This is a genomic window from Sphingomonas sp. GW821-FHT04B01 (genome assembly GCF_059420425.1).
In genome coordinates, this window is record NZ_JBWKTR010000004.1 from 277462 (window position 1) to 330994 (window position 53533).

Below are 53533 nucleotides of genomic sequence, written 5' to 3' on the forward strand. Positions count from 1 at the left end.
CTGCCTTTGGTGTCGCTCGGCCGGCTGCTCGGCATCGGCGACGGCGGCGAGACGACGCTGGCGATCGTCTCCACCCGCGACGGCGATTACGCGCTGGCGATCGATCACGTCATCGATACCGAGGAACTGGTGGTGAAGCCCGCCGCGCCGGCGGTGATGGCGACCGGCGTCTATGCCGGCCATACGTTGCCCGATTCGGGCCTGCCGATGCTGCTGCTCGACGCATCCGGTATCGCCGCGGTCGCCGGCCTGCGCTTCCTGCACGGCCTCGCCGCCGAGCAGGACGCTGCGGTCGCCGCGGCGGCGCCCGGCGTGCTCGCGCTGATGTTCGAGGATCTCGACGGCCAGCGCCGCGTGCTGCCGCTCGCCGCGATCGACCGCGTCGAGCCGGTTTCGACCGAGACGATCCGTCGTACCGGCGGCCAGTTGCGGCTGGCGATCGGCGGCAGTCTGGTACCGCTTTATTCCGTCGCGCCGATCGGCGATCGCCGCGACGTGCCGGTGCTGCGCCTCACCGATGGCGTCACCGAGATCGCCTATGCGATCCACGAACCGGTCGAGATCGTCCAGCTACCGACCGAGGTTGCGCCCGCCCGCGGTGTCGGGCCGGTCGCCGGGGTGGTGATGATCGACGGCGAGCAGGTCGAATTGCTCGACGCGCATGCGCTGTTCGCCGGCGCGCTGCAACCGCTCGCCGGTGATCGTCTGTGCTGGCTGCAACCCGATGCCGGCGGCTGGATGGAGACGTTCCTGCGGCCGATGCTGGAGGCGCTCGGCTATCGCTGCGTGATGCAGCCGCCGCCGGACGGGCCGGCCGATGTCGCACTCGTCATGGACGACGTCGCGATCGCCCCTGCCGCCGCGCGCAACGTCGTGCGGCTGCGTCAGGAGCGTCACGATGCCGGCGATCCCGCGAGCATCTATCGTTACGACCGGCCGGCGCTGCTCGACGCGCTGGCCCATGCCGTGGGAGGCCGCTGATGGGCTTGTTCCTGATCGCGCAGATCGCCGGCCGCGGCGTCGCCATCGAGACCAGCCAAGTCGATTCGGTGGTCGACATCGCCGAGATCGTCGCGGTGCCCCGTGCGGAGGCCGCGGTGCGCGGGCTGGTCGCGCTGCGCAGCCGGGTGGTCACCGTCATCGACACCGGCACCGCGCTCGGCCTCGATCCGACCCCCGATTCGGCGCGGCGCGCGGTGATCACGCGGATCGACGGCCATCATTATGCGGTTCTGGTCGACGAGCTGGAGGACGTGTCCGTCTTCGATCGCCAGCCGCTGTCGCCCGGCCTCGCGCTCGATCGCGGCTGGGCGCAGGTCGGCGTCGGGCTGGTAGAGCGGGACGGCGAACCGTTGCTGATCGTCGATCTCGCCGCTCTCGTCCCGCAACAGGTGCTGGCCGCTTAACGCGACGCTTACGCTTCGCTGCCATCATGCCAAGCAGCGGTCATCGCTGGTAAAAAGGCTTATCCATGAAGACGTGCCTCGTAGTCGACGATTCGAAGGTGATCCGGAAGGTCGCGCGCCACATTTTGGAGACGCTCGATTTCACCGTGGCGGAGGCGTGCGACGGCCGTGAGGCGCTGGACGCCTGCCTCGCCTCGCCGCCGGACGTAATCCTGCTCGACTGGAACATGCCGGTGATGAGCGGCATGGATTTCCTGCGCGCGCTCCGCGAGGCACCGATCGCCTCGCGCCCCAAGGTGGTGTTCTGCACCACCGAGAACGGCATGGCCTATATCCGCGCCGCGATCGAGGCGGGGGCGGACGAATATGTGATGAAGCCGTTCGACCGCGACACGCTCGAATCGAAGCTCCAGATCGTCGGCATGGCCTGACGGGCGGGAGCCCTGCCATGGCCACCGCCGCCCATCCCCTCCACCAGCCGGACGCCGCAACGGGCCGCCGCTCGCCCGCGCGCGTGCTCATCGTCGACGATTCGGCGGTGGCGCGTGCGGTGATGGAGCGGATCATCGCCGCGACCGACCGCTATGTCGTGGTCGCCAGCGTCAGCACCGCCTCCGCGGCGCTGGCGGTGCTCGCCCGCGAGCGCGTCCAGTTCGTGCTGCTCGACGTGCAGATGCCCGGCGTCGACGGCCTCACCGCCTTGCCCGGCCTGATCGCGGCGGGGCAGGGGGCGAACGTCCTCGTCGTCTCCGGCCAGGCCGCCGAGGGCGCCGCGACCACCGTTCAGGCGCTGGCGCTCGGCGCGACCGACACCGTCTTCAAGCCGGCGAGCGGCGAGCGGCTGGGCCAGTTCGGTGAGATCCTGATCGACAAGCTCGACCGGCTTGCCAGCGTCGCCTGCGCCGGCCGGACGGCGCCTGCCGTGGTGCCGCTGCGCACCGCCGCCACGCCGGTCCCACGCGCCGCGCCGGCGGCCGACGAATATGACGTGATGGCGATCGGCGCGTCGACCGGCGGCATCCATGCGCTCAGCGCGCTGCTCGCGCAGATCCCGGCGACCTTTCGCCTGCCGATCCTTATCACGCAGCATCTGCCGGCCTCGTTCATGCCCTATTTCGCAGCGCAGCTCGCGGTGATCGGTAACCGCCCGTGCGAGGTCGCGATTGACCGGTTGCGGCTGCGGCCCGGCCGGATCATCGTCGCGCCCGGCGACGCGCATATGCGCTGCGTGGCGCTCGGCGACGGATCGGCGGCGATCCGCCTGACCCACGATGCCGCCGCGAGCGGCTGCACGCCCTCGGTCGATCCGATGTTCGCCTCGCTGGCCGAGGTCTTCGGCGCGCGCATGCTGGCGGTGGTGTTGAGCGGCATGGGCCGCGACGGCGCCGAGGGCGCACGGCTGGTCCGTCAGGCCGGCGGATGCGTGCTGGTGCAGGACCAGGCGAGTTCGGTGATCTGGGGCATGCCGGGCGCGGTCGCCGACGGCGGCAGCGCCGATGCGGTGCTGCCCCCCGACGCGATCGGCCGCCTCGCCGCGGCGCGGCGGCGGCCATGACCGCCGCGCCGCGCCCCGCCGCTCCGCCCGCAATCTCCCAGGTCGCCCTCAACGTCTTCAGCGCCTTGCTCGAGGCCCGCACCGGCCAGCAGATCGCCAGCTATCGCTCGTGGCGGATCGATACCGCGCTCAAGCCCTTGCTGCGCGACCGCCGGCTCGACACGCTCGACCAGCTCGTCACCTTGCTGCTCGACGGCCAGGATGCGCGGGTCGGCGACCAGATCGTCAATGCGCTGGTCAATCAGGAGACCTCCTTCTTCCGCGACGCGCCGATCTTCGATCTGGTGCTGGAGGCGGTCGCCGCTGCCGAGGCGGCGGGGCGCCGGCCGCGTATCTGGTGTGCCGGCTGTTCGACCGGGCAGGAGCCCTTGTCGCTGGCGATGCTGTTCGCCGAACGGGCGGAAGGCGGCGCCGCGGTGCCCGAGATCGTCGCGACCGACGTGTCGGAGGCGGCGGTCACCCGCGCCCGCGCCGGCCGCTACACGCAATTCGAGATCCAGCGCGGCCTGCCGATCCGGCGGATGGTCCGCTGGTTCTATGCCGATGGCGGCGACTGGGTCGCCAAGCCCGAACTGACCCGGCTGGTGACGGTGCGCCGCCACAATCTCGTCGCCGAACCGCCGCCGCCCGGCGCGTTCGACGTGATCCTGTGCCGCAACGTGCTGCTCTACCTCTCCGTGGCCGCCAAGAGCGAGGTGTTCGCGCGCTTCGCGGCGGCGATCCGGCCGGGCGGCACGCTGGCGCTCGGCGCGGGCGAGACGGTGATCGGCCAGACGAGCGCGTTCGAGCCGAGCCGGGCCCTGCGCGGGCTGTACCAACGCACCGCCGCCCGCGCCGCCGCCTGATCCCCCTTACGCGTCCGTTCGGCCTTCGCTAGGCTGCGCGGATGACAATCCTCGAGACGCCCTCGCCGAACTTCGACGAGCGGTCGCTGCCGATCACCATGATCGTGCTGCATTATACCGGCATGCAGGACGGGCCGTCGGCGCTGGCACGGTTGCGCGATCCCGAGGCGAAGGTGTCCGCGCATTATCTGGTCGAGGAAGACGGCACCGTCTGCCGGCTGGTCGACGAGGCGATGCGCGCCTGGCATGCCGGTCGCTCGCATTGGCGCGGCATCACCGACATCAATTCGGCGAGCGTCGGGATCGAGATCGTCAATCCCGGCCACGAATGGGGTTATCGTCCCTTCACCGAGGAGCAGATCGACGCGCTGATCCCGCTGGTCGCGGCGATCAAGGCTCGCCACAGCATCACCCGCGGCAATATCGTCGGCCATTCGGACATCGCACCCGCGCGCAAGCGCGATCCCGGCGAGCTGTTCCCCTGGTATCGCCTCGCCAAGCTGCGCCTCGCGCTGCCGCGGCCGACGCGCAACCTGATGGATCCGATGTGGCCGCAGGGCGGCTTCCTGCTCGCGCTCGAACGCTTCGGCTATGACGTCAGCGATCCGATGGCGGCGATCATGGCGTTCCAGCGCCGCTACCGCCCCGAACTGGTCGATGGCGAGATCGACGCCGAATGCCGCATGATCCTGCTCGCGCTATTGCTTCCCAAACCGCAGGGGGATGACTGATTTTGCTGAACGCTGCGGTAAAGCAGCGTTCAGGGCGGTGCCGGCCCGCACCCTTTCCCGGCCACCCACACGGTATCTTGATGGGTGGCCGGGAGGGGGCGCGGGCCGGCACCGCTTCCCTAGCGCGTATTCACGCGCTAGGGCGACCAGCGTCAGAGGGTCGGGCGGCCGCGGGTATCTCTTGAGATACGCGAGGAAAGTCCGGGCTCCGCGGAACGACGGTGCCGGGTAACGCCCGGCGGGGGCGACCCCAGGGAAAGTGCCACAGAGAGCAGACGGCGCCGGCTTCGGCCACGCCACGGTGAAAGGGTGCGGTAAGAGCGCACCGCGCGCCTGGTAACAGGGGCGGCAAGGCAAACCCCACCGGGAGCAAGACCGAATAGGGGCGGCACATGGGCTTCGTTTCAGCTCGTCGCCCGGGTTGGTTGCTTGAGGCGGCGCGCGAGCGTCGTCCTAGAGGAATGGTCGCCTATCCTCCGCAAGGGGGTGGACAGAACCCGGCTTACAGACCCTCTGACATCATGCCCCCGTTGCGCCGCGCCGTCCAAGGCTTATGTGGTCCCGATGGCGCGCAGCACATCTCGTTCGAACGATTGGGGGTTTCCGCGCTGGCGCGGCTATGGCTCGGGCCGCGAGACGACGACGGTGCGGATCTGCGACCGCCACGGCTGCGACGAGCCGGGCAACTGCCCCGCGCCGAAGTCGCCCAACAGCCCGGATCGCTGGTATTTCTGCGCGACGCACGCGGCCGAATACAATCGCGGCTGGAATTATTTCGAGGGGCTTTCGGCGGAAGAGGCGGCGCGCCGCGAGGCGTCGGAAACCAGCGCCGCATCGGGCTATGCCAATGCCAGCCATTACGCCTGGGGCGGCTCGGGCGACGGCAGCCGCTCGCGCGACGAGATGCATGCGCTCGAAGCGCTGGGCCTCGACACCGACGCGGACTTCGATGCGGTGAAGACGGCGTGGCGCAAGCTCGCCAAGGAGAATCATCCGGACATCCGTCCCGGCGACAGCAACGCCGCGGTCCGCTTCCAGGCGGTGCAGGCGGCCTATGAGGTGCTGCGGTCGGCGGAGGAGCGGCGCGAGTGGCGCCCCCGCTGAAACAGGTTCCCAGCGCCTGGCAGGGCGCGATCCTCGTCTGCGGCAAATGTTCGAAGAAGCTCGACGGCGGTTTCGGCAAGGAGCGGCGCACGCCGCTCGCCAAGGTGCTGCGCAAGATCCTCGGCGTCGGCAAGGGGCGCAAGGCGACGCTCGGCGTGGTCGAGACGCGCTGCCTCGGCCTGTGCCCGCGCGACGCCGTCGCGATGATCGACGGCCGCGCTCCGGGCACGTGGCTGGTGGTGCCGAAGGACGCCGATGTCGCGGAACTGGCGGCGCGGCTGGCGGCAGGGCCGGCCCCCGCCGCCCGCAATCAGACGTAGCGCGCCGCGGTCTCCCGGATCAGCGCGATCATGTTGGGAATGCCCTGCGTGCGGTTCGAGCTGAGCTGGTTCTTCAGATCGAACGGCGCGAGCTCGCCCTCGATATCCGCGCCGGCGATCGCCGCCGGCGTGCCATCCTGCACGGTGAGCAGCACCAGCGCGATGATGCCCTTGGTGATCGCGGCGTTGCTGTCGGCGAGGAAGTGGAGCGTGCCGTCGTCGCGCCGCGTCGGATAGACCCAGACCGACGCCGAACAGCCGCGTACCAGCGTCGCCTCGGTCTTCAACGCCTCGGGCATCGGCTCCAGCGAGCGGCCGAGATCGATCAGCAGGCGATAGCGATCGTCGGGATCGAGGAAGTCGTATTCGTCGCGGATGTCGGCGATGCTGGTCATGCCGTGCGCGGTACAGGCGGGGACGGGGAGGGGCAACCGTTGGGCCGTAAGTCCCGCCTATTCCCTCTTCGTCATCCCCGCGAAGGCGGGGATTCATAAACGCTGAGGGGCATGAGACCCACCAGCGTCAGCGTATATCGATCCCCGCCTTCGCGGGGATGACGACGGTGGGTGGGGGGAGGACTTCCCGTTACAGATCCACCCCCGCCGCGATCGCCTCCAGCTTGCGGATACGCTCCTTCAGATCGGCGATCTCGATCCGCGAGCCAGCGGAGGGGCCGGCCGCGATCGGCGCCTGTGCGTCGAGCTGCTGGTGCTTGAGCGCCAGCCAGCCGCGCCAGCCCGAGAGGCAAGCGGTGACGAGCATCGCCAGCCCGGCCAGCGCCACCAGCGAAAGGGTGAGATAGACGTTGGGATCGGTCATGATCGGCCTCCGTTAGCGGTCGCGCAGCCTTCGATCGCATGAGTCGGGATCGGCGGTGCTGCGGATGTGGATGATGACGCGCGCCAATATGGACGCGTCGGTCGGTCGGTGCCCCGCGGGCGAGGCGGTTAATATCGTGGTTGCGGGTAGCGTCGGTCAGTTGATCGGCAGGCGCGTGACGTGCGGATCGCGCAGCCCCTCGATCTCCTGCGCCAGATCGACGCCGCGATCGGTGACGATGCGTTCGAGCACGCGGACGCGCTCCTCCAGCCGCTCGGTCTGCGCGGCATATTGCGCTGCCTTTTCGGCGACCTTGTCCGCCTCGATCTCCATCCGGCGGTGCTGGAGCGCGAACCACGGCTTGACGAAGACGCCGCCGAAGATCGCGAGCAGGCCGCAGCAGATGCCGAGGATCGGGATCATCATGGGGTTCATCGGTCAGTCCTTTCAGCCGGCGCGCAATTGTTCGATTTCGTGGCCGAGCCGATGCGCCCGGTCGGTAACGATGCTCTCGACCGTCGCCAGCCGTTCCTGCAGCCGGTCGATCTGGCCGATGCGGCGGGCGTTCTCGGCGTCGAGCAGGTCGATGTTTTGGCGCGCCTCCAGATCGGGGGCGACGGTCGCCTGCCGCACCTTGCGGCGGCCGTACCACTGGATGGCGAGCGTGATCGCCGCGCCGAGGACCATGCAGAAGACGTGATCGGGACCCATGATGCCGGTTCCTTCTATTTGTCGCGGAGCGCTTCGATCTCGCGGGCGGTACGCTCGGCGGGATCGGTGGCGATGCGTTCGAGGACGGCGATCCGTTCCTCCAGCCGGCTGACCTGCCCGGTCAGCTTGTCGTTCTCGTTGCTGAGCAGCATGATCTTGCGCTCCGCCTCGATATCCTCGGCCCCGGTGGCGCCGCGCCAGCGACGGCGGCTGCGCCGGTTGTCGTCTTCGATCGGGTAGCCATGCTTGGCCTTGACCCAGGTGGTGAAGGCGTGGCGCGCACTGATCGCACAGACGACGCCGACCGGCACCATCCAACCCATGTCCATCGTGATTCTCCCTGAACCTGCCGCGTCGAGTCGTTGCTCAGCGCAGGCTGTCGATTTCCTCGGCCAGCCGGCTGTTGCGGCTGGTGTAATGCAACTCGATGTCGGCGAGCCGGCGATCGATGTCGCGGAACTTGCTGCGCACTTCCGCGGTGGAGCGCTTGGGATTGGTTCGGACGCCCTGCCAGAATTTGGCGTCTTCCTGTGTCTCGTAGAGGCCGAGCGGCTTCTTCGGCGCCAGCCAGCCCGCCGCGACATAAGCGACGAACACCCAGCCCGAGGTCGCCAGCGTCAGCACGATCATCGCGACCCGGACGAGCGTGATGTCGAAGCCGGTGTAGTCCGCGATCCCGGCACAGACGCCGAGCCACTTGCCTTCTTGCTTGTCGACGTAGAATTTGGTGCGGGCGGACATCTCAGTTCCTCCGGTCGATCTGGTAAGGGGTGGACTGGTGCGGGGCATTGAGGCCCGGCTTGAAGTCCGGATTGTCGGCGGCGACGATCCGCTCGACGGTGTTGAGGCGGTCTTCGAGGCGGCGGGCGAGATTGAACATCTCGTCGAGCAGCTTCTCGTCCTCGTCGGTGATCTTCGGCGCCTGCTTCCACTTGGTGATGTAGTGGAAGATCAGCCACGGCAGGCCGATCAGCGCTAGGAAGATCGCCAGAACTCCTTCGAAGTCCATCTCAATCCTCCTTCTTCATACGCGCCTTGAGCGCGGCGAGCTCGGCGTCGACCTTGTCGCTGGCGCGCAGCTCGGCGATCTCATCCTCGAGGCTCTTCGGCGCGCCCAGGCCCAGCGCTTCTGCACGGCCCTCCGCGTCGTCGACGCGGCGTTCGAGGATGTCGAAGCGGCTGAACGCCTCGTGCGTCTTCGGCCCCGAATACATTTCGCGCAGGCGGTAGCGGTTGTTGGCGCTCTCCAGCCGGGTCTGGACGTTCGACTGCTTGGTGCGCGCCTCGGTCAGCTTCTTCTGCAGCTTGGCGATATCCTCTTCCGACGCGCGCAGTGCATCGTCGAGCACCTTGACCTCGATCTTGAGCTGCTCGGCCATGTCGGCGGCCTTCTGCTTCTCGACCAGCGCCGCCTTGGCGAGGTCCTCGCGGTCCTTGCTCAGCGCCAGTTCGGCCTTTTCGGTCCAGCTGTCCTGCAGCTGTTCCAGCTTGCTGATATGGCGCCGCATCTCCTTCTGGTCGGCGATCGTGCGCGCCGCGGAGGCGCGAACCTCGACCAGGGTTTCCTCCATTTCGAGGATGATCATCCGGATCATCTTCGCCGGATCTTCGGCCTTTTCGAGCAGGTCGGCGAAGTTTGCGGCGACGATGTCACGGGTGCGGGAGAAAATGCCCATCGGTATCGGTGCTCCTGAAAACGGGCCGGAGCGATGCCGCTCCGGTTTGCGACCACCTTACGCCGTCAGGCGGGCGGTCGTCACGGCCTGGCCGCCGCCGGTCGCCGGGCCGACCGCTCCGGCGACGCAGGTCGCGCTGAACAGGACGGTGCAGACGATGGCGGCGAGCTTGCGGCTGATCTCGGAATTGAACATGGAAACCTCCTGAATTCTGAACCTTGTCACCACCGTGTGGCGGTATGCCAGCAGCGTTGCAGGGAGCGTGCCAGTTGCGGAAACGGCAGAAATGCGTGGGTTTCCGGTGTCATATAAACGCAAGACACATATGAACGCTTGCGTAACGTTGGCAATTCCCGCCAGATGTTGGCGATGGAACGAACGTCGCAAGTCATCGGCCAGTCGGGCGCCTTTCTCGATGCGCTGGAACGGGCCAGCCGCGCGGCCGCGCTCGACCGGCCGGTACTGGTGATCGGCGAGCGCGGCACCGGCAAGGAGCTGGTCGCCGAGCGTCTCCACCGCCTGTCGCCGCGCTGGGACCAGCCGCTCGTCGTGATGAACTGCGCGGCGCTTCCCGAGTCGCTGATCGAGGCGGAATTGTTCGGCCATGAGGCGGGCGCCTTCACCGGCGCGACCAAGGCGCGCACCGGTCGCTTCGAGGAGGCGCATCGCGGCACCTTGTTCCTCGACGAACTGGGGACGCTGTCGATGGCGGCGCAGGACCGGCTGCTGCGTGCGGTCGAATATGGCGAGGTGACGCGCATCGGGTCGTCGCGACCGCTGCGCGTCGACGTCCGCATCGTCGCCGCGACCAACGAGCATCTGCCCGACAAGGTCGATCGCCACGAGTTCCGCGCCGATCTGCTCGACCGTCTTTCGTTCGAGGTGGTGACGCTGCCGCCGCTGCGCGCGCGGTCGGGCGATATCGCGGTGCTCGCCGACCATTTTGGCCGGCGGATGGCGTCGGAGATCGGCTGGGACCGCTGGCCCGGCTTCGGCCCGCGCGCGCTCGACCAGCTCCACAATTACCGCTGGCCCGGCAACGTCCGCGAGCTGCGCAACGTCGTCGAGCGCGCGGTCTATCGCTGGGAGAGCGACGGGCCGGTCGACGGGATCGAGATCGACCCCTTCGCCTCGCCGTTCCGGCCGCAGGGCGGCCCCGGCGGCGGCCCGAGCAAGGCACCCGCCGCCGACGCACCCGCGCCCACCCGGCAGGAGCCCGAGGACAGCCCTGTCGCCGCCTGCGACGCCGGCCCGTCCGACTTCAAGTCGCGCGTCGCCAGCTTCGAGCGCGAATTGCTCGCCCGTGCGCTCGCTGAGCATCGCTTCAACCAGCGCGTCACCGCCGAGGCGCTCGGCCTCAGCTACGACCAGCTCCGCCACGCGCTGCGGCGACACGAACTTATCAACGCGACGGGTTCGTGACGCTTGCGTAACGGGGCGGGAGCGTTAGGCCGGCTTTTGCGTTAACGCGGGGACGACATCGTCCCTATCCAAGAGGAGCCTTTCCCATGGCATTCGAACTGCCGCCGCTGCCGTATGACTATGACGCGCTGGAACCGGTCATCTCCAAGGAAACGATGACCTTCCACCACGACAAGCATCACGCAGCCTATACCGCGAAGCTCAACGAGGGCGTCGCCGCCGACTCCAGCCTCGAAGGCCTGTCGATCGAGGACATCCTCGGCCGCATCTCGTCGCTGCCGCCGCTCGTCCGCAACAATGGCGGCGGCTATTGGAACCACGATTTCTTCTGGAAGATCATGGGCCCCAAGGGCTCGACGCAGCCGTCGGGCGCGCTCAAGGAGGCGATCGACGCCTATGGCGGGCTCGACAAGCTGAAGGACGACTTCAACACCAAGGGTGCGGGCCAGTTCGGTTCGGGTTGGGCCTGGGTCATCAAGGATTCGAGCGGCGCGCTCAAGGTCACCTCGACGCCCAATCAGGACAATCCGCTGATGGACGACGCCAAGGACAAGGGTACGCCCATCCTCGGCAACGACGTGTGGGAACACGCTTATTACCTCACCTACAAGAACGACCGGCCGGGCTATCTCAAGGCGTGGTGGGACGTGGTGAACTGGGATGAGGTCGGCAAGCGCTTCGACGCGGCGTAACCTTCAGCTCCTCCCCGCTTGGCGGGGAGGGGGACCAGCCGCAGGCTGGTGGAGGGGGGGTCCGCAAACGGTGTGCTGCGTGGCGATCCCCCTCCACCACCGGCTTCGCCGGCGGTCCCCCTCCCCGTGCCGGGGAGGATTTTCACTCCGGCGGGATGCCCGCCTGCGGGTCTTCCATGTTCAACCCGTGCCGCAGCAGCATCGGGATATTCGCGAAGGCGAACAGCAGGGTGAGCGGGATCGCGCCCCACAATTTAAATCCCACCCAGAAGTCCCAGTTGGTGTTCCGCCACACCGCCTCGTTGAGCGCGGCCATGGCGACGAAGAACAGCGCCCAGTTGCGCGTCAGCTTGCGCCACCCTTGCGCATCCAGCCCCGGATAGGCGGTGCCGAGCAGGCCCTGCAACAGCGGCCGCCCGGTGATGAGTCCGAAGGCGAGTACGGCGGCGAACATGCCGTAGACGAAGCTCGGCTTCATCTGGATGAACTTGGGATCGTGGAACCAGACGGTGAGCCCGCCGAACACCACAACGAACCCGCCCGAAATCCACAGCATCGGCGAGATCGTGCCGAGCTTCGACTTGGACACCACCATCGCGATCACGGTGGCGATGACGAAGGCGGTGGTCGCGACGATCACCTTGGCGATCACCAGTGCGCCGGCGCGGTCGAGATCGGAGAGGAAGCCCGTTCCCGACGCGACGATCCGCATCGCAAGGCTCGCTGGGAACAGGAAATTGACCGCGAAGAAGACGAGCAGCGGCCCGTATTCGACCCCCATCCGCAGGCCGGGGGAGGATTGCTGCATCGTGCTGCCGCTCACTTGCGCACCCCCTGATCGACGCCGGCGATGATCCGCGCCACCTCGTTGGCGTCGAACGGCCTGAGGTCGGTCATCCCTTCGCCGACGCCGATCGCGTGGATCGGCAGCCCGTATTTCTCCGCCGCCGCGACCAGCACGCCGCCGCGCGCGGTGCCATCGAGCTTGGTCATCACGAGGCCGGTGACCCCGGCGACCTCCTTGAACACCTCGATCTGGCTGAGCGCATTCTGGCCCGTCGTCGCATCGAGGACGAGGACGACGTCGTGCGGGCTCGCCGGGTTGATCCGCCCGAGCACGCGGCGGATCTTGGCGAGCTCGTCCATCAGCTCGCGCTTGTTCTGCAGGCGGCCCGCGGTGTCGACGATCAGCACGTCGATGCCGGTCTCGGTCGCCTTCTTGACCGCGTCCCAGACGACGCCGGCGGCATCGCCGCCCTCCGGGCCGGTGACGATCGGCACGCCGACCCGCTCCGCCCAGGTGCGCAACTGGCCGATCGCCGCGGCGCGGAAGGTGTCGCCCGCCGCGAGCATCACGCCGTAATCCTGTTCCATCAGCAGATGCGCGAGCTTGGCGATCGTCGTCGTCTTGCCCGATCCGTTGACGCCGATGACGAGGATCACCTGCGGCCGCGGGAAGGCGGTCACCTCGATCGGGGTGGCGACGCGCGCCAACGTCTTCTCGACCTCCTCGGCGACGACGAGGCGGATGCCGAGCTCTTCCATGTTGCGCTCGAACGTCCCCTCGGCGAGCCGCGTGCGGATCTTGCCGGCGGTATCGGGACCGAGGTCGGAGGCGATCAGCGCCTCCTCGACCTCGTCGAGCGTATCGTCGTCGAGCCGCGCGCCGCCGAGGCCGGCGAGGTTGCCGACGAGCCGGTCGGAGGTCTTCCTGAAGCCGCCGAGCAGCCGCTCGTGCCATGTCGGTGTGGTGCTCATATCATCGTACCTAGAAGGTGGGAGTCGGTGGCGGCGGTGATGCGCAACCCTGCGATCGTTCCCGTTCGCCCTGAGCCTGTCGAAGGGCTGCCATCCGCGGGCGTCACGCTCGTGGAGAGCAGGGCTTCGACGGGCTCAGCCCGAACGGGGGAGGGGGAGAGCCGTACTTCCGCGAAATTGCCGGCATGGCCGCGGTCGCCGGGGCGTTCGAGCAGCACCTGCTGCACCGATCCGACGTGCGCCGCCAGCCACGCCGCCTTGCGCTGCGCCGCCGCGTCGCGCAACCGCTCGGCGCGCGCCCTGATCGCCGCCGCCGCGACCTGCGGCATCCGCGCCGCGGGCGTGCCGGCACGCGGCGAATAGGGGAAGATATGGCCGTGGACGATATCGGCATCGTCGATCAGCGCCAGCGTATCGGCGAACATCGCCTCGTCCTCGGTCGGGAAGCCGGCGATCAGGTCGGCGCCGATCGCGATATCCGGCCGTGCCGCCTTGAGCCGCGCCACCGTCGCCACCGCCTGCGCGCGGCTGTGCCGTCGCTTCATCCGCTTGAGGATCAGGTCGTTGCCCGCCTGGAAGGAGAGATGGAGGTGCGGCATCACCCGCGCCTCGCCGGTGACCAGCTCGAACAGGCGTTCGTCGATCTCGATCGAATCGAGCGACGACAGCCGCAGCCGCGCCAGCTTCGGCACATGGCGCAGGATCCGCTCGACCAGCATCCCGAGTGTCGGCGCGCCGGGCAGGTCGTGGCCGTAACTGGTCAGATCGACCCCGGTCAGCACCACTTCCGCATGGCCGGCGTCGACCAGCCCGGCGATCCGCTCGACCACCGCGCCCGCCGGCACCGACCGGCTCGGGCCGCGCCCGAACGGGATTGCGCAGAAGGTGCAGCGATGATCGCAGCCATTCTGCACCTCGACGAAGGCGCGGGCATGGCCGGTGAAGCTCGCGGCGAGATGCGGCGCGGTCTCGCGCAGCTGCATGATGTCGCCGACGATGACGGGGGCAAGGCTGTCCCAGGCGGCGGGCAGCAGCTTCTCGCCATTGCCGATCACCCGGTCGACCTCGGGCATCGCCGCGAAGCCCGCGGGATCGAGCTGCGCGGCACAGCCGGTGACGACCAGCTCGGCGCCGGGCCGCGCGCGGCGGGCGCGGCGGATCGCGACCCGCGTCGCCTTGACCGCGGCATTGGTCACCGCGCAGGAGTTGACGATCACGGTATCCCGCCCGGCGAGGAGCGTCCGGATCGTTTCGCTCTCGGCGATGTTGAGGCGGCAGCCGAGGGAGATCACCTCTGGCGCGGGAGCAGACATGGCGGGCGATTTAGTCAACGAAGGCGGTCAAGTCCATGACATGGCGGCGGCGGTGCTCGACTTCTGGTTCGGGCTGACCGGCGAACAGCAATTCGCGAAGGATGACGCGCTCGACCGGACGATCGCCGACCGGTTCGGCGCGATGCGCGACGGCGTGCTGCGCGCGCGGGCGGAGGGGTGGCGCGACGATCCCGACGCTTTGCTCGCGGCGATCATCCTGCTCGACCAATTCTCGCGCAACCTGCACCGCGGATCGGCCGAGGCGTTCGCCGCCGACGGCCTCGCGCTCGAACTGACCCGGCTCGCGATCGGCAACGGCTGGGAGGATCGCTATCCCCCCGAGCGGCGGGTGTTCCTCTACATGCCGCTGATGCACGCCGAAGACCTCGCGATGCAGGATCTGTCGGTGGCGAAGTTCGAGGCGCTGGGGATTGCGGAGAACCTCGCCTTCGCCCGCGACCATCGCGATGTCATCGTAAAGTACGGGCGCTTCCCCAGTCGCAACGCCGCGCTGGGACGCGAGTCGACCGGCGCGGAGGAGGCGTATCTCGCGCAGCCCGACGCCGGCTGGTAACGCGTTTCCCTCCCTCGTCATCCCGGCGAAAGCCGGGACCCATGGGCACGATGTGGCGGCGGTTCCGCGCAACGTCCTGCTTCACCGCATCCATGGGTCCCGGCGTCCGCCGGGATGACGAAAAGAGGCAGGGGTCGAGAGGCAAGCCCACATCCTCGCGTCGCCACCCGCCTCAAAATCCACCAACCTTGCACCCCGCCGCGATTTCCCCTAAGGCCCCCGCACGTTCCTCCACGGAATGCGATCGATGAAGCGCCCACGGGTGCACGCTGGCCGGCGAGGTTTCGCCCGCCGGCGTCTTTTGCGTTGCGTGGCTTGATGAGGGTTTCGAGGCGATGTTCGACAGTCTGAGCGACCGGCTAGGCGGAGTATTCGACCGTCTGCGTGGCCGTGGCGCGCTGACCGAGGCCGATGTGCGGACCGCGATGCGCGAAGTGCGCGTCGCGCTGCTCGAGGCCGACGTCGCGCTGCCGGTGGCGCGCAGCTTCGTCGACAAGGTCACCGAACAGGCGGTCGGCCAGAACGTGCTCCGCTCGGTCACGCCGGGGCAGCAGGTCGTCAAGATCGTCAACGACGCGCTGGTCGAGATGCTCGGCGCCGACGCGTCGGAGCTCGAACTGTCCGTCACCCCGCCCGCGGTGGTGATGATGGTCGGCCTGCAGGGTTCGGGCAAGACGACGACCACCGCCAAGATCGCCAAGCGCCTTGTCGCCCGCGAACGCAAGAAGGTGCTGATGGCGTCGCTCGACGTCAATCGCCCCAACGCGCAGGAACAGCTCGCGACGCTCGGTACGCAAATAGAGGTGGCGACGCTGCCGATCATCGCCGGCCAGCAGCCGGTCGATATCGCCCGCCGCGCGCTCCAGGCCGCGAAGCTCCAGGGCTTCGACGTGCTGATGCTCGACACCGCGGGGCGCCTGCACGTCGACCAGGCGCTGATGGACGAGATGAAGGCCGTGGCGGAGATCGCCACGCCGCAGGAAATCCTGCTCGTCGTCGACTCGCTGACCGGTCAGGACGCGGTCAATGTCGCGCAGAACTTCTCCGAACAGGTGCCGCTGACCGGCGTCGTGCTGACCCGGATGGACGGCGACGCGCGCGGCGGTGCCGCATTGTCGATGCGCGCCGTCACCGGCAAGCCGATCAAATTCGCCGGCACCGGTGAAAAGCTCGATGCGCTCGAAGCCTTCCACCCCAGCCGCGTCGCCGGCCGCATCCTCGGCATGGGCGACGTCGTCAGCCTCGTTGAGCGTGCCGCCGAATCGATCCAGCAGGAAGACGCCGAGCGGATGACCGCGCGGCTCGCCAAGGGTCAGTTCGACATGAACGACCTGCGCGGCCAGCTCCAGCAGATGCGCCGCATGGGTGGCCTCGGCGCGCTCGCCGGCATGATGCCGGGGATGAAGAAGGCGCAAGGCGCGCTCGCCACCGCTGGCGGCGACAAGATGCTCATCCATATGGAAGCGATGATCGGCTCGATGACGCTGAAAGAGCGCGCCAAGCCCGAACTCATCAACGCCAAGCGCAAGATCCGCATCGCCAAAGGCTCCGGAACGACGGTGCAGGAGGTCAACAAGGTCCTGAAGATGCATCAGGAAATGTCGACCGCCATGAAGAAGATCAAGAAGATGGGCGGCCTCAAGGGCATGATGGCGATGCTCGGCAAGGGTGGCCCGGGGGGCGGCATGTCCGGCCTCGGCAACGCCCTCGGCGGCGCCGGCCTCGGCGACATGATGGAGAAAGCCGGCGGCGGGCTGCCCAAGGGGCTCCCCGGCCTCGGCGGTGGCCAGGACGGCATGCCCAAATTGCCCCCCGGCTTCGAAAATCTTCTCAAGAAGAAATAACAGATCAACGTAACCGACTTAGAACGAAGGAATATCTACAATGGCACTCAGCATTCGCCTGTCGCGCGGTGGCTCCAAGAAGCGTCCGTACTACCGCATCGTCGTCGCCGATGCGCGCTCGCCCCGCGACGGCAAGTTCATCGAGAAGATCGGCAACTACAATCCGCTCCTCGCCAAGGACGCCGAGAACCGCATCGTGCTCGACGCCGAGCGTGCCAAGTACTGGCTGTCGAACGGCGCGCAGCCGACCGACCGCGTCGCCCGCTTCCTCGACGTCGCCGGCGTGCGTGAGCGCGCCGCCCGCTCGAACCCGAACAAGGGCAAGCCGGGCGAGAAGGCGACCGAGCGCGCCGAGGAGCGTGCCGAGAAGCTGAAGGCGCAGGAAGAGGCCGCAGCGGCCGCCGCCGCCGCCCCGGCCGCCGAGGAGGCTCCGGCCGCCGACGCCGAGACCACCGAGGCGTAAGCATCGAAAGCCGGCCATGATGCGTTGATCCCTTCCAATCCGAAGGAGTTGACGCATCATGGCCGTTCCACCCGATCCCCGCACCGCCGCCGACGACCTCGACGACGCTGCCACCGACGACGCCACCAACCAGGGCGTGTCGGCGACCGAACCCGCAGAGGGAAACGACGATGCCCCAGCAGGAGACGGCGGATCGCCGGGCTGAGCCCAGCGTCACGCTCGCGGTGGTGATCGGCGCACATGGCGTGAACGGCCAGGTGCGCCTCAAGGTTTTCGCCGAGGATTTCGGCAGCTACAAGAGCTTCAACCATGGCGCGCTGACGCTCAAGTCGGCGCAGGCCGGCAACAACGGCCTGATCGTGCGCTTCGCCGAGGTCGCCGACCGCAACGCCGCAGAGGCGTTGCGCGGCACCGAACTGACCGTGCCGCGTTCGGCGCTGCCGCCGCTGGCCGAGGGCGAATATTATCACGCCGATCTCCTCGACCTGCCCGCCGTCTCCACCGACGGCAGCGCGCTGGGTCAGGTCGTGCTGATCGAGAATTTCGGCGCGGGCGACGTGCTCGAGATCGAACGGCCCGACGGCAAACGCTTCATGGTCCCGATGAACGCCGACGCGGTGCCCGAATGGGACGCCGACCGGCTGGTGGTGAACGCCGACTTCGTCGAGTGACGCGCGACCTCTTTTCACGGCGGTGAGATCCGCCCGGGTTTCTCACGATAGCCGTCACCCCGGACTTGTTCCGGGGTCCACCGGGCCGCAAGAGAACGGCTGGATCTCAGGCCTTGCTCCTCGCCGCAGCGTAGACCCCGGAACCAGTCCGGGGTGACGAATCTCCCATGACGGCCGAGTGTGCGTCTCCACCGCAGCTCATGCGATATCGCCCCCTCGATGGGGCGGCGCCGCCCCCCACGCTGTCCTACACTCCCTATTCTGCTATACCCCCAATGCTCTTTCTCATCGAACGATCGCGATCACCACAGTAATGGAAACGATCGGAGTGGATCGTTTCCATTAAGGTGTCCATCTTGTCCATGTCGTCCAACATCAGCGCCGGATCGGCTGGCGCTCGCTGAGCAGATTGCGGATCGTCGTCGCCGCGACCCCGGCCTCGCCCATCGCATGGCTGATCTGATCGAGCCCTTTCACGACGTCGCCGGCGGCGAACAGGCCGGGGATGGTGGTGCGCTGGTGATCGTCGACCTCCAGGCAGCCTTCGGCGGTCGCACGGGCACCGGCCGCGACCGCGAGCCGCGACCGGATACGCGATCCCAGCGCCGGATAGACGCTGTCGAACGCCATCCGCCCACGCGCGGTGTCGACCGCCAATTGTTCGCCCTCGATCGCCCAGCCGCCGCACGGCCCCTGGACGCGGGCGATGCCGGCCTCGTCCAGCTTCGCCGCGCAGGCGTCGTCGAGCAGATGCTCCGCCTCGGGCGAGATCAGCGTGACATCGCGCGTATAGCCGCGCAGGAACAACGCCTCGCGCATGCCATGGTCGCCGGTGCCGATCACGCCGACACGCTTGTCGGTGACCTCATAGCCGTCGCAGATCGGGCAATAGCGGAACAGGCCGCGTTCCAGCGCCGGATCGTGCACCGCCGGCGGGATGTTCGGGCGATGGTTGACCACTCCCGTCGCCAGCAGCACCGTCCGCGCGCGATAGCGGCCGTGATCGGTGACCACGGCGAACGTCTCGCCGTCGGGCTCGATCGCGGTGACCTTCTTTTCCTCACGCCGCGCGCCATATTTCTCCGCCTGCGCGAGCATCAGGCCGAGCAAATCCTTGCCGGCGATACCCTCGGGGTAGCCGGCATGGTTGTGCGTACACGGAATCATCGCCGCCCGGCTCGACCCGCTGTCGAACAGACGGATCGAAAGATGGAAGCGCGCCAGATAGATGGCGGCGGTCAACCCCGCGGGGCCGGCGCCGATGATGATGCAATCGTCGATCAATCTTGCACCTGTATCGTCATGTATATACATCCCGTGTATACGGAGGCCGTCATGAGTAACGAATATCGCGCCAAGGTGTTCAAATCCGGCAACTCGATGGCCTTGCGCCTGCCGAAGGGCGTGGGGTTGAGCGAAGGCGATGACGTCACGCTGGTGACCCATGGCGACGGATCGTGCACGTTCTGGCGGCATAGCAATGCCGCCGCGGTCCTGGACAGCCTGTACGGCGCCTTCTCGCCGGGCTTCATGGCCGACGGGCGCGGCGATATCGAGCAGGGTGAACGTGACTGGAGCGTCGGCCCGACGCGAGGCGCGGCAGCCTGACGTATGTACCTGCTCGACACCAACGTCTGTATCGATTTCGCGAAGGCGCGCAGCGACGTGCTGCGCGCGCGTATTCGTGCGAGAAATGGGCAGGGTATGAGCCTGTCCGCCATCACGCTTGCCGAGTTGCGCTACGGAGCCGCTCGACCGGAGGCCGATCCTAGCGACGAGGCAAGGCTGGATATCTTTGTCAGTGTGCTCGCCGTCCATGACTTTGGTCGTGCCGCGGCAGAAAGCTATGCCAGATTGGCCGGAACCATGCCCTTCCAGCGCCATAGTTTCGATCGACTGATCGCAGCGCATGCGCTCGCCCTCGATTTGACGCTCGTCACGAACAACACCCGTCACTTCGCCGATATCCCCGGCCTGCGCGTGGAAAACTGGACCCGATGACCTTCACCGCGACGATCCTGACGCTTTACCCGGAGATGTTCCCCGGTCCGCTCGGCGTGTCGCTCGCAGGCCGTGCGTTGCGGGAAGGGGGGTGGCGCTGTGAGCCGGTCCAGATCCGCGACTTCGCCACCGACAAACATCGCTCGGTCGACGATACGCCCGCGGGTGGCGGCGCGGGGATGGTGCTGCGCGCCGACGTGCTCGCCGCCGCGGTCGACAGCGTCGCCGACGATCGCCCGATCCTCGCGATGACGCCGCGCGGCCGGCCGCTGTCGCAGGCGCGCGTGCGTGAGATCGCCGCCGGCCCAGGCGTGATCGTGCTGTGCGGCCGGTTCGAGGGGTTCGACGAGCGCATCTTCGAGGGCCGCGACATAGAGGAGGTGTCGATCGGCGACTATATCCTGTCGGGCGGCGAGATGGGCGCGCTGGTGCTGCTCGATGCTTGCATTCGCCTGCTCCCCGGCGTAATGGGCGCGGCTTCAAGCGGTGTGGACGAGAGCTTCGAAACGGGGCTGCTCGAATACCCGCAATATACCCGACCATTCGATTGGGAAGGGCGCACGATCCCCGAAGTGCTGCGATCGGGGGATCATGCGAGGATCGCGGCCTGGCGCAAGTCGAAGGCCGAGACCGATACACGGCTACGGAGGCCGGACCTGTGGGAGCGCCATGAGGGTGCTCGGGTCCAGCCTCCCTCTGGCGCGCGGCGAACGAAGGACTGAAGACATGAACCTCATTCAGCAGCTCGAAGCCGAGCAGATCGAAAAGCTGACCGCGAAGCGCGCGATCCCCGAATTCCGTCCCGGCGATACGCTGAAGGTCGGCGTGAAGGTGGTCGAAGGCGAGCGCACCCGCGTCCAGAATTACGAAGGCGTGTGCATCGCGCGGTCGAACAAGGGCATGGGCTCGTCGTTCACCGTGCGCAAGATCAGCTTCGGCGAGGGCGTCGAGCGCGTCTTCCCGCTGTACTCGCCGAACATTGATTCGATCGACGTCGTCCGCAAGGGCGCCGTGCGTCGTGCGAAGCTTTACTATCTGCGTGGCCGCACCGGCAAGTCGGCGCGTATCGCCGAGCGTCGCGACACGCGTCCCGCCAAGGGCAGCGTCGCCGCGGAGTGATCCGCCGCTACCGGTGACAGACAGGGCGCGGGAGGCTTCCTCCCGCGCCCTTTTTGCGTCAGCCGTTGGCGGTGGTCTGCGGCCGCAGCAGCGCCTTGACCGGGGCGATCGCGCGGCGCTTGGCGAGCAGCAGCCAGCGCACCGGCGCCATCGCGTGGACCGGCTGCGCCGACAGCGCCAGCACCACCAGCACCGCGCCGATCGACGCGCCCGTCAGCAGGTGGACCCAGCGTTCGCCGGTCAGCGGCGCGCCGCAATGGAGCAGCGCGACCGCGAGCAACGCCGATGCGACGACGCGGAGCAGGCGGACGTCGCCGCGCCCGTTCGTCCCGGCCTCACGCCGGAAGCGGAACGAGGCGCCGGCGAACAGCAGCCAGGCGGTGGCGGAGAGCAGGATGGTCTCAGGCATGGATCGTCTCGGCTTGGCGGGTGCGGCGGGGGACCTGACGCGGCGGTTTGCCGGCGCGCCAGCTCGCGACGCCGAGCAGCAGCGCGATGGCGAGCATCGCGAGGTCGAAGGCGGCGAACAGCGAGTCGCCGGCGAGCAGCGAGCCGGGCAGACCGCGGCTGGTGGTGATCGCGTCGGCAATTGGGATCGCGAGGAAGACCAGCGCCGCCATGGCGAAGCCCTCGGGCCAGGCGCGGCGGGCGGGGCGGGCGAACTGGCCGACCGCCACCGCCGCCCAGGTCCAGAACATCGCCTTGACCTCCCAATCGGCGCGCGCGGCCATATCGGCTGGAATCAAGCGGTTGGCGAGCAGGAACGCGGCCATTCCGACCGGTAGGCCGACGATCGTACCGATGTTGAGCCGCTCGACCAGCTTCAGGCCGAAGAACGGCCTGGCGTTCGGCCGGCGCCGCGCCGCGGTCCACAGCAACAGGCCGGTGCCGACCATCGCCGCGCCGGTCAGGCCGAGCCCGAACAGCGTCCAGCGCAGTGCCGGCCCGGCGAATTGCGCGACGTGCAGCCCGAGCATCACCCCGGCGGTGGCGAGCGCCGGCCCGGGATCGCCGCGCTGTGCGATCAGCTCGCCCGTGCTGCCCGCATAGATCAGCGAGGGGCCGCGGGCGTTGAGCGAGGCGCGGGGCGTTCGATAGACGGTGACGGTGGCGGCGGCATCATTGGGGTTGCTGACGACGATCCGTGCCGCCGGTGCCCTCCAGCGGCGCTCGGCATCGGCGACGAGCGGCGCGACGGCGACCAGCGGCGCGGCGCGCCCGGTGGCGGGCTGTTCCGCCGGTATGCCGTAAGCGGCGTTATAGAAGTCTTCGGGCTTGGCGTAATTGGCGGTGACCGGCCATGGCATGTACATCGCGATCAGCGTGATGATGCCGGTATAGGTGATGACCGCATGATAGGGCAGGGCCAGCACGGCGGAGACGTTGTGCGCGTCGAGCCAGCTGCGCTGCCCCTTGTTCCAGCGCAGGGTGAAGAAGTCCGCGAAGATGCGCTTGTGCGTCACCACGCCCGAGATGATCGCGCCGAGCATGAACAGCCCGCACAGGCCGGCAAGAAAGCGCCCCCAGGGGTAAGGCAATTGCAGCTGGAAGTGGAAGCGGTAGAAATGCTCGCCGCCGCGAGTGTCGCGCCCCTCAACGGGCCGGCCAGTGGCGCCGTCGAGCACGAGTTCCTCGCGGCGGCGCGGCTTGGCGACCGCTTTGGCGTTGGGCTGGGCGTAGACGCGGGTGACGACGTCGCGCTCGTTGGGCAGCAGGATGTACCAGGCCGCATCGTCGGCGCCGACGGTTTGCAGATAGGCGACTGCGCTGCGTGCGGCGGTGGCGGCCGGGACCGGGGCCGCCGCAATCTCGGGCTGCATCCAGCGGGTGATCTCCGGGCGGAAATAGCTCGCGGTGCCGGTCAGGAACATCGCGAACAGGATCCAGCCGGCGACGAGCCCGAGCCAGCCGTGGATCCACGCCATATTCTGCCGCAGATTGCCGTTCACGGCCGCAACCCGAGCAGCCAGACCAGCGCGCCGCCGCCGATCGCCAGGCCCCATGTCCAGGCGGCGACCCGGCCGAGTCGGGGTTCGTGGAAGCACCACAGCCCGATGAGCGCGTAGAGCAGGACGGAGAGGATCATGCCGAGCGCGGTCGCCTCGGCCCGGTCGATCGGCAGCAGCCGGGCAAGGAGCGTGGCGAGCGCCGCGGCGGCGCCGTAACCGCCGACCAATGCGGTGAAGCAGCGCGCGACCATCGACCAGCGGGCCGTCGCGGCCGGCGTCGGGGTCGGGCAGGGCGGGCTCGCCTGCATCAGCATCGGGGGGTCGTCGGAGCGGCCATGGCGGCCTCTATAGACGGTCTTGCGAACGCCTATCAATAGCGAAGTTGCGCCATCCAAGAATGTGGCCGAATTGCGGCAACGTGGACAAGATGGACACCTTAACGGAAACGATGCAGTCTTATCGTTTCCATTTTGATGTGTAAGTCGAGCAACGGCTGGATCGCTTGTGCTCGGGAACACGATGATGCGGCGATGGGAAAGAGCGGCTTAATGGTAGCAAGGCGGCGTCCTGTAGGACAGCGCATTTCCTTCTTCCGTACCGCAGCCGCCGCGTCCGACATCTCAATGAAAAGATACCGTTCCACGACGTGGATCGGTGACCGTCATGCGCGGCGGAGCGAGGGCGGGGCGAGACTGAGCAGACCCAGTATCGCCAGCGCGACTCCGACCCAGAGCGGCGCGGTGAGGCCATAACCGCGATCGATCGCCGCGCCGCCCGCCCAGGTGCCGAGCGCCAGCCCCGCGGTGATGACCGACGTGTGCAGGCTGTTGACCAGCGGCCCCGGATGCGCGGCGCGCATCACCCGCGCGACCATCGCCGGATTGAGGGCCACGCCGACGAGGCCGATGACGAGGAACGCCGCGATCGCCACCGCCGGTACCGTGGCGCACAGCGCCAAGACCGCCAGCGCCGCGGCCAGCGTGGCGAGTCCGGACGCCAGTATGAGGATGGTGAAGCGATCGGCGAACCGTCCGATGACGATATTGCCGAGGATGTTGGCCACGCCATAGCCGGCAAGCAGCAACGGGATCGAGCGTGGCGACAGTCCAGTCACGGTGGTGAAGATCGGCGCGACATAACTGAATGCCGCGAAGGTCGCGCCGATGACGAGCCCGCTCGTCGCATAGACCGCCCACAGTCGCGCGGACAGCAATGCGGCGGCGCTTCGTCCCAGATCGATATCCGCGTCGGGGGGCGAGGCGGGCAGGCCGGTGGCGATCAACGCGATGCAGACGAGCGTGACCGCCACGATCGTCCAGAACGCGGCCTGCCACCCCGCCGCCCCTGCGATCAGCGCAAGCGTCGGCACGCCCGCCACCGGAGAGAGCATCAGCCCCGCCAGCACATAGGACGCCGCGCGGCCGCGCAGATCGGGGGCGACCAGTTCGGCGCAGATCGTCAGGGCGACCCCGAAATATCCGGCGCTCGCCACACCCTGGATGACCCGGCCGATCGCCATCGCCGGATAGCCCAGCGCGGTCGCCGCGATCAGGCTGCCGCCGAGAAACAAGGCCAGCAGCCATATCAGCCCGCGTCGGTGCGGTACCTTGAGGTGGAGGAGCAGTGCGGTGACCAACGGTCCGCCGACCGCCATGCCGAGCGCGTGAGCGAGATGAGATAACCGATCGATCCGATCGAAACGTCGAACGCCCGCGCGAGCATCGGCAGCATCCCCGCGACCATGAATTCCGAACTGGTGATCGCAAAGGTCGTCATCGCCAGCAGCCACACCGCAGGCGGAATCGCGCGCGATGAGGCGGGCGAGGGGGCGGCGACAGCGATGGTCGACATGGTCCCGGTCATGACAAGACACCTACTTCTGTAACGAAATTTATAGAAAAGCTATGGCGCTTGCGGCAAAGCGTCAAGAGATTATATAAACTACGCTACAGAAAGGATTTGTATGGCGACGAGGGGACGCCCGCGCAGTTTCGACCGGGACATCGCGCTACGCCGCGTGATGGAGGTGTTCTGGGCGAAGGGATATGACGGTGCGCAGCTCAACGACCTGACCGCCGCGATCGGGGTGACGCCGCCGAGCTTTTACGCCGCGTTCGGATCGAAGGAGGCGGCATTCCGCGAGGCGGTCGATCTATATATCGCCACGATCGGGTCGGGGCCGATGATCGCGCTCGCGGCGCCTGCCGTGCATGCCGCGATTGCCGGCGTGCTCGCCGAAAGCATCGATGTCGCGTTGTCCAACGGGGCGGCGGGGTGCCTGCTGATCCTCGGCGTGGTTCATGGCCAGCCCGGCGTATCCGGCGCATGCGACTATCTGCGGGTCGCCCGGCGGCGGACGGTGGCGTTGCTGCAGGCGCGGTTGACGCGCGGGATCGATGACGGCGAACTCGCGCCGGATAGCGATCCGGCGCAACTCGCCGCTTTCTATCATGGGATCATGCAGGCGATCTCGTTCCAGGCGCGGGACGGTGCATCGCGCGTCGAATTGGAGTCGCTGTTGGCGCCCGCGCTGGCGGCGCTCAGGCCAGCCTAGCGTCGGTTGTGTCGGATGGTGGCGCGGTCCCGGCCTCGGCCGCGTCCGTCGATCCAAATGGAAGGGGCCGCCGGATCGTCTCCGGCGGCCCCTTCGCAATCGCAACCGTCGGCGGCGTTACTGGTCGAGGAAGCTGCGCATCTTGCGGCTGCGGCTCGGGTGCTTGAGCTTGCGCAGCGCCTTCGCCTCGATCTGGCGGATGCGTTCACGCGTCACGCTGAACTGCTGGCCGACTTCCTCCAGCGTATGGTCGGTGTTCATGCCGATGCCGAAGCGCATGCGCAGCACGCGCTCCTCGCGCGGCGTCAGGCTGGCGAGGACGCGGGTGACCGTCTCCTTGAGATTCGCCTGGATCGCCGCATCGACCGGGATCACCGCATTCTTGTCCTCGATGAAATCGCCGAGGTGCGAATCCTCCTCGTCGCCGATCGGCGTTTCGAGGCTGATCGGCTCCTTGGCGATCTTCATCACCTTGCGCACCTTCTCGAGCGGCATCGACAGCCGTTCGGCCATCTCCTCCGGCGTCGGCTCGCGGCCCTGCTCGTGCAGGAACTGGCGGCTGGTGCGGACCAGCTTGTTGATCGTCTCGATCATATGCACCGGGATGCGGATCGTCCGCGCCTGATCGGCGATCGAGCGGGTGATCGCCTGCCGGATCCACCAGGTCGCATAGGTCGAGAATTTGTAGCCGCGGCGATATTCGAATTTATCGACCGCCTTCATCAGGCCGATATTGCCCTCCTGGATGAGATCCAGGAATTGCAGCCCGCGGTTGGTGTATTTCTTGGCGATCGAGATGACGAGGCGCAGGTTGGCCTCGACCATCTCCTTCTTGGCGATGCGCGCCTCGCGCTCCGCCTTCTGCACCATGTTGACGATGCGGCGGAATTCGGTGAGCGCCATGCCGGTCTGCTGCGAGATCTCGCTGATCTCGCCGCGGATGCGGTCGACCGCATCGGCCTCGTTGGTGGCGAAGGCGGTCCACTTCTTGTCGAGCTTGCCGACCGATTGCAGCCACGTGTCGTCCATCTCGTGGCCGACATAGCGGTCGAGGAAGTCCTTGCGGCTGACCTTGTGGCGCTCGGCGAGGCGCAGCATCTGGCCGCCCAGCGCGGTCAGGCGCCGGTTAAAGGCATAGAGCTGATCGACGAGATATTCGATCTTGGCATTGTGGAACTGGACGCTCTCGACCTCGGCGGTGAGGTCCTCGCGCAGCTTCTGGTATTTGCGCTCGTCCGCGGCGGACAGCTCGCCGCCGGCCTGCATCGCGTCGAGGCGCGCCTGCTGGATCTTGCTGAACTTCTTGTAGAGCGCGGTGATGTTGGCGAACCGCTCGAGCGCCTGCGGCTTGAGCGTCTCCTCCATCTGCGCGAGGCTGAGCGTATTGTCCTCGTCCTCGTCGTCCGACGGACGCGGCACGCGGCCCTCGCCGGATTCGTCGTCCTCGTCGGCCGACGGCTCCTCGGGCTCTTCCTCTTCCTTGAAGCTGGCGCCGGCGGTCTTCTCGCTGATCTCGCCCGACTCGTCGTCCTCGGCGCCCTCGACCTGCTCGGCCGACGGACCCTTGGACAGCATCGCGTCGAGATCGAGGATCTCGCGCAGCTGCATCGTGCCCTCGTTGAGCGCGGTCGACCAGTCGATGATCGCGTTGAAGGTGATCGGCGATTCACACAGGCCGAGGATCATCGTGTCGCGACCCGCCTCGATCCGCTTGGCGATGGCGATCTCGCCCTCGCGGCTGAGCAGCTCGACCGCGCCCATCTCGCGCAGGTACATGCGGACCGGATCGTCGGTACGATCGACGGTCTCCTTCTTCTTGGTCTCGAGCGCGGGCGCGGCGGAACCGTCGCCGTCGGCCTCGACGGGCTCGGCCTCGTCGTCCTCGGCCTGCTCCTTCTCGTCGCCGTCCTCGCCGGCTTCCTCGTTCTCGACGATGTTGACGCCCATCTCGTTCAGCGCGGACATGATGTCCTCGAGCTGGTCGGACGACATCTGATCCTGGGGCAGCGCCTCGTTGAGCTGGTCGTAGGTGATGTAGCCGCGCTTCTTGGCGCGGGCGACCAGCTTCTTGATATCGGCGTCATTGAGGTCGATCAGCGGCGCGTCGGTCACGTCCGCACCCTCATCGCCACCGTTACCGTTAACCTTCGCCATCAATTACCCTCGGATCCAAACGATCGGGCGTCTTCGTTCGACTGCACCAGATTTGCAAGTCGAAGCTCCAAGCCCTGTTTCTCTTTCACCAACGCCACTTGTCGTTCGAACGCCTCGGCGGTGAAGTGCGCCTGCATCGAGGCGGTCGCTTCACCGAGTGCCATGTCGACTTCCGGGCGCGCCACCATGATGGCGATCGCTTCGTCGAGGTCGGCACGGGCGCGGGCGGGATCGCCGCCGCTTTGCGTGAACGAATAGGGCATCGTATCGGCTCTCAACAAATCGCTTGCGATCGCATCAAAACCGGATTTCGCCAATATGGTGCGCAGACGCGCGCTATCAAGCGCCTGGTCCTCCAGCGCGACGTCGACCACCGCCTCGAACAGCCGGCCGAGTGCGCCGCCGATCAGCTTGAGGCTGCCCAGCACTTCCATATGCCGCGCGATCTCGACCGGGTGGCGGATCAGCCCGGCGAGGATCGCCTTGGCGATGACCGGATCGATGCCGGCGGCGTGGAACGCCTTCACGTCGTCGGTCGGCGGGGCGATCGGCTGTTTCCACTGGCCGTCGGGACCGCGCTTGCCCTGCGCGCGCGGAGCGGCGGGGGTGAAGGTGCGGCGCTTGGGCGCGAAATGCTCGTAGAAGCGGTTCTTGAACTCGTTCTCATATTCCTTGCGCACCGACGGGTCGGCGATCGTCGCGGCGAGTTCGTGCAGCCTTTGCTTGAGCCCGGCGCGCTGCTCGGGCGTGTCGAGCGGGCCGGCGGCGACCTCGCTCTGCCATAAGCGCTCCACCAAGGGCTGCGGCTGCTGGAGCAGCGCCTCCATCGCCTGACGGCCGCCGGCGCGGACGAGGTCGTCGGGGTCCTGCCCCTCGGGCAAAGTGACGAAGGCGAGGCTGCGGCCGTTGCCGAGCATCGGCATCGCGCGGTGGGCGGCACGCAACGCCGCCTTTTGCCCGGCGCTGTCGCCGTCGAGGCAGAGGATCGGCACGTCGCTGATCCGCCACAGCCGTTCGAGCTGCGCCTCGGTGAGCGCGGTGCCGAGCGGGGCGACGGCGTCGCTTATCCCCGCCTGCGCCAGCGCGATCACGTCCATATAGCCCTCGACGACGAGGATGCGCGCCGACTTGCGCGCGGCGGGGGCGGCGCGGTCGAGATTGTAGAGCGTGCGGCCCTTGTCGAAGAGCGGCGTATCAGGGGAATTGAGGTACTTGGGTTCGCCCTCGCCGATGACGCGGCCGCCGAAGGCGATCGTCCGCCCGCGCGCGTCGCGGATCGGGATCATCAGCCGGCCGCGGAACCGGTCATAGGGCTCCTTGCCGTCGACCTGGATCAGCAGGCCGCATTCGACCAGCGCGGGGTCGCCATAGTCCTTGAGCGCGGTCTTGAGCTTGCCGCGGCTGTCGGGGGAGAAGCCCATGCCGAAGGCGCGGGCGGTTTCGGGCGTGATGCCGCGTTTGGCGAGCACCGCGCGTGCCTCGGCGCCGCCGATGCCGTTGAGTTGCTCGGTGAACCACGTCGCGGCGTCGGTCATCGCCTCGTGAAGGCCCTTCGCGCGTTCGGCTTTGGCGGCGGAGGCGCGGTCCTGTGCGGGCATCTCCATGCCGGCGGCCTGCGCGAGCTCCTTGACCGCGTCGATGAACGGCAGGCCGCGCTGGTCGGTCATCCACTTGATCGCGTCGCCGTGCGCGGAACAGCCGAAGCAGTGATAGAAGCCCTTGTCGTCGTTGACGTAGAAGGACGGGGTCTTCTCGTTATGGAACGGGCAGCAGCCGCGCATCTCGCGGCCGGCCTTCTGGAGCTTGGTCGTCTTGCCGACCAAAGCGGACAACGACGTGCGGGCACGCAGTTCGTCCAGAAAGGCAGGGGAGAGACTCATGCCGTGATTTTACCATGCGCGCTGCGGCGGCTTTCGGCAAGTCGGTTTGGGGGTGTTTCGCGCGAAGACGCGAAGGCGCGAAGAGAAGAAGAAGGTTGGTTCGCGCAGAGGCGCAGAGGCGCAGAGGCGCAGAGGCGCAGAGGCGCAGAGGCGCGGAGGTGTTGCGTATGGGGAGGGGGCGTGATCTCCCTACGAGGGAGGGGGAGAGAGCTGCCGCTCCCCCACTCGTCATCCCGACGCACGTCGGGACCCATGGACGTGCTGGTGGAGCGGCGGCGCGCAACCTCGGGCCTCACCGCAACCATGGGCCCCGGCGTTCGCCGGGGTGACGAATAGGGGGAGGTGTCGCGTCCTACAGGCGCGACACCTCTGCGCCTCTGCGCGAACCAACCCTTCTTCCCTCCGCGCCTCCGCGTGACCCGATCTTCGCCGCGGCTTCGCGTGGATGCTTAGGACAGCGCCGCCTTCACCAAACCGCTCGCCTTGCTCATGTCGAGGCTGGCGGCGTGGCGCGCCTTCAGTTCGGCCATCACCCGGCCCATGTCCTTCATGCCCGTAGCGCCTAGCTCCTCCTTGATCGCGAGGATCGCGGCGGTGGTGTCCGCCTCGCTCATCTGTGCCGGGAGGAAGCGTTCGATCACCGCGACCTCGGCCTTTTCCGCATCGGCGAGTTCCTGGCGGCCGCCGGTCTCGTACATCGCGATCGATTCGCGGCGCTGCTTGACCATCTTCTGCAACACCTCGACCACCACCGCATCGTCGTCGGGCGTGTTGCCGCTGGTCCGCAGCTCGATGTCGCGGTTCTTGATGGCGGCCTGTATCAGGCTGATCGCATTGCGCGATTCCTTGTCGCCGGCCTTCATGGCGGTGACCTGGGCGGCCTTGATGTCGTCGCGAATCATGGGGAAGCTCTCGAAGAAACACTGGAAGCGACCGAGCCTAGCGGAGGAACGGCCGCCCGTGAACCGGTTGACCTGAGGGGGGCAGGGGTTTAGCGGGCGCCACTTAGCGACATAGACGAAATCTGTAGGAGTGCCCGCCAAGCCATGGCCGACGCCAAGCCCATTGCCATGCCTGCGAAGCCTGACGGCGCGACGGGTGTTCTGGTCCTCGCCAACGGTGATGTGGCCTGGGGTCGCGGTTTCGGGGCGGAAGGCGCCGCGGTCGGCGAGGTGTGCTTCCACACCGCGATGACCGGCTATCAGGAGATCATGACCGACCCCAGCTTCGCCGGGCAGATCATCACCTTCACCTTCCCGCACATCGGCAACGTCGGCGCCAACCCCGACGATATCGAGGCGGACGCGCCGCACGCGCTCGGCATGATCGTCCGCGAGGACGTGACCGCGCCGTCGAACTTCCGCAGCGTCGAGCGGCTCGACGGCTGGATGCAGCGCCATGCACGGATCGGCCTCGCCGGGATCGACACGCGCGCGCTGACCCGCCGCATCCGCGCGGGTGGCGCGCCCAACGGCGTCGTCGCGCATTCGGCGAGCGGCGAGTTCGACCTCGACGCGTTGCTGGCGATGGCGCAGGGCTGGCCCGGGCTGGAGGGGATGGACCTCGCCAAGGACGTCTCCACCGCGACGCATTATGCGTGGGGCGACGGCCGCGAGGGCGGGCCGTGGCGGCTCGGCTTCGGTTACGCCGGTGCCGACGAGGGCGAGCGCCCGCATGTCGTCGCGATCGATTACGGCAGCAAGCACAACATCTTCCGCAATCTGGTCCATGCCGGCGCGAAGGTCACGGTGCTGCCCGCCGCGGCGACGTTCGACGAGGTGATGGCGCTCGGCCCGGACGGCATCTTCCTGTCCAACGGCCCCGGCGATCCCGCCGCGACCGGGGATTATGCGGTGCCGGTGATCCGGCAGCTGCTCGACACCGGCAAGCCGCTGTTCGGCATCTGCCTCGGCCATCAGCTGCTCGGCCTCGCGGTCGGCGCGACGACGACCAAGATGTTCCAGGGCCATCGCGGCGCCAACCATCCGGTCAAGCGCCTGTCCGACGGCGCGGTCGAGATCACCAGCATGAACCACGGCTTCGCGGTCGAACGCGACAGTCTGCCCGCCAACGTCCGCGAGACGCACGTGTCGCTGTTCGACGGCTCGAACGCGGGGCTGGAGCTGACCGACCGCCCGGCATTCTCGGTGCAATATCACCCGGAAGCGTCGCCGGGGCCGCAGGACAGCCTGTACCTCTTCGAGCGGTTCGTGGGGTCGCTGCGGTGAGCAGTCGCTGGCTTTACAAGACCGCGACACTGCAAGCCGGCTTGCTGCGCTACACGTGGAAGGGTGAATCCGCCGAGATCACGGTGGATCAAGCTCTCCTAAATTTTGGCATGGACGGTTGGGAACTGGTGAGCACCCCGAGCTACGAAGCCGGGGGTACGACCAGCGAGATCATGTTCATCTTTAAGAAGCCCGCATAATATGCCCAAACGCACCGACATCTCCTCCATCCTCGTGATCGGCGCGGGGCCGATCGTCATCGGACAGGCGTGCGAGTTCGATTATTCGGGCACGCAGGCGATCAAGGCCCTCAAGGAAGAGGGCTATCGCATCGTCCTGGTCAATTCGAACCCGGCGACGATCATGACCGATCCCGAACTGGCCGACGCGACCTATGTCGAGCCGATCACCCCCGCGGTGGTCGCCAAGATCATCGAGAAGGAGCGGCCCGACGCGGTCCTGCCGACGATGGGCGGGCAGACCGCGCTCAACACCGCGCTGGCGCTGTTCCACGACGGCACGCTGGAGAAGTTCGGCGTGCAGATGATCGGTGCCGACGCCGAGGCGATCGACAAGGCGGAGGACCGGCTCAAGTTCAAGGACGCGATGACCAAGATCGGGCTGGAAAGCGCCCGCTCGGCGATTGCGCATACCGTCGAGGAGGCGCTCGCCGGTCTCGAGATCACCGGCTTGCCGGCGATCATCCGGCCGAGCTTCACGATGGGCGGGTCGGGCGGCGGCATCGTCTACAATCGCTCGGAATTCGTCGACATGGTCCGCAAGGGCCTCGACGCGTCGCCGACCACCGAGGTGCTGATCGAGGAATCGCTGCTCGGCTGGAAGGAATATGAGATGGAGGTGGTGCGCGATCGCAACGACAACGCCATCATCATCTGCTCGATCGAGAATGTCGATCCGATGGGCGTCCACACCGGCGATTCGATCACCGTCGCGCCGGCGCTGACGCTGACCGACAAGGAATATCAGATCATGCGCAACGCATCGATCGCGGTACTCCGGGAGATCGGCGTCGAGACCGGCGGCTCCAACGTCCAGTTCGCGGTCAATCCCAGGGATGGCCGCCTCGTCGTCATCGAGATGAACCCGCGCGTGTCGCGGTCGTCGGCGCTCGCGTCCAAGGCGACCGGTTTCCCGATCGCCAAGGTCGCCGCCAAGCTGGCGGTCGGCTATACGCTCGACGAGATCGAGAACGACATCACCGGCGCGACGCCGGCATCGTTCGAGCCGACGATCGACTATGTCGTCACCAAGATCCCGCGCTTCGCCTTCGAGAAGTTCAAGGGTGCCGAATCGGTGCTCGGCACCGCGATGAAGTCGGTCGGCGAGGTGATGGCGATCGGCCGCAACATCCACGAATCGATGCAGAAGGCGCTGCGCGGGCTGGAGACCGGCCTGTCGGGCTTCAACGCGGTCGAGCGGCTGGTCGGCGCGCCGCGCGCGGAGATCGAGGCGGCGCTCGCGGTGGCAACGCCGGACCGGCTGCTGGTCGCCGCGCAGGCGCTGCGCGAGGGCTTCACCGTCGCCGAGATCCACGCGATCGCCAAATTCGATCCGTGGTTCCTCGAACGGCTCGCCGAGATCGTCGCCGCCGAGGAGGAGGTCAGCACCAACGGCCTGCCGATCGAGGCCGCCGGCATGCGCCGGCTCAAGGCGATGGGGTTCAGCGACAAGAGGCTCGCCTATCTGGCGCTGCAATCGGCCAATCTGCGTGGCAATGCGCGTGGTATCGCGCGCGGCTCGGGGCTGATCCACGATGCGGTGGTGGCGATGACCGGCGGCGTCACCGAGGACGAGGTGCGCAGCCTGCGCCACCGGCTCGGCGTGCGCCCGGTGTTCAAGCGGATCGACACCTGCGCGGCGGAGTTCGACGCCAAGACGCCCTATATGTATTCGACCTATGAGGCGCCGAGCTTCGGCGAGCCCGAGGACGAGAGCATGCCGTCGGATCGCCGCAAGGTGGTGATCCTCGGCGGCGGGCCGAACCGGATCGGGCAGGGCATCGAGTTCGACTATTGCTGCTGCCACGCCTGCTTCGCGCTCGCCGATGCGGGTTATGAGACGATCATGATCAACTGCAATCCGGAGACGGTGAGCACCGATTACGACACGTCCGACCGCCTGTATTTCGAACCGCTGACCGCCGAGGACGTGCTGGAGATCCTGCACGTCGAGCAGAGCCGCGGCGAATTGGTCGGGGTGATCGTCCAGTTCGGCGGGCAGACGCCGCTCAACCTCGCGCGCGCGCTGGAGAAGGCGGGGATCCCGATCCTCGGCACCAGCCCGGATGCGATCGACCTCGCCGAGGATCGCGAGCGGTTCGCGGCATTGGTCAACAAGCTGCGCCTCAAGCAGCCGGCGAATGGCCTCGCGCGGAGCCGCGACGAGGCGGTCGCGGCGGCGGAGCGGATCGGTTACCCGGTGCTGATGCGGCCGAGCTACGTGCTCGGCGGGCGGGCGATGGAGATCGTCGATTCGCTCCAGCAGCTCGACGATTACATCCAGACCGCGGTGCAGGTGTCGGGCGAGAGCCCGGTGCTGATCGACCAGTATCTGCGCGACGCGATCGAGGTCGACGTCGATGCGATCTGCGACGGCGAGGATGTCGTCGTCGCCGGCCTGTTGCAGCATATCGAGGAGGCTGGCGTTCATTCGGGCGACAGCGCCTGTTCGATCCCGCCTTATTCGCTGACCCCCGAGACGATCGCCGAGATCGAGCGGCAGACGGTGGCGCTGGCCCATGCGCTGTCGGTCAAGGGGCTGATGAACATCCAATTCGCGGTGAAGGACGGCGAGGTCTATCTCATCGAGGTCAACCCGCGCGCGTCGCGCACCGTGCCGTTCGTCGCCAAGGCAATCGGTGTGCCGATCGCCAAGATCGCCAGCCGGGTGATGGCGGGCGAGATGCTCAGGGACCTGCCGCCGATCGACCGCCACATCGATTATTATGCGGTCAAGGAAGCGGTGTTCCCGTTCAACCGCTTCCCCGGCATCGACCCGGTGCTGTCGCCCGAGATGAAGAGCACCGGCGAGGTGATGGGGATCGACCCCGATTTCACCACCGCCTTCGCCAAGTCGCAGCTCGGCGCGGGCACGGTGCTGCCGACCGGCGGCACCGCGTTCGTCAGCGTCAAGAGCGGCGACAAGCCGCATATCGTGCCGGCGGTGAAGTCGTTGCTCGCGCATGGCTTCAAGGTGCTCGCGACCGGCGGCACCGCCGATTACCTCGAAACCGTCGGGCTGGCGGTGGAGAAGGTGAACAAGGTTGCGCAGGGGCGGCCGCATATCCTCGACCGGATCATGGATGGCGAGGTGACGCTGATCTTCAACACCACCGAGGGGTGGCAAAGCCTGAAGGACTCGAAGCCGATCCGTCAGGCGGCGCTGGCGCAGAAGATCCCGTATTTCACCACCGCGCCGGCCAGCGTGCAGGCGGCGGCGGCAATCGGGGTCACCTCCCTTGAAGTACGGCCGTTGCAATCCTACTATTCGCAGTCGCACAACTGATCCCGACATAATGACGTGATGTGCGGGGCGGGCCGATGAGGTCCGCCGCGGGGAATGAGTGAATTGGGGACGTAGATATGGCGACCGTCGAAAAGATGCCGATGCTCCAGGAGGGCTATGACACGCTCGTCGCGGACCTGAAGCGTCTGAAAGCCGAGCGTCCCCAGATCGTGGATGCGATCGAGGAAGCGCGTGCGCACGGCGATCTGTCCGAAAACGCCGAATATCACGCGGCGAAGGAACAGCAGGGCCAGAACGAGGCGACGATCAGCGACATCGAGGACAAACTGTCCCGCGCGCAGATCATCGATCCGCTGGAACTGTCGGGCGACAAGGTGGTGTTCGGCGCGACGGTGACGCTGCTCGACGACGACGACAAGCCGGTGAAGTATCAGATCGTCGGCCAGACCGAGGCGAATGCCAAGACCGGCCGGATTTCGTACAATTCGCCGCTGGGGCGCGCGCTGATCGGTCGCCGGGTGGACGACGAGGTCGAGGTGTCGGTGCCGGCGGGCGATCGCTATTATGTCGTGTCGAAGGTCGAGTTTATCTGAGCTGTTTTGCGCGGGTGGGGCCGAGGGCGTAGCGTAGGCGCGTTGGCGCGTTTTATCCCGCGCGCCGTATCTTCCCCTCCGTCAGGCCTGCGGCCTGCTACCTTCCCTTGGCGGGGGAGGACATTGTTGGGGTAGCCAAAGCTATCTTCGTCATCCCGGCGAAAACCGGGACCCATGGACACGATTCCATAAGTGTAGGCGCGCCTCACGCCCGTTCCGTCCCCATGGGTCCCGGCTTTCGCCGGGATGACGAGTTAAAGATCCCTCTGCTTCCCAAACGCCGTCATCCCCGCGCAGGCGGGGATCCAGACGCGCGGACCTTGCGACCCCATCGCGACGTCAGCGTTTATGGATCCCCGCCTGCGCGGGGATGACGATGGTGGGGGCTGGAGCGGCGGCCTGTCCCGCCGTCCCGTGCCTCACGCCGCCGGCGGGGTCAGCAGTTCCGGCTCGAGCAGGCGGTGCAGGTGGACCACAACGAACTTCATCTCGGCGTCGTCGACGGTGCGTTGCGCATTGGCGCGCCAGGCCTTTTCGGCGCTGGCATAGTCGGCGAAGATGCCGACGACCTCGAGCTTCGACGGATCGGCGAATTCGAGGGTGCGGGGGTCCTTGACGCGGCCGCCGAAGACGAGGTGGAGCTTGCTCATGCGCGTATCCCGGGTGTGAGGGTCAAGCCCAGCGCCCTAGCGTGTTGCGCTGCGATATTGAACCCCCGACGCCATCAGCCGCCGCCGGACCCTCCGGCAGCGGCACGCGGCGTCAGCCCTTGTTGGCGGCGGTCTTGACCGCGGCCGAGCCGGCGGTGGTCGCCGCCTTGGCGATGCCCTGGAACATCGACTTGACCTGATCCTTGGCCGCGTCCTTCGACAGGCCGGCATTCTGCAGCTCGCCGGCACCGGCTTCGCGCGCGGCCTGGATCGCGCCGCGCGCGCGTTCGCCGAGCGTGCGGCCGAGCGGCGCGAGCAGCTCCTTCTCCTTCTCGGACCGCGGGATCAGCGCGCCGGCGAGCGCGCCGATCGCGAGGCCGCCCGCGACGATGGCGAGCGGATTGTGCTCGACCGCGTCGGCGGTGCGGCGGGCGGCGTCGGTCGCGACATGCTTGGCGTCGTCGATACGGGCGTGGATGTCGTGATTGTCGGTCATGCGTCTATCCTTCGTGCGGGGGCGCTATGGTCAGATGTACGGGGTCAGTCCTGCGGGCCGAGACCTGGCTCGTGGTCGCGGTGGCCGGGCTTGTGCTTGGGTTTGCGCCGGAACAGCGCGACGATGCGATGGCGGGCGAGGAACAGGCCGGCGACCGCGGTGGCGCCGGCGACCGCACCGGGGTTGCGCACCGCGGTGTTGAGGCTCGCCTGCGCCGCTGCGCCGCCCTTGTCGGTGAGCTCGCGCGCCGCCTGCAAGGCCAAAGCACGCGGGTTGAGCCGCACCTGAAGCTTGCCGAGCGTCGCGTTGAGGCGCTCGCGCGCGGCAAGCGCTTCGGCTTCCGCCTCGGCGAGGCGCAACGTCGGGAGCGGCGCGCTCATCGCGGCGTCCCCGGCGCGAGTCGGCCCTTGCCGACGATCGCCAGCACCGCCGCGATCGCGAACACGCCGATCACCACCGCGGCGGTGGCGAGACCGGGGCCGATCAGCGTCGCGAGGCTGAGGATCAGCCCGACGAGCAGCGCGACCAGCCCGGCGAGCGCGAGTACCGCCGCGGCGACGAAGAAGATCGCCGCGTTCTTATAGGCGCTGGTGCGCTCGCCGACGCGGGCCTTGACCAATGCCACTTCGGCACTGGCGAGGCCGCGCGCGTCATCGACGAGTTGCGTGACGAGCGTGGCGATGCTGTCGTCTTCGGTCATCGGCTGGATCGTCGCCATGGGGTCGATCAGGCCTTGTTGCCGTCGATACCCGACTGGACGAGGCGGGCGACCGCGAAGCCCAGCGCGGCGGCCACGCCGACCGCGACGCCGGGGCTCTTGCGGACGAACTCACGCGCTTCTTCAATCAGCTCCTCGGTGTCCTTGCCCTTGAGCTGCTCGGCGAAGTTGGACACCGTGCCGGCGGCGGTGCGGGCATAATCGCCATATTGCGCGCCGAGCTTCTCATCGACCTGCTGCGCGGCGTCGTTGATGAGCTGCGAGAGCTGGTCGAGACCGCCCACGGCGCGTTCCTTGCCGGTGTCGGCGAGAGTGCGGATGCGGTCGGTCGCCTGCGCGCCGTATTTGGACGAATAGTCCTTCACCGTCTGCTTGGCCTGGTCGGTCTTGCTCGCGGCGGCGTCGGTGGTGCCGGCAGCGGTGGTGTCGCCGTCGGTGACGGTCGTGAAATCGGTATCGGCCATGGCTCACCCTTCCTATGTTCGGCACGCTCAACCCCGGCCCGACCGGCCCGGTTCCCTCGTCGTCGCGGAGATTGCCGCGACCCGGCCGGCGCGGTAGAGCGCGCGCATCACGCCCCAGAGGTAGGAGCATCGTTACGTGACCGCAATCATCGACATCCATGGCCGCCAGATCCTCGACAGCCGGGGCAACCCGACGGTGGAAGTCGACGTGCTGCTGGAGGACGGCAGCTTCGGCCGCGCGGCGGTGCCGTCGGGCGCCTCGACCGGCGCGCACGAAGCGGTCGAGAAGCGCGACGGCGACAAGAGCCGCTGGGGCGGCAAGGGCGTCGACGAGGCGATCGAGGCGGTCAACGGCGAACTGGTCGAGGCGCTGCTCGGGCTCGACGCGGAGGATCAGGCGGATCTCGACGCGGCGATGATCGAGCTCGACGGCACCGAGAACAAGGGCCGGCTGGGCGCGAATGCGATCCTCGGCATCAGTCTCGCCGCCGCCAAGGCCGCGGCGGAGGCGCGCGGCATGCCGCTCTACAAATATGTCGGTGGCGTCTCGGCGCACGTGCTGCCGGTGCCGATGATGAACATCATCAACGGCGGCGAACATGCCGACAATCCGATCGACTTTCAGGAATTCATGATCGTGCCGGTCGGCGCGGCGAACATCGTCGAGGCGGTGCGCTGCGGCTCGGAGATCTTCCACACGCTGAAGAAGGCGCTGCACGACAAGGGTCTGGCGACCGGCGTCGGCGACGAGGGCGGCTTCGCGCCGAACATCGCCAGCACCGAGGAAGCGCTCGGCTTCATCATGCAGAGCATCGAGAAGGCGGGCTATACGCCGGGCGACGACGTGATGCTGGCGCTCGATTGCGCCGCGACCGAATTCTACAAGGACGGCCGCTACGATATCTCCGGCGAGGGCAAGGTGCTCGAAAGCGGCGCGATGGCCGAATATCTCGCTGACCTCACCCGCCGCTATCCGATCTTCTCGATCGAGGACGGCATGAGCGAGGACGATTGGGAGGGCTGGAAGGCGCTCACCGACCTGATCGGCGACAAGGTGCAGCTCGTCGGCGACGATCTGTTCGTCACCAACCCGAAGCGCCTGAAGCGCGGCATCGAGGGCGGCTATGCCAATTCGCTGCTGGTCAAGGTCAACCAGATCGGCACGCTGACCGAGACGCTGGAAGCGGTGACGATGGCGCAGCGCGCGCGCTACACCGCGGTGATGAGCCACCGTTCGGGCGAGACCGAGGATGCGACGATCGCCGACCTCGCCGTCGCGACCAATTGCGGGCAGATCAAGACCGGCTCGCTGGCGCGCTCGGACCGGCTCGCCAAGTACAACCAGCTGATCCGTATCGAGGAAGAGCTGGGCGATTCGGCACGTTATGCCGGCCGCGACGTTCTGAAGGCTTGATCCGGCACGAACGGCAAGCGAGGATGCAGGGCATGGCGGCACGCGGACAGAGACCATCGGCTTTTGCCCGGACGATGCGCCGGGCCGCGCTGCCGGCGCTGGGGCTGACGATCATGGCGTTCTTCGGCGCCTATGCGGTGCTCGGGCCCAACGGCATCCTCGCTTACGGCGATTACAAGAAGCAGCTGGTGCGGCGGGAGAAGCAGTTCGCCGCACTCGACCAAAAGCGCGCGGTGCTCAAGAACCGCGTGGCGCTGCTCGATCCGGATCACGCCAATCCGGATATGGTCGACGAGATGGTGCGCAAGGAACTGAATGTCGCGCATCCCGACGAGGTGATCGTCCCGCTGAAGTGATCGTCTATTTCCTGGTCGGCGGCGTGGTCAGTCGCATATGCGCGTCTGTTTGGACCCACGCCGTCACCCCGGCCTGATGCCGGGGTCCTGCTTCTTCTTCGGACGTTGCGAAGAAGAAGCAGGACCCCGGATCAAGTCCGGCATGACGGGGAATAGAATTGCCATCGTAACATTCGAACGGTCGTACGAAATAGTCCTTCCCGCCACGGGGAGGATTGCGCTTCATTCGCTGACGTGGCCGGGGCCGAGATCGCCGTCGCCGCCTTTCGGTCGGCCTTCGCCGCCGGTGACCGGATAGCCGTCGCCGGTCGCGGCGTCGGAGTCGAAATCCTCGCCGGGGTTGCCGCCGCCGGCGCCGCTGCCGCTGCCGTGGACCTCGCCGGTCTGCGGGTCGAACGAGGCGCGGCGGCCGTTGTCGGGCGGGATCACCGAATCGTGCGGCGGTGCCGGGTCGCCGGGGCGGGCGGAGACGGTGCCACCGGGGCGTTGCGCGCCGAGTGCCGCCTCGCGGTCCTTGTTATACTCCTGACCGGAATGGCCGTCGGCGTCGTCGAACGGATTGCCGGCGGGATCGCGCTCGGGATCGGCCTTGGTATCGCGGGACGTGTCGGACATGGGGACCTCCTGATCTCTCGAAACGGCAACGCCCCGCGCTCCACCGGTATCCGCCGGCAGCTTTTCTACCGAACGGTATAAAAGCCGTTGACGACCGCCGCAGCCGCTTCTATACCGAACAGTATAGAAGATGGCGGCGAGGGATCGCGGGCATCGGACGGAAACACCCGGATGCCCTTCGCAGTGCGGCGGCAAAAGGGGTGCAACAATTCGCACGTATCGGTCTGCATCGCCATGGATGCGGAAGGGTGGCGTGCGATGTCGAGAAGGGAGTGACGCCATGGCTTTTCTTGCTTTTGCCGAACCGGGCAACGCCGGTTATGCGCGGGTGAGCGCGCCCGTCGCGCGGCCGGTCGTGGTGTCGGAGACAGCGCCGCTGGCGCAGGCTGCAGAGGAGGAACGGCCGGTGCTGACGGAGCTTGAGCGTTCGGTGATCGGGATCGCGCGGCAGGACGGCCTGTCGACGCTGCGCCAGCCGGGCCGGCTGACCCGTTGGCTCGGCCTCGTGTTCGGCGTGCGGATCAGCCCGCAGCTCGCCGACCCCAAGCTCGAGGCGTTGCGCCGGATCGCGGTGCTGAGCTGGAAGCGCGGCTATGCGATCGCGTCGGCCGAGGTGAAGGCGTTCCTGGCATCGGGCTATTCGCCGGCCTTCTACGAACTGGTGGTCGATACGATCGCCTCGGCCCGGCAGGCGGAAGCGCGGCGCGGGCGGGCGTGAGGCTCGGGGGATGCTGCGGCGTCCCATTTTCTCAATTTGGTAGGCCGTTGCGATATACGGCTGCATTGTTCGGTTGAACGCCGATTTCGCGAGACGTCCGACGTATTGCGACGGGGGAACGACCTCCACTAAAGGCGACGCATCTCCTCAGTGTTCCCGCGAAAGCGGGAACCCAGGGTCAAGCAAAACAACGTCTTATAGCGTAAGTGACTCCTGGGCTCCCGCCTGCGCGGGAGTACTGGCAAGGTTGTTCGGAGGTCTCGCCCTCTGCCTCCAGATGGGATGACGGACAACGACCGCGAACGGTTCGCAGCATCCGTTGACTTTGTATTTGTCGGAGTGTCCAGCGGGTAGCGGCTCTATGCCTTGCCCGACGTCTGCCTCTCTTCACCGAACAGCGCCGCGACCACGTCGGCGGAATGGACCGGCTTTTCGTGGCGCGGGACGTTGCGAAACCGGTCATCGATCGTCCAGGCGTCATAGCCGGTGACGAACAGGAACTTCGTCCCGGCGGCGGCCAGCAGCGCCGCGACGGGGTAGCTCATCTCGCCGTGCAGATTGATGTCGAGCACCGCACCGTCGAGCGGCGGAGCGATCGCGAGCAGTTTCACCGCGGCGGCGAGCGTGCCGATCGGGCCGACGATCTCCGCGCCGAGGCCGCGCAGATCGCGTGCGAGGTCGTCCGCGACGAGATATTCGTCCTCGACGATCAGGATGCGCCGGCCGCGAAGATCGGTCATGCGCGCGCCCGCTCCGCCGCCGGTCGAGACATGGCCGCAGGCGGCGTTCGGCAAGGGGCGGAGCAGACCGGCATATCCGGCAGGCCTAGCATGGACTTGGTAGTGCGACGCAACATTCGCCGCGTCCTGCCGCGGTTCGTCGCGCGACGCCACCCATTTGTCCGGCAAATTGACGAATAGCGAAACGCGGGATAGCATCGGCGGGCACGCGCTGGGACGCGTCAGGGGAGAGTGATGAAGGTGATGTCGAGGCTGTTGTTCTGTTCCGCGCTGGCGGTTCTGGTCTCCGGCGGCGCAGCGGCGCAGCAGGCCACGCCGGCGGCCGCGCCGTCCGATATCGTGTCGGTGCGTGGCGATCGTCCCGGTCCGAAATTTGACAAGCGGCTGTTCGGCCAGTTCGCCGAACATCTCGGCACCGGCATCTATGGCGGCATCTGGGTCGGCCCGAACAGCAAGATCCCCAACGTCCGCGGCTATCGCAGCGACGTGATCGAGGCGCTGAAGGCGATCAAGGTGCCGGTGGTGCGCTGGCCCGGCGGCTGTTTCGCCGACGAATATCATTGGCGCGAAGGCATCGGCCCGCGCGGCAAGCGCCCGGTCAAGGTCAACACCAATTGGGGCGGCGTGACCGAGGACAATGCGGTCGGCACGCACGAATTCATGGATTATTCCGAGCTGCTCGGTGCCGAGGCCTATGTGTCGGGCAACGTCGGCTCGGCGCCGCCGCGCGAGATGGCCGAATGGGTCGAATATATGACCTCGCCGACCGGCTCGACGCTCGCCAAGGAGCGCGCCGCCAACGGCCGCAAGGAACCGTGGAAGGTGCCGATGTTCGGCATCGGCAACGAATTGTGGGGCTGCGGCGGCAATATGGCGCCCGAATATGCCGCCGACGAGACGCGCCGCTACGCGACCTTCGTCAAGGCGCCCGACGGCGTGCCGATCATGAAGGTGGCGAGCGGCGCCAATGCCGAGGATTACAACTGGACCGAGGTCATGATGCAGAAGGCGGGCAACGCCTTCTCGGGGATCGGCGTCCATTATTACACCGTGCCCGGCAGCTGGGAGAAGAAGGGCGCGGCGACCGGCTTCGACGAGGAAGCCTGGGCGCGGACGCTCGCCAAGACGATGAAGATGGAGGAATTGCTCCAGGGCCATTCGCGGATCATGGACAAATACGATCCCAAGAAGCGGGTGGCGCTGCTCGTCGACGAATGGGGCACCTGGTACGATCAGGAGCCGGGGTCGCATCCGGGCTTCCTCTACCAGCAGAACAGCCTGCGCGACGCGGTGGTGGCGAGCCTCAACCTCGATATCTTCGCGCGCCATGCCGATCGCGTCCGCGGCGCCAATATCGCGCAGATGGTCAACGTGCTGCAGGCGATGCTGCTGACCGACGGCAACCGCATGGTGAAGACGCCGACCTATTGGGTGTTCGACCTGTACAAGGGCTATCAGGACGGCACCGTCCTGCCCGCCGAGGTCAGCTCGCATTGGTATAAGAACGGCGGGCACGAGTTGCGCGCGGTCAGTTCGAGCGCGGTGCGGGGCACCGACGGCGTGGTGCACGTCGCGCTGACCAACGTCGATCCGAACCAGCCGGCGAACGTGACCGTGCAGCTCGCCGGGATCGCCGGGGGGACCGTGACCGGGCGTATCCTGACGGGCACGACGATGGACGCGCACAACACCTTCAATGCGCCCGACGTGGTCAAGCCGGTGGCGTTCACCGGGGCGACGCTGTCCGGTGGAACGCTGTCGGTGACGCTGCCGGCGAAATCGGTGGTGATCCTCGACATCCGATGAACGGGCAGGGGGCGGCGGTGTCGCCCCCGATGTCGAAGGCTGCGAAGGCGCTTATATTCCCCGTGATGCCGGGCTCAGTCCGGCATCACGCTTCGTCCGAAGTAGCGGGACCCCGGCTCGAGGCCGGGGTGACGGCAACCGATGAAGCGACGCAATCGTCTGCGTGTTACACCCGCCCGTCCACCATCGCGCGGATGTCGACGCGCGCCTTCAGTCGCGCCGCCAACAGAGCCGTGCCGCTGATCTTGCGCTGGACGAACAAGGTGTCCGCGGGCGGGACGTGCCAGGTGGCGCGATCCTGTGCCATCTCCATCCCCTGTTCGCGGACGACGCCGACGAAGGCGCGATCGCCGAAGTCGAACGGGCCGGGGCGGTTGAGCTCGCCGAGGATCACGTCGATCATCGCATCGACCAGCGGGCGGTGCCGCGCCGCCGCTGCCTCGCCGAGGAAGCCCGCCGCGACCGCCGCTTCGCGTACCGCATCGCGGTTTCCCGACAGGCCGGCGGCGAGCAGGCGGCGATAGCCGTCCGCGGTCGCCGGCGGCACCGCGCGGGCGGCGCCGAAGTCGAGCAGGACGATCCGCCCGGTCTCGGGCTGCCAGCGGTAATTGGCGAAATTGGGATCGGTCTGCATCAGCCCCCAGTCGAGCAGCTCGCGCAGCGCCAAGGCGATGAGGCTGTGCATCGCGGCGTCGCGCACCGGCTGTTCCGCGGCCTCGAGCGTCTCGATCGGCACGCCGGCGACATAGGTCATCGCCAGCACGTTGGTGGTGGTCAGCTCGGGGTGCAGCTCGGGGATGACGAAGGCGGGATCGTCGGCGAGCAAGTCGCGATAGCGGCGCATCATCGCGCCTTCGCGCAGATAGTCCGCCTCCTCGTGGAGCTGGCGCTTCGCCTCGCCGAGCAGCGGCGCGATGTCGAGGTCCTTGGGGAGGAGGCCGGAGACGCGCAGCAAGGTGGCGACATTGTCGACGTCGGCGTCGATGCTCTGCATCACGCCGGGATATTGCACCTTGATCGCCAATTCGCGCCCGTCGGGCAGGCGCGCACGATGCACCTGCCCGATCGAGGCGGCCGCGATCGGATGCGCCTGAAAATGGGCGAAGCGGCCACGCCAGTCGCGGCCCCATTCCTGCGCGAGCACGGTGTTGAGCTGCGCGGGCGGCATATGGTGCGCGTCGTTGCGCAGCCGGGCGAGGATCGTCGCCAGTTCCGGCGGGAGCATGTCGCCCGCGTCCATCGAGATCATCTGGCCGAGCTTCATCGCCGCGCCGCGCAGATGCGCGAGCTGGTCGGCGACGCGCGTCGCATTGGCGGGGGTGAGCAGCAGGTCGCCCATCCGCGGCCGCTCTCCCGCCGCCAGCCGACGCGCACCCTCGGCGACGACGCCGCCACCGACCCCCGCGGCGAGACGCCCGAAGGCGCCGAGCCGCGACAGCCGGCCGCTGGGAACGGCGCGGCCCTTGTCGGGGCGCTCATCGCTCATGCCGGGATCAGGCGATCGGCACGCAGCCGCTCGAACAATGTGAAGAACGCATCGTCGGTCGGCTGATAGGCGGTGAAGCCGAGGCGGCGGCTCTTCGACATGTCGGTGACGACCTCGATCGGGCGGCCGAGATCGGCGTCGGTATGCCAGGGCGAGGCGAGGCGGGCGAGATCGGGCTCGGCAAGCCCCTCGCGCTCGGCGATGCGCCGCCAGAGGTCGGCGTCGCCGGCCATCTGCGTTTCCAGCGGCTGGACGCTGCCGTCGAACGGGGCGGCCTCGACGCCGAACCACTCCGCGATGCGGCTCCACATCCAGCTCCAGCGGAAGACGTCGCCGTTGACGACGTTGAACGCCTCGTTCGCCGCGGCGGGGGTGGTCGCCGCCCATAGCAGATGCCGCGCGAGCTGGCCCGCGTCGGTCATGTCGGTGAGCCCGTCCCATTGCGCCGCCGAGCCGGGGAAGCGGAACGGCCGGCCGGTCTCACGGCACAGGGTCGCATAGACGGCGAGCGTCGTGCCCATGTTCATCGCATTGCCGACCGCCTTGCCGATCACGGTATGCGGGCGGTGGACGCTCCAGGTGAAACCGTCGCGCTCCGCTGCGGCGAACACCTCGTCCTCCTGCGCGTAATAGAAATTCTCCACGTCGAGCCGGCCTTGTTCCTCGCGGAACGGCGTCTGCGGCAGCGTGCCTTTGCCATAGGCCTCGAACGGCCCGAGATAATGTTTGAGGCCGGTGACGAGCGCGACATGCCCCACGGCGGCGTCGTTGGCGCGCAGGCCGTCGAGCAGGTTGCGGACCATCGCCGAATTGACGCGGATATTCTCCGCTTCGCTGTCCTGCCGCAGCCAGGTGGTGATGAACACCGCGTCGGGGCGGATGCCGGCGAGCGCGGCGGCGGTGCCGGCGGCGTCGAGCAGGTCGGCGGCGACCGGCTGGACGCCCGGCTGGTCGCCGGGGCGGCGGGCGAGACCGTGGACGGTCCAGCCCTGTTCGACGAGCAGCGCTGCGGTCGCGCTGCCGACGATGCCGCTCGCACCGACGATCAATGCGTGTTTGGTCATGTATCTGCCTTTTCCGGTAAGACGCTGCCAACGCAGGCCCTGCCGCAAGGGTCCGACTTTATTGGATTACCGTCGTTCGAACAGGCTGAAGACGAGGTCGCGGCGGGGCGCGAAGCCGAGGCGGCGGTAGAGCGCGATCGCATCCGCATTGTCGGCGTAGCTAGTGAGGAAGGGCCTATCGCCGGCCGCGTGGATCGCGGCGGCGACCGCGGCGATCAGGCCGGCGGCGAGGCCGCGGCCGCGGAAATCGGGGTGGGTGCAGACGCCGCTGACCTCGCGATAGCCGGGGAGCGCAAGCCGCGTGCCGGCCATCGCGGCGAGCCGGCCGTCGATGCGGATGCCGAGGAAGCCGCCGAAGCGATGCGTATGGCGGAAGAAGGGACCGGGGCGCGTCAGTTCGGCGAGCGCGACCATCTCCGCCGCGTCGGAGTCGCCGAGCGGGACCGCGTCGGTCGTGGCGGACGGAGGATCGGCGGCGACCATCTGCACGCAGCGCGCCGTCGTAATGCTGCGAAAGCCGGGCAGGGTGGCCGGCGGTGCCGGCTCGAACAGCCCGATCGTCTCGCCGCGCGCGACGAGATCGGCGAGCGCGGCGTGATAACGGACGTCATGCGCCGCCACCGCCGCGAACAGGCCGTAATCGGGGTCGATCCGCCGCGCGTCGTCATCGCCCCGCGCCAGCGGCGCCTGCCGCGTGGTCAGCGCCTGCCAGACCGGCGCGTCGAGCGGATGCGCGGGACTCACTGATAGGGCGGCTGGTGGTATCCGGCGGGGGAGGTGGTGAAGATCTCGCAGCCGTCCTCGGTGATGCCGATCGAATGTTCGAACTGCGCCGACAGCGAGCGGTCACGCGTCACCGCGGTCCAGCCGTCGTCGAGCAGCTTCACGTCGGGGCGGCCGATGTTGATCATCGGTTCGATCGTGAAGATCATGCCGGGCTTGAGTTCCGGACCCGTGCCGGGCTTGCCGACGTGGACGACTTCGGGTGCGTCGTGGAACAGGCGGCCGAGGCCGTGGCCGCAGAAGTCGCGGACGACGCCGTAGCGATGCTTTTCGGCATGGCGCTGGATGGCGTTGGCGACGTCGCCCATATGGTTGCCGGGCCGGGCCTGCTCGATGCCGAGCATCAGACATTCATAGGTGACCTCGACGAGGCGCTTCGCCTTCAGCGGCACGTCGCCGATCAGATACATGCGGCTCGAATCGCCGTGCCAGCCGTCGACGATCGGGGTGACGTCGACATTGACGATGTCGCCCGACTTCAGCGTCTTCTCCGACGGAATGCCGTGGCAGACGACATGATTGATCGAGATGCAGGTCGAATGCGTATAACCGCGATAGCCGAGCGTCGCCGGTACGCCGTCGCGCGCGACGATAAAGTCGTAGATCAGCTTGTCGAGTTCGGCGGTCGATACGCCCGGCACCATATGCGGCGTCAGCATGTCGAGCGTCTCGGCGGCGAGTTTGCCTGCCTTGTGCATGCCGGCGAAAGCGGCGGGGCCATGGAGCTTGATGGCGCCGGTGCGCCCTTCCGGCGCGTCGGAGGTGACGGTCACGTATTCGGTCATCGCGGCGATATAGCGTGGTCGCGGCGATTTTGCGAGGCTATGACCGGGCGATGGAGCAGGAACGTATCTGGACCGCTGCGCTGGTCGTGATCGGGGATGAGATCCTCTCCGGCCGGACGCAGGACAAGAACATCGCGCAGCTCGCGAGCTGGCTCAACGTGCAGGGCATCCGCCTCGCCGAGGTGCGCGTGGTGCCCGATCGGACCGCGGCGATCGTCGAGGCGGTCAACACCCTGCGGACGCGCAACGACTATCTGTTCACCACCGGCGGCATCGGGCCGACGCACGACGACATCACCGTCGACGCGATCGCGGAGGCGCTGGGCGTCGGGGTCGAGCATCATCCCGAAGCGATGGCGGTGCTGGAGAGCTATTATGCGACGCGCGGCGGGCTGACCGAGACGCGCGCGCGGATGGCGCGGGTGCCGGCGGGGGCGGGGCTGATCCCCAATCGCGTGTCGGGCGCGCCGGGTATCCATATCGGCAATATCTTCATCATGGCGGGGGTGCCGCATATCACCGCCGGGATGCTCGATGCGCTGACCGGCACGCTGGAAGGCGGGCGGCCGGTGGTGTCGGGGACGATCGGCTGCTGGGTCGCGGAGAGCGAGGTCGCCGACCTGCTGCGCGATGCCGAGAAGGCGCATGAGGGCGTGTCGATCGGCTCCTATCCGTTCTTCCGCGACGGGCGGACGGGGGCGAATTTCGTCGTGCGCAGCGCGGACGAGGCGCTGGTGACGCAGTGCTTGGCGGACCTGACGCGCGAGTTGCAGGCCGGCGGGCGCGAGGTCTTCGCGGGCGGGATCTGACGGTCGCTGTTTGGCCGAGTGCTCCTGCGAACGCAGGAGCCCAAAGCCGAAATCTCCGCCGCCTGTGACCCTGGGCTCCTGCTTTCGCAGGAGCACAATGGCGTGTAGTGGCGGCGTTCTCGATCAGCGCGTGAAGGCGCCGATGTCCGCGATCGCCAGTTTTTCGGCCGGCACCGCGGTCGCGGCGAAGGTCAGGCGCAGGTAGCGCAGCGGGCGCGGCGTGGTGAAGGGGATGCGTTGCGTCGCCAGCGCGTAGGCGATGTTCTGGAACTCGCCATCCGCCGCCGCGGTCCAGGTCTTGCCGTCGGTACTGGTCTCGGCGCGATAGTTGCGCGGCGGGGCGCTGACCTTGTCGGGGTGGCGCCAGGGCGTGAGGCTGAAGCCGGCGACCGTCTGCGTGGTGCCGAGGTCGAGCGTGACGCTGGCCGGCGTCGTGGTCGGCGCGGGTTGCGACCAGATCGTCGCGCCGTCGCCGTCGAGCAGCGCCTCCGCGCCGGGCGCGGTTGCGGTGACGACCTTCCAGTCGCGCGGCGAGATCAGCGTCGCGTCGCTGCTGCGCGGGGCGGCGACCGGGACCGGTGCGACGCTGCGGAACAATGCGACCTCGCTGATCGCCGGGCAGGCAGGGGCGTCGAGGATCACCAGCCGGATGCGGCGCGCGGTGATCGGCGCGTCGAGGCGGATGATGCGCTGCGCACCGATCGCGGTCTTCTCGGCGAGGCGCTGCCAGCGACCGGCGACCTCCGCCTCGATCGCGAAGCGGGTGACGCGGACGCCGAGCGGCAGATGTTCGCGGATGCGGATCAGGTCGAAGCTGCGATTGGGCGGCAGGTCGAGCGTCAGCGTCGGCGTGGTGACGCGGTCGGGGGTCGACCAATAGGTGTCGCGGTTGCCGTCGAGCACTTTGGCCGGTGCGAACGCCGCACCGCGGGTGGCGCTCGCCGAAGCGATGGCGCCCTGCGCGAGATCGGTGGCGAAGCTCGCCTCGAGCGCCGCGCCGAAGCTCTTGAGGACGGCGACGTCGTGATCGGGGATGCGGCCGCGGCGATCAGGCGGCAGGTTGAGATTGAGGTTGGTGCCGCGGCCGATCGATTCGTCGTGCAGGCGGATCAGCCGCTGCGGGTCCTTGACCTTGGCGTCCTCGTCGGGGTGGTAGAACCAGCCGGGGCGGATCGACACGTCGGTCTCCGCCGGCCACCACAGCGCCCCGTTGCGGACGCCGCTATTCCCCTCGGATTGGACATAGGGGTGGTCGGGCATCGTCGGCCAGCAGGGATCGCCGGCGACGCCGTCCTCGTTGCCGACCCAGCGGATGTCGGCGCCGAGCGGGTCGAAGGTACAGGCCATCGGCTGATGCTGGTGGACGAGCGCGATGATCGACGGCCAGTTGTAGTATTTCGGCGCATCGATCTTGCGGGTTTCCTTGGCGCCGCCGTAATAGCCGTCGCCGCCATTGGCGCCGTCGAACCAGAATTCGAACAATTCGCCATAACGGGTGCAGAGTTCCACCACCTGCTTGCGATAGTAATCGACATAGGCCGGACGGCCGTATTCGGGGTGGTTGCGGTCCCACGGCGAGAGATAGAGGCCGAAGGCGAGGCCGGCGCGGCGCGTCGCCTGTTCCATCTCGCGGACGATGTCGCCCTTGCCGTTCTTGTACGGGCTGTTGCGGATGCAATGGTCGGTGAGCTGCGTCGGCCACAGGCAGAAGCCGTCGTGATGCTTGGCGGTGAGGATGATGCCGCGCATGCCGCCCGCCTTGGCCGCGGCGACGATCTGGTCGGGTGCAAAGTCGGTCGGGTTGAACAGCGCCGGGCTTTCGTCGCCATAGCCCCATTCACGATTGGTGAAGGTGTTGATCGAGAAATGCACGAAGGCGTAGCGCTCGCGCCGGTGCCAGGCGAGCTGGCGCGGCGACGGGGTGGCGCCATAGGGGACGGGGGCATTCGCCGGGGTGGTCGTGGCGAAGGCGGGGGTGGCGGTCGCCGTCGCGGCGAGGCCGGAGGCGATGAGGGTGCGGCGGCTGAGGTCGGTCACGGCGTGGCTCCGTATGGCTGTATTGGATGCTGTACCCCGGCGAAGGCCGGGGCCCAGTCAGGAGACGCTCCTGTTTTGATGCGGCGCGTCGTTACCGCGCTTCCCGCAACTGGGCCCCGGCCTCCGCCGGGGTACAGCGGGTCGATCGCGACGCGTGCCTCACGCCGCGCCGTGGCCGTTCGACGGCGGGCGATCCGCCTTGGCCTGTCCGAAGCTCTTCACCGGCGTCGCGCTCATCGTGAAGGTGAGGCGGCCGCCCTGCATCAGCTCGGCGTGGCTGATCCAGTTCTTCGTCCACGGCTTGCCGTTGCGGCTGACTGCGCGGACATAGGGCGTGTCGGCGCGGTTGCCGGGCGCCTCGATCGTCAGCCGCTTGCCGCCGGGCAGGCGGATCTCGGCACGCTCGAACAGCGGCGAGCCGAAGACGTACACCGCCTCGACCGGATCGACCGGGTAGAAACCGAGCGACGACAGCACGAACCAGGCGCTCATCTGGCCGCAATCGTCGTTGCCGATGATGCCGTCGGGGTCGTTCTTGTACATCTCGACGCACAGCCGGCGGACCATCGCCTGCGTCTTCCACGCCGCGCCGGTGTAGGCGTAGAGATAGGCGACGTGGTGGTTGGGCTCGTTACCGTGCGCATACTGGCCGACGAGGCCGCTGATGTCGGGCGGCGCGTTGGCGGGCAACGTCGAAGGCGCGGTGAACAGCGCGTCGAGTCGGGCCTCGAACGCGGCATCGCCGCCCATGTGCGCGATCAGGCCGTAGACGTCGTGCTGGTTGAGGAAGGTCGCCTGCCAGCCATTTGCCTCGGTATAGTCGCGCCACCACGGCTTGGGCATATGGCCGAGCTGGATGGGGTCGTAGGGGCTCCACCAGCGGCCGTCGGCGAAACGCGGCTTGGCGAAGCCGGCCTTGCCGTCGATGACGTTGCGCCAATTGCCCGAGCGCTTGAGCAGCCGATCCGCTTCCGCCGTCCGGCCGGCGGCGCGGGCGAGATGCGCCGAGGCCCAGTCGTCATAGGCATATTCCTGCGTCCGGCTGACGCTCTCGAACCAGACGTCGGCGGGGACATAGCCCTTGGCGTCGTAGACGTCGCGACCCTTGCTGTTGTCGCGATCGGGCGCGGTGAAGTCGAAGCTGCGCTTGGCGATCGCGGGCCAGGCGGCGGCGTAATCCGCCTCGATGCCCTTCGCCTGCGCTTCGGCGAGGACGGAGACGGCGTGCCAGCCGATCATCGTGCCGGTCTCGACGCCCTGCAACGGCCAGACCGGCGGGCCATAGGGGCTCTGCTGTGTCTGGCGGATCAGGTCGGCGACGAGGCTTTGCGCCTTGTCGGGGGCGACGATGGTGAGCAGCGGGTGGAGCGCGCGATAGGTGTCCCACAGCGAATAGCTGCTGTACGCGGCCTCGCCCCTGGCGAGCGCGTGCGGCTTGCGGTCGAGGCCGATGTAGCGGCCGTCGACGTCGGAGAAGAGCGTCGGCGCGATCAGGGCGTGGTAGAGCGCGGAGGCGAAGATGGTGCGCTGGTCGGCGGTGCCGCCCTCGACGCGCATCGCGTCGAACTCGCGCGCCCAGGTGGTCTGCGCGGCGCGGCGGACGGCGTCGAAGTCCCAGCTCCTGCCCTCGGCGGCGAGGTTGGCACGCGCGCCGGCGACGTCGACGCCCGAGATGCCGCAGCGGATCAGGATCGGCGCGGCGCCGGCGTCGTCATAATGGAGCACGGCCTTCAGACGCATGCCCTTGACCGCGCGGGCACCCGCTGGCTGCTGCGCATCGCCGTCGCCGTAGAGGGTGACGCGGGTCGGCGCGCGCGAGGTCTGGAGCGCGAAGTGGATGTGGCGGCCCTTCGCCCAGCGGTGGACGGTGCGGCTGCCGGTGAGCGTGCCGTCGGGACCGAGCGTCAGGCTGGCGTCGGTGACGAGCGGCGGCTGGTCGCTCTTGTCGAGCACGAGGTGCGACAGGTCGACGAGGATGTGGGCGGGGCCGGCGGGGAAGGTGTAGCGGTGGTAGCCGGTGCGGTCGGTGACGGTCAGCTCGGCGCGGACGCCGCTTTCCAGCGCGACGCGATAATAGCCGGGCTCGGCATGTTCGGCGGTGAAGCGCTGGCGGTAGCCGGCGTCGGGGTTGTCGAGCGGGCCGGGGAGGAGCTGCACCGGGCCGCGGGTCGGCACGACCAGCACGTCGAGCATGTCGCCGATGCCAGTGCCCGACAGATGCGTGTGGCTGAAGCCCATGATCGACGTGTCGGTGCGGTGATAGCCCGAGCAGGCGTCCCAGCGCTCGACGTCGGTGTCGGGGCTGAGCTGGACCATCCCGAAGGGCAGGGTCGCGCCGGGATAGGTGTGGCCGTGGCCGCCGGTGCCGATGAAGAGGTTGGCGGCGGCGGGCGTCGGCGCCGCGGCGAGCGCGGGCAGCGGCAGGCCGGCGGCGGCGGTGCCGGCGAGGAGGGTGCGGCGGGAGATCGTGCCTTCGGTCATAGGGGCGCCTTCAGCAATGCGGGTCGGGTGGCGGCGAGGTGGAGGATCAGCTCGCCGAACAGGCCGTTCGCCCAGGCGAACCAGCTGCGGGTGAATTTGGCGGGATCGTCCCGGTCGAAGCTCTCGTGGATGAAGCCGGTGCCGCCGTCGGTGTCGCGCAGGGTGCGCAGGGCGCCGCGGATCGCGGTGTCGTCGGTCGCGGAGAGGGCGCGGATCGTCAGCGACATCGGCCAGATCTGGCCG

Annotated in this window: 64 protein-coding genes and 1 other RNA gene (2 of these 65 running past the window's edge); 30 read left to right on the forward strand and 35 right to left on the reverse strand. The window is 67.9% G+C overall.

What is annotated here, in order from left to right; all coding sequences use genetic code 11:
* The 9 genes from AC07UH_RS12365 to AC07UH_RS12405 form a co-directional block, all read left to right on the forward strand.
* Positions 1-981 carry the 3' end of a chemotaxis protein CheA gene (locus AC07UH_RS12365; protein WP_495180669.1) on the forward strand. The gene continues 1314 nt to the left of window position 1, outside the view, so only the last 981 of its 2295 coding nucleotides appear in the window; the start codon falls outside the window, past its left edge; it ends in the stop codon at positions 979-981.
* A complete protein-coding gene (locus AC07UH_RS12370; protein WP_038660950.1) occupies positions 981-1406 on the forward strand; it encodes a chemotaxis protein CheW in 426 nt (141 codons plus the stop codon). Before AC07UH_RS12365 ends, AC07UH_RS12370 begins: the two co-directional genes overlap by 1 nt.
* Positions 1407-1471: 65 nt before the next feature.
* A complete protein-coding gene (locus AC07UH_RS12375) occupies positions 1472-1837 on the forward strand; it encodes a response regulator (protein WP_038660946.1) in 366 nt (121 codons plus the stop codon).
* Between the two features lie 17 nt (positions 1838-1854).
* Positions 1855-2961, forward strand: coding sequence for a chemotaxis-specific protein-glutamate methyltransferase CheB (cheB, locus tag AC07UH_RS12380; RefSeq protein ID WP_495180670.1), 1107 nt, complete (start codon positions 1855-1857; stop codon positions 2959-2961).
* Positions 2958-3806, forward strand: coding sequence for a CheR family methyltransferase (locus AC07UH_RS12385; RefSeq protein ID WP_495180671.1), 849 nt, complete (start codon positions 2958-2960; stop codon positions 3804-3806). Before cheB ends, AC07UH_RS12385 begins: the two co-directional genes overlap by 4 nt.
* Positions 3807-3847: 41 nt before the next feature.
* The gene (locus AC07UH_RS12390) at positions 3848-4537 is read left to right on the forward strand and encodes an N-acetylmuramoyl-L-alanine amidase (protein WP_495180672.1); all 690 of its coding nucleotides are present in this window, start codon (positions 3848-3850) and stop codon (positions 4535-4537) included.
* Between the two features lie 152 nt (positions 4538-4689).
* An RNA gene (gene rnpB / locus AC07UH_RS12395) (RNase P RNA component class A) lies at positions 4690-5058 on the forward strand.
* Positions 5059-5101: 43 nt separating this feature from the next.
* Positions 5102-5641 carry a J domain-containing protein gene (locus AC07UH_RS12400; RefSeq protein WP_495180673.1) on the forward strand — a complete coding sequence of 180 codons (540 nt, stop codon included), beginning with the start codon at positions 5102-5104 and terminating at the stop codon, positions 5639-5641.
* A complete protein-coding gene (locus AC07UH_RS12405; RefSeq protein WP_495180674.1) occupies positions 5626-5961 on the forward strand; it encodes a (2Fe-2S) ferredoxin domain-containing protein in 336 nt (111 codons plus the stop codon). Before AC07UH_RS12400 ends, AC07UH_RS12405 begins: the two co-directional genes overlap by 16 nt.
* On the opposite strand, the gene AC07UH_RS12410 is transcribed toward AC07UH_RS12405, so the two are convergent.
* The 9 genes from AC07UH_RS12410 to AC07UH_RS12450 all read right to left on the reverse strand — a co-directional run bounded on the left by AC07UH_RS12410 (position 5952) and on the right by AC07UH_RS12450 (position 9362).
* The gene (locus tag AC07UH_RS12410; RefSeq protein ID WP_137899046.1) at positions 5952-6356 is read right to left on the reverse strand and encodes a SufE family protein; all 405 of its coding nucleotides are present in this window, start codon (positions 6354-6356) and stop codon (positions 5952-5954) included. The genes AC07UH_RS12405 and AC07UH_RS12410 overlap by 10 nt on opposite strands.
* A gap of 190 nt (positions 6357-6546) precedes the next feature.
* Entirely contained in the window at positions 6547-6780 is a 234-nt protein-coding gene (locus tag AC07UH_RS12415) for a hypothetical protein (protein ID WP_038660937.1), read from the reverse strand.
* 156 nt (positions 6781-6936) lie between these two features.
* Entirely contained in the window at positions 6937-7215 is a 279-nt protein-coding gene (locus AC07UH_RS12420; protein WP_495180675.1) for a hypothetical protein, read from the reverse strand.
* 12 nt (positions 7216-7227) lie between these two features.
* Complete coding sequence (locus AC07UH_RS12425) at positions 7228-7491, reverse strand: hypothetical protein (RefSeq protein WP_137898918.1); 264 nt, start codon at positions 7489-7491, stop codon at positions 7228-7230.
* A 14-nt stretch (positions 7492-7505) separates the two neighbouring features.
* The gene (locus AC07UH_RS12430; RefSeq protein ID WP_495180775.1) at positions 7506-7814 is read right to left on the reverse strand and encodes a hypothetical protein; all 309 of its coding nucleotides are present in this window, start codon (positions 7812-7814) and stop codon (positions 7506-7508) included.
* A gap of 43 nt (positions 7815-7857) precedes the next feature.
* Positions 7858-8232: an envelope stress response membrane protein PspC gene (pspC, locus tag AC07UH_RS12435; protein ID WP_038660925.1), complete on the reverse strand. Its 375-nt coding sequence runs from the start codon at positions 8230-8232 to the stop codon at positions 7858-7860.
* Between the two features lies 1 nt (position 8233).
* Positions 8234-8506 (reverse strand): envelope stress response membrane protein PspB, encoded by a 273-nt coding sequence (gene pspB, locus AC07UH_RS12440; protein ID WP_038660922.1) that lies wholly within the window; start codon positions 8504-8506, stop codon positions 8234-8236.
* Positions 8502-9167, reverse strand: a complete 666-nt coding sequence (gene pspA, locus AC07UH_RS12445; RefSeq protein WP_038660919.1) for a phage shock protein PspA — start codon at positions 9165-9167, stop codon at positions 8502-8504. The genes pspB and pspA overlap by 5 nt, the downstream gene beginning before the upstream one ends.
* 57 nt (positions 9168-9224) lie before the next feature.
* Complete coding sequence (locus AC07UH_RS12450; protein ID WP_495180676.1) at positions 9225-9362, reverse strand: hypothetical protein; 138 nt, start codon at positions 9360-9362, stop codon at positions 9225-9227.
* Between the two features lie 174 nt (positions 9363-9536).
* On the opposite strand from AC07UH_RS12450, the gene pspF reads away from it, so the two are divergent.
* Together pspF and AC07UH_RS12460 are read left to right on the forward strand one after the other, a co-directional pair.
* The gene (gene pspF / locus AC07UH_RS12455; RefSeq protein ID WP_495180677.1) at positions 9537-10589 is read left to right on the forward strand and encodes a phage shock protein operon transcriptional activator; all 1053 of its coding nucleotides are present in this window, start codon (positions 9537-9539) and stop codon (positions 10587-10589) included.
* Between the two features lie 86 nt (positions 10590-10675).
* Positions 10676-11281, forward strand: coding sequence for a superoxide dismutase (locus AC07UH_RS12460; RefSeq protein WP_495180678.1), 606 nt, complete (start codon positions 10676-10678; stop codon positions 11279-11281).
* A 142-nt stretch (positions 11282-11423) separates the two neighbouring features.
* Here AC07UH_RS12460 and AC07UH_RS12465 read toward each other — a convergent pair whose 3' ends face one another.
* The 3 genes from AC07UH_RS12465 to mtaB are packed head-to-tail and all read right to left on the reverse strand — an operon-like array spanning position 11424 to position 14352.
* A complete protein-coding gene (locus AC07UH_RS12465) occupies positions 11424-12062 on the reverse strand; it encodes an inner membrane-spanning protein YciB (protein WP_495180776.1) in 639 nt (212 codons plus the stop codon).
* 38 nt (positions 12063-12100) lie between these two features.
* Positions 12101-13039 (reverse strand): signal recognition particle-docking protein FtsY, encoded by a 939-nt coding sequence (ftsY, locus tag AC07UH_RS12470; protein WP_495180679.1) that lies wholly within the window; start codon positions 13037-13039, stop codon positions 12101-12103.
* On the reverse strand, positions 13036-14352 hold the full coding sequence (mtaB, locus tag AC07UH_RS12475) for a tRNA (N(6)-L-threonylcarbamoyladenosine(37)-C(2))-methylthiotransferase MtaB (protein WP_495180680.1): 1317 nt from the start codon (positions 14350-14352) through the stop codon (positions 13036-13038). The genes ftsY and mtaB overlap by 4 nt, the downstream gene beginning before the upstream one ends.
* Between mtaB and AC07UH_RS12480 the strand changes: the two genes are divergently transcribed.
* From AC07UH_RS12480 to rimM, 5 genes are all read left to right on the forward strand, one after another.
* Positions 14351-14926, forward strand: a complete 576-nt coding sequence (locus AC07UH_RS12480) for a DUF924 family protein (RefSeq protein ID WP_495180681.1) — start codon at positions 14351-14353, stop codon at positions 14924-14926. The two genes, mtaB and AC07UH_RS12480, sit on opposite strands and share 2 nt — an antisense overlap.
* A gap of 335 nt (positions 14927-15261) precedes the next feature.
* Entirely contained in the window at positions 15262-16770 is a 1509-nt protein-coding gene (ffh, locus tag AC07UH_RS12485) for a signal recognition particle protein (protein ID WP_495180682.1), read from the forward strand.
* 40 nt (positions 16771-16810) lie between these two features.
* A complete protein-coding gene (rpsP, locus tag AC07UH_RS12490; RefSeq protein WP_495180683.1) occupies positions 16811-17233 on the forward strand; it encodes a 30S ribosomal protein S16 in 423 nt (140 codons plus the stop codon).
* Between the two features lie 58 nt (positions 17234-17291).
* Positions 17292-17438 (forward strand): hypothetical protein, encoded by a 147-nt coding sequence (locus AC07UH_RS12495; RefSeq protein WP_495180684.1) that lies wholly within the window; start codon positions 17292-17294, stop codon positions 17436-17438.
* Positions 17404-17904, forward strand: coding sequence for a ribosome maturation factor RimM (gene rimM / locus AC07UH_RS12500; RefSeq protein WP_495180685.1), 501 nt, complete (start codon positions 17404-17406; stop codon positions 17902-17904). Before AC07UH_RS12495 ends, rimM begins: the two co-directional genes overlap by 35 nt.
* Before the next feature lie 375 nt (positions 17905-18279).
* Here the strand turns inward: rimM and AC07UH_RS12505 are convergent, their stop codons facing one another.
* Entirely contained in the window at positions 18280-19185 is a 906-nt protein-coding gene (locus AC07UH_RS12505) for an NAD(P)/FAD-dependent oxidoreductase (protein ID WP_495180777.1), read from the reverse strand.
* A gap of 54 nt (positions 19186-19239) precedes the next feature.
* Here AC07UH_RS12505 and AC07UH_RS12510 point away from each other — a divergent pair, with 54 nt between their 5' ends.
* Genes AC07UH_RS12510 through rplS form a run of 4 tightly spaced genes read left to right on the forward strand, consistent with a single transcriptional unit; the run spans position 19240 to position 21024 of the window.
* Entirely contained in the window at positions 19240-19512 is a 273-nt protein-coding gene (locus tag AC07UH_RS12510) for an antitoxin (RefSeq protein ID WP_495180778.1), read from the forward strand.
* Positions 19513-19515: 3 nt separating this feature from the next.
* Positions 19516-19905 (forward strand): type II toxin-antitoxin system VapC family toxin, encoded by a 390-nt coding sequence (locus AC07UH_RS12515; protein WP_038660895.1) that lies wholly within the window; start codon positions 19516-19518, stop codon positions 19903-19905.
* Positions 19902-20627, forward strand: coding sequence for a tRNA (guanosine(37)-N1)-methyltransferase TrmD (gene trmD / locus AC07UH_RS12520; protein WP_495180686.1), 726 nt, complete (start codon positions 19902-19904; stop codon positions 20625-20627). Before AC07UH_RS12515 ends, trmD begins: the two co-directional genes overlap by 4 nt.
* 4 nt (positions 20628-20631) lie before the next feature.
* Positions 20632-21024 carry a 50S ribosomal protein L19 gene (gene rplS, locus AC07UH_RS12525; protein WP_038660889.1) on the forward strand — a complete coding sequence of 131 codons (393 nt, stop codon included), beginning with the start codon at positions 20632-20634 and terminating at the stop codon, positions 21022-21024.
* Between the two features lie 58 nt (positions 21025-21082).
* Here the strand turns inward: rplS and AC07UH_RS12530 are convergent, their stop codons facing one another.
* From AC07UH_RS12530 to AC07UH_RS12550, 5 genes are all read right to left on the reverse strand, one after another.
* On the reverse strand, positions 21083-21433 hold the full coding sequence (locus AC07UH_RS12530) for a hypothetical protein (protein ID WP_495180687.1): 351 nt from the start codon (positions 21431-21433) through the stop codon (positions 21083-21085).
* Positions 21426-22973 carry a PepSY domain-containing protein gene (locus AC07UH_RS12535; RefSeq protein ID WP_495180688.1) on the reverse strand — a complete coding sequence of 516 codons (1548 nt, stop codon included), beginning with the start codon at positions 22971-22973 and terminating at the stop codon, positions 21426-21428. Before AC07UH_RS12535 ends, AC07UH_RS12530 begins: the two co-directional genes overlap by 8 nt.
* Positions 22970-23287 (reverse strand): iron transporter, encoded by a 318-nt coding sequence (locus tag AC07UH_RS12540; RefSeq protein ID WP_137898930.1) that lies wholly within the window; start codon positions 23285-23287, stop codon positions 22970-22972. The genes AC07UH_RS12535 and AC07UH_RS12540 overlap by 4 nt, the downstream gene beginning before the upstream one ends.
* A gap of 347 nt (positions 23288-23634) precedes the next feature.
* Positions 23635-24627 (reverse strand): MFS transporter, encoded by a 993-nt coding sequence (locus tag AC07UH_RS12545; protein ID WP_495180689.1) that lies wholly within the window; start codon positions 24625-24627, stop codon positions 23635-23637.
* Positions 24558-24824: a hypothetical protein gene (locus AC07UH_RS12550; RefSeq protein ID WP_495193949.1), complete on the reverse strand. Its 267-nt coding sequence runs from the start codon at positions 24822-24824 to the stop codon at positions 24558-24560. The genes AC07UH_RS12545 and AC07UH_RS12550 overlap by 70 nt, the downstream gene beginning before the upstream one ends.
* Before the next feature lie 112 nt (positions 24825-24936).
* Between AC07UH_RS12550 and AC07UH_RS12555 the strand changes: the two genes are divergently transcribed.
* Positions 24937-25527: a TetR/AcrR family transcriptional regulator gene (locus AC07UH_RS12555; RefSeq protein ID WP_495180691.1), complete on the forward strand. Its 591-nt coding sequence runs from the start codon at positions 24937-24939 to the stop codon at positions 25525-25527.
* Positions 25528-25644: 117 nt separating this feature from the next.
* Here AC07UH_RS12555 and rpoD read toward each other — a convergent pair whose 3' ends face one another.
* From rpoD to AC07UH_RS12570, 3 genes are all read right to left on the reverse strand, one after another.
* Complete coding sequence (rpoD, locus tag AC07UH_RS12560) at positions 25645-27681, reverse strand: RNA polymerase sigma factor RpoD (protein WP_137898933.1); 2037 nt, start codon at positions 27679-27681, stop codon at positions 25645-25647.
* Complete coding sequence (gene dnaG, locus AC07UH_RS12565) at positions 27681-29561, reverse strand: DNA primase (RefSeq protein WP_495180692.1); 1881 nt, start codon at positions 29559-29561, stop codon at positions 27681-27683. Before dnaG ends, rpoD begins: the two co-directional genes overlap by 1 nt.
* Positions 29562-30010: 449 nt before the next feature.
* A complete protein-coding gene (locus tag AC07UH_RS12570) occupies positions 30011-30463 on the reverse strand; it encodes a GatB/YqeY domain-containing protein (protein WP_038660877.1) in 453 nt (150 codons plus the stop codon).
* 144 nt (positions 30464-30607) lie between these two features.
* On the opposite strand from AC07UH_RS12570, the gene carA reads away from it, so the two are divergent.
* The 4 genes from carA to greA all read left to right on the forward strand — a co-directional run bounded on the left by carA (position 30608) and on the right by greA (position 35868).
* Entirely contained in the window at positions 30608-31789 is a 1182-nt protein-coding gene (carA, locus tag AC07UH_RS12575; protein ID WP_495180693.1) for a glutamine-hydrolyzing carbamoyl-phosphate synthase small subunit, read from the forward strand.
* Positions 31786-31989, forward strand: coding sequence for a DUF4177 domain-containing protein (locus AC07UH_RS12580; protein WP_038660871.1), 204 nt, complete (start codon positions 31786-31788; stop codon positions 31987-31989). The genes carA and AC07UH_RS12580 overlap by 4 nt, the downstream gene beginning before the upstream one ends.
* 1 nt (position 31990) lies before the next feature.
* A complete protein-coding gene (carB, locus tag AC07UH_RS12585) occupies positions 31991-35314 on the forward strand; it encodes a carbamoyl-phosphate synthase large subunit (protein ID WP_495180694.1) in 3324 nt (1107 codons plus the stop codon).
* Between the two features lie 77 nt (positions 35315-35391).
* Positions 35392-35868, forward strand: coding sequence for a transcription elongation factor GreA (gene greA / locus AC07UH_RS12590; RefSeq protein WP_038660865.1), 477 nt, complete (start codon positions 35392-35394; stop codon positions 35866-35868).
* A gap of 419 nt (positions 35869-36287) precedes the next feature.
* Here greA and AC07UH_RS12595 read toward each other — a convergent pair whose 3' ends face one another.
* The 5 genes from AC07UH_RS12595 to AC07UH_RS12615 form a co-directional block, all read right to left on the reverse strand.
* Positions 36288-36518 (reverse strand): DUF4170 domain-containing protein, encoded by a 231-nt coding sequence (locus AC07UH_RS12595; RefSeq protein WP_038660862.1) that lies wholly within the window; start codon positions 36516-36518, stop codon positions 36288-36290.
* A gap of 112 nt (positions 36519-36630) precedes the next feature.
* The gene (locus AC07UH_RS12600; protein WP_495180695.1) at positions 36631-37014 is read right to left on the reverse strand and encodes a hypothetical protein; all 384 of its coding nucleotides are present in this window, start codon (positions 37012-37014) and stop codon (positions 36631-36633) included.
* Positions 37015-37058: 44 nt separating this feature from the next.
* Positions 37059-37394 carry a DUF3618 domain-containing protein gene (locus tag AC07UH_RS12605; RefSeq protein WP_495180696.1) on the reverse strand — a complete coding sequence of 112 codons (336 nt, stop codon included), beginning with the start codon at positions 37392-37394 and terminating at the stop codon, positions 37059-37061.
* Entirely contained in the window at positions 37391-37714 is a 324-nt protein-coding gene (locus AC07UH_RS12610; RefSeq protein WP_245640857.1) for a phage holin family protein, read from the reverse strand. Before AC07UH_RS12610 ends, AC07UH_RS12605 begins: the two co-directional genes overlap by 4 nt.
* Positions 37715-37740: 26 nt before the next feature.
* The gene (locus AC07UH_RS12615; protein WP_495180697.1) at positions 37741-38196 is read right to left on the reverse strand and encodes a hypothetical protein; all 456 of its coding nucleotides are present in this window, start codon (positions 38194-38196) and stop codon (positions 37741-37743) included.
* 136 nt (positions 38197-38332) lie between these two features.
* Here AC07UH_RS12615 and eno point away from each other — a divergent pair, with 136 nt between their 5' ends.
* Both eno and AC07UH_RS12625 read left to right on the forward strand, forming a co-directional pair.
* Positions 38333-39610, forward strand: a complete 1278-nt coding sequence (gene eno / locus AC07UH_RS12620; protein ID WP_038660852.1) for a phosphopyruvate hydratase — start codon at positions 38333-38335, stop codon at positions 39608-39610.
* A 32-nt stretch (positions 39611-39642) separates the two neighbouring features.
* Positions 39643-39966, forward strand: a complete 324-nt coding sequence (locus tag AC07UH_RS12625) for a septum formation initiator family protein (protein ID WP_052075787.1) — start codon at positions 39643-39645, stop codon at positions 39964-39966.
* A 222-nt stretch (positions 39967-40188) separates the two neighbouring features.
* Here the strand turns inward: AC07UH_RS12625 and AC07UH_RS12630 are convergent, their stop codons facing one another.
* Positions 40189-40581 carry a hypothetical protein gene (locus AC07UH_RS12630; protein WP_495180698.1) on the reverse strand — a complete coding sequence of 131 codons (393 nt, stop codon included), beginning with the start codon at positions 40579-40581 and terminating at the stop codon, positions 40189-40191.
* 280 nt (positions 40582-40861) lie between these two features.
* On the opposite strand from AC07UH_RS12630, the gene AC07UH_RS12635 reads away from it, so the two are divergent.
* The gene (locus AC07UH_RS12635) at positions 40862-41299 is read left to right on the forward strand and encodes a hypothetical protein (RefSeq protein WP_038660845.1); all 438 of its coding nucleotides are present in this window, start codon (positions 40862-40864) and stop codon (positions 41297-41299) included.
* A gap of 359 nt (positions 41300-41658) precedes the next feature.
* Here the strand turns inward: AC07UH_RS12635 and AC07UH_RS12640 are convergent, their stop codons facing one another.
* A complete protein-coding gene (locus tag AC07UH_RS12640; RefSeq protein WP_495180699.1) occupies positions 41659-42039 on the reverse strand; it encodes a response regulator in 381 nt (126 codons plus the stop codon).
* Positions 42040-42273: 234 nt separating this feature from the next.
* On the opposite strand from AC07UH_RS12640, the gene AC07UH_RS12645 reads away from it, so the two are divergent.
* On the forward strand, positions 42274-43845 hold the full coding sequence (locus AC07UH_RS12645; RefSeq protein ID WP_495180700.1) for an alpha-N-arabinofuranosidase: 1572 nt from the start codon (positions 42274-42276) through the stop codon (positions 43843-43845).
* Positions 43846-44011: 166 nt separating this feature from the next.
* Here the strand turns inward: AC07UH_RS12645 and AC07UH_RS12650 are convergent, their stop codons facing one another.
* The 4 genes from AC07UH_RS12650 to map all read right to left on the reverse strand — a co-directional run bounded on the left by AC07UH_RS12650 (position 44012) and on the right by map (position 47963).
* Positions 44012-45331: an ABC1 kinase family protein gene (locus AC07UH_RS12650; protein WP_495180701.1), complete on the reverse strand. Its 1320-nt coding sequence runs from the start codon at positions 45329-45331 to the stop codon at positions 44012-44014.
* Positions 45328-46395 carry an SDR family oxidoreductase gene (locus tag AC07UH_RS12655; RefSeq protein ID WP_495180702.1) on the reverse strand — a complete coding sequence of 356 codons (1068 nt, stop codon included), beginning with the start codon at positions 46393-46395 and terminating at the stop codon, positions 45328-45330. The genes AC07UH_RS12650 and AC07UH_RS12655 overlap by 4 nt, the downstream gene beginning before the upstream one ends.
* A 66-nt stretch (positions 46396-46461) precedes the next feature.
* Complete coding sequence (locus AC07UH_RS12660) at positions 46462-47139, reverse strand: GNAT family N-acetyltransferase (protein ID WP_495180703.1); 678 nt, start codon at positions 47137-47139, stop codon at positions 46462-46464.
* Positions 47136-47963 carry a type I methionyl aminopeptidase gene (gene map / locus AC07UH_RS12665; protein WP_137898946.1) on the reverse strand — a complete coding sequence of 276 codons (828 nt, stop codon included), beginning with the start codon at positions 47961-47963 and terminating at the stop codon, positions 47136-47138. The genes AC07UH_RS12660 and map overlap by 4 nt, the downstream gene beginning before the upstream one ends.
* A 50-nt stretch (positions 47964-48013) precedes the next feature.
* Between map and AC07UH_RS12670 the strand changes: the two genes are divergently transcribed.
* A complete protein-coding gene (locus tag AC07UH_RS12670) occupies positions 48014-48772 on the forward strand; it encodes a competence/damage-inducible protein A (protein WP_495180704.1) in 759 nt (252 codons plus the stop codon).
* A 123-nt stretch (positions 48773-48895) separates the two neighbouring features.
* On the opposite strand, the gene AC07UH_RS12675 is transcribed toward AC07UH_RS12670, so the two are convergent.
* From AC07UH_RS12675 to AC07UH_RS12685, 3 genes are all read right to left on the reverse strand, one after another.
* Positions 48896-50809 (reverse strand): alpha-L-fucosidase, encoded by a 1914-nt coding sequence (locus AC07UH_RS12675; RefSeq protein WP_495180705.1) that lies wholly within the window; start codon positions 50807-50809, stop codon positions 48896-48898.
* Between the two features lie 159 nt (positions 50810-50968).
* Positions 50969-53290 carry a GH92 family glycosyl hydrolase gene (locus AC07UH_RS12680; RefSeq protein ID WP_495180706.1) on the reverse strand — a complete coding sequence of 774 codons (2322 nt, stop codon included), beginning with the start codon at positions 53288-53290 and terminating at the stop codon, positions 50969-50971.
* Positions 53287-53533, reverse strand: partial view of a glycoside hydrolase family 125 protein gene (locus AC07UH_RS12685; protein WP_495180707.1) — the final stretch only. It continues 1196 nt past the right edge of the window; the window shows 247 of its 1443 coding nt (coding positions 1197-1443); its start codon lies off the right edge, out of view — the gene reads right to left on this strand; the stop codon is at positions 53287-53289. Before AC07UH_RS12685 ends, AC07UH_RS12680 begins: the two co-directional genes overlap by 4 nt.

Coding starts and splice junctions, on each gene's coding strand:
- AC07UH_RS12430 (WP_495180775.1), bottom strand. CDS start 7,814: ATGGGTTGGATGGTGCCGGTCGGCGTCGTCTGTGCGATCAGTGCGCGC.
- AC07UH_RS12540 (WP_137898930.1), bottom strand. CDS start 23,287: ATGCTGATGCAGGCGAGCCCGCCCTGCCCGACCCCGACGCCGGCCGCG.
- AC07UH_RS12530 (WP_495180687.1), bottom strand. CDS start 21,433: ATGCCTGAGACCATCCTGCTCTCCGCCACCGCCTGGCTGCTGTTCGCC.
- AC07UH_RS12385 (WP_495180671.1), top strand. CDS start 2,958: ATGACCGCCGCGCCGCGCCCCGCCGCTCCGCCCGCAATCTCCCAGGTC.
- AC07UH_RS12555 (WP_495180691.1), top strand. CDS start 24,937: ATGGCGACGAGGGGACGCCCGCGCAGTTTCGACCGGGACATCGCGCTA.
- AC07UH_RS12400 (WP_495180673.1), top strand. CDS start 5,102: ATGGCGCGCAGCACATCTCGTTCGAACGATTGGGGGTTTCCGCGCTGG.
- rplS (WP_038660889.1), top strand. CDS start 20,632: ATGAACCTCATTCAGCAGCTCGAAGCCGAGCAGATCGAAAAGCTGACC.
- rimM (WP_495180685.1), top strand. CDS start 17,404: ATGCCCCAGCAGGAGACGGCGGATCGCCGGGCTGAGCCCAGCGTCACG.
- AC07UH_RS12515 (WP_038660895.1), top strand. CDS start 19,516: ATGTACCTGCTCGACACCAACGTCTGTATCGATTTCGCGAAGGCGCGC.
- ftsY (WP_495180679.1), bottom strand. CDS start 13,039: ATGAGCACCACACCGACATGGCACGAGCGGCTGCTCGGCGGCTTCAGG.
- AC07UH_RS12375 (WP_038660946.1), top strand. CDS start 1,472: ATGAAGACGTGCCTCGTAGTCGACGATTCGAAGGTGATCCGGAAGGTC.
- AC07UH_RS12630 (WP_495180698.1), bottom strand. CDS start 40,581: ATGTCCGACACGTCCCGCGATACCAAGGCCGATCCCGAGCGCGATCCC.
- carA (WP_495180693.1), top strand. CDS start 30,608: ATGGCCGACGCCAAGCCCATTGCCATGCCTGCGAAGCCTGACGGCGCG.
- AC07UH_RS12425 (WP_137898918.1), bottom strand. CDS start 7,491: ATGGGTCCCGATCACGTCTTCTGCATGGTCCTCGGCGCGGCGATCACG.
- AC07UH_RS12640 (WP_495180699.1), bottom strand. CDS start 42,039: ATGACCGATCTTCGCGGCCGGCGCATCCTGATCGTCGAGGACGAATAT.
- AC07UH_RS12420 (WP_495180675.1), bottom strand. CDS start 7,215: ATGAACCCCATGATGATCCCGATCCTCGGCATCTGCTGCGGCCTGCTC.
- AC07UH_RS12390 (WP_495180672.1), top strand. CDS start 3,848: ATGACAATCCTCGAGACGCCCTCGCCGAACTTCGACGAGCGGTCGCTG.
- AC07UH_RS12410 (WP_137899046.1), bottom strand. CDS start 6,356: ATGACCAGCATCGCCGACATCCGCGACGAATACGACTTCCTCGATCCC.
- rpoD (WP_137898933.1), bottom strand. CDS start 27,681: ATGGCGAAGGTTAACGGTAACGGTGGCGATGAGGGTGCGGACGTGACC.
- AC07UH_RS12625 (WP_052075787.1), top strand. CDS start 39,643: ATGGCGGCACGCGGACAGAGACCATCGGCTTTTGCCCGGACGATGCGC.
- greA (WP_038660865.1), top strand. CDS start 35,392: ATGGCGACCGTCGAAAAGATGCCGATGCTCCAGGAGGGCTATGACACG.
- AC07UH_RS12610 (WP_245640857.1), bottom strand. CDS start 37,714: ATGACCGAAGACGACAGCATCGCCACGCTCGTCACGCAACTCGTCGAT.
- AC07UH_RS12450 (WP_495180676.1), bottom strand. CDS start 9,362: ATGTTCAATTCCGAGATCAGCCGCAAGCTCGCCGCCATCGTCTGCACC.
- pspA (WP_038660919.1), bottom strand. CDS start 9,167: ATGGGCATTTTCTCCCGCACCCGTGACATCGTCGCCGCAAACTTCGCC.
- pspF (WP_495180677.1), top strand. CDS start 9,537: ATGGAACGAACGTCGCAAGTCATCGGCCAGTCGGGCGCCTTTCTCGAT.
- AC07UH_RS12600 (WP_495180695.1), bottom strand. CDS start 37,014: ATGACCGACAATCACGACATCCACGCCCGTATCGACGACGCCAAGCAT.
- AC07UH_RS12595 (WP_038660862.1), bottom strand. CDS start 36,518: ATGAGCAAGCTCCACCTCGTCTTCGGCGGCCGCGTCAAGGACCCCCGC.
- AC07UH_RS12635 (WP_038660845.1), top strand. CDS start 40,862: ATGGCTTTTCTTGCTTTTGCCGAACCGGGCAACGCCGGTTATGCGCGG.
- dnaG (WP_495180692.1), bottom strand. CDS start 29,561: ATGAGTCTCTCCCCTGCCTTTCTGGACGAACTGCGTGCCCGCACGTCG.
- cheB (WP_495180670.1), top strand. CDS start 1,855: ATGGCCACCGCCGCCCATCCCCTCCACCAGCCGGACGCCGCAACGGGC.
- AC07UH_RS12605 (WP_495180696.1), bottom strand. CDS start 37,394: ATGAGCGCGCCGCTCCCGACGTTGCGCCTCGCCGAGGCGGAAGCCGAA.
- AC07UH_RS12415 (WP_038660937.1), bottom strand. CDS start 6,780: ATGACCGATCCCAACGTCTATCTCACCCTTTCGCTGGTGGCGCTGGCC.
- map (WP_137898946.1), bottom strand. CDS start 47,963: ATGACCGAATACGTGACCGTCACCTCCGACGCGCCGGAAGGGCGCACC.
- AC07UH_RS12645 (WP_495180700.1), top strand. CDS start 42,274: ATGAAGGTGATGTCGAGGCTGTTGTTCTGTTCCGCGCTGGCGGTTCTG.
- pspC (WP_038660925.1), bottom strand. CDS start 8,232: ATGTCCGCCCGCACCAAATTCTACGTCGACAAGCAAGAAGGCAAGTGG.
- AC07UH_RS12615 (WP_495180697.1), bottom strand. CDS start 38,196: ATGGCCGATACCGATTTCACGACCGTCACCGACGGCGACACCACCGCT.
- AC07UH_RS12510 (WP_495180778.1), top strand. CDS start 19,240: ATGAGTAACGAATATCGCGCCAAGGTGTTCAAATCCGGCAACTCGATG.
- AC07UH_RS12670 (WP_495180704.1), top strand. CDS start 48,014: ATGGAGCAGGAACGTATCTGGACCGCTGCGCTGGTCGTGATCGGGGAT.
- carB (WP_495180694.1), top strand. CDS start 31,991: ATGCCCAAACGCACCGACATCTCCTCCATCCTCGTGATCGGCGCGGGG.
- AC07UH_RS12370 (WP_038660950.1), top strand. CDS start 981: ATGGGCTTGTTCCTGATCGCGCAGATCGCCGGCCGCGGCGTCGCCATC.
- trmD (WP_495180686.1), top strand. CDS start 19,902: ATGACCTTCACCGCGACGATCCTGACGCTTTACCCGGAGATGTTCCCC.
- rpsP (WP_495180683.1), top strand. CDS start 16,811: ATGGCACTCAGCATTCGCCTGTCGCGCGGTGGCTCCAAGAAGCGTCCG.
- ffh (WP_495180682.1), top strand. CDS start 15,262: ATGTTCGACAGTCTGAGCGACCGGCTAGGCGGAGTATTCGACCGTCTG.
- AC07UH_RS12495 (WP_495180684.1), top strand. CDS start 17,292: ATGGCCGTTCCACCCGATCCCCGCACCGCCGCCGACGACCTCGACGAC.
- AC07UH_RS12465 (WP_495180776.1), bottom strand. CDS start 12,062: ATGGGGGTCGAATACGGGCCGCTGCTCGTCTTCTTCGCGGTCAATTTC.
- AC07UH_RS12680 (WP_495180706.1), bottom strand. CDS start 53,290: ATGACCGAAGGCACGATCTCCCGCCGCACCCTCCTCGCCGGCACCGCC.
- AC07UH_RS12655 (WP_495180702.1), bottom strand. CDS start 46,395: ATGACCAAACACGCATTGATCGTCGGTGCGAGCGGCATCGTCGGCAGC.
- mtaB (WP_495180680.1), bottom strand. CDS start 14,352: ATGTCTGCTCCCGCGCCAGAGGTGATCTCCCTCGGCTGCCGCCTCAAC.
- AC07UH_RS12460 (WP_495180678.1), top strand. CDS start 10,676: ATGGCATTCGAACTGCCGCCGCTGCCGTATGACTATGACGCGCTGGAA.
- AC07UH_RS12545 (WP_495180689.1), bottom strand. CDS start 24,627: ATGGCGGTCGGCGGACCGTTGGTCACCGCACTGCTCCTCCACCTCAAG.
- AC07UH_RS12570 (WP_038660877.1), bottom strand. CDS start 30,463: ATGATTCGCGACGACATCAAGGCCGCCCAGGTCACCGCCATGAAGGCC.
- AC07UH_RS12480 (WP_495180681.1), top strand. CDS start 14,351: ATGGCGGGCGATTTAGTCAACGAAGGCGGTCAAGTCCATGACATGGCG.
- AC07UH_RS12650 (WP_495180701.1), bottom strand. CDS start 45,331: ATGAGCGATGAGCGCCCCGACAAGGGCCGCGCCGTTCCCAGCGGCCGG.
- AC07UH_RS12550 (WP_495193949.1), bottom strand. CDS start 24,824: ATGTCGACCATCGCTGTCGCCGCCCCCTCGCCCGCCTCATCGCGCGCG.